Source organism: Cronobacter sp. 153480017-3 (assembly GCF_053627815.1).
The window spans coordinates 1-57,671 of the sequence record NZ_JBSEYN010000009.1 but is presented as its reverse complement, the minus strand read 5'-3'; the positions used below and the strand labels follow the sequence as shown (position 1 = coordinate 57,671).

General features: G+C 56.5%; 52 protein-coding genes, 1 rRNA gene and 1 pseudogene (1 of these 54 running past the window's edge). 28 read left to right on the top strand and 26 right to left on the bottom strand.

The genetic code is table 11. The annotated features are described in order from the left end of the window. Positions 1 to 745, top strand: the end of a protein-coding gene (locus ACUW6V_RS17800) for an autotransporter family protein (protein WP_454038730.1). 1,835 nt of this gene lie to the left of the window's left edge; 745 of the gene's 2,580 nt are visible here — the last part of the coding sequence; its start codon lies beyond the left edge, outside the window; its stop codon occupies positions 743 to 745. Between the two features lie 51 nt (positions 746 to 796). Here ACUW6V_RS17800 and nanQ read toward each other — a convergent pair whose 3' ends face one another. From nanQ to zapE, 10 genes are all read right to left on the bottom strand, one after another. Further along, positions 797 to 1,261, bottom strand: a complete 465-nt coding sequence (gene nanQ / locus ACUW6V_RS17795) for an N-acetylneuraminate anomerase (RefSeq protein ID WP_454038729.1) — start codon at positions 1,259 to 1,261, stop codon at positions 797 to 799. Continuing rightward, positions 1,258 to 2,133 (bottom strand): N-acetylmannosamine kinase, encoded by an 876-nt coding sequence (gene nanK / locus ACUW6V_RS17790; RefSeq protein ID WP_454038728.1) that lies wholly within the window; start codon positions 2,131 to 2,133, stop codon positions 1,258 to 1,260. The genes nanQ and nanK overlap by 4 nt, the downstream gene beginning before the upstream one ends. Before the next feature lie 154 nt (positions 2,134 to 2,287). After that, positions 2,288 to 3,778 carry an MFS transporter gene (locus ACUW6V_RS17785; protein WP_063265435.1) on the bottom strand — a complete coding sequence of 497 codons (1,491 nt, stop codon included), beginning with the start codon at positions 3,776 to 3,778 and terminating at the stop codon, positions 2,288 to 2,290. Positions 3,779 to 3,874: 96 nt separating this feature from the next. Continuing rightward, complete coding sequence (gene nanA, locus ACUW6V_RS17780) at positions 3,875 to 4,777, bottom strand: N-acetylneuraminate lyase (protein ID WP_054624589.1); 903 nt, start codon at positions 4,775 to 4,777, stop codon at positions 3,875 to 3,877. Between the two features lie 134 nt (positions 4,778 to 4,911). Further along, entirely contained in the window at positions 4,912 to 5,703 is a 792-nt protein-coding gene (gene nanR, locus ACUW6V_RS17775) for a transcriptional regulator NanR (RefSeq protein ID WP_029039433.1), read from the bottom strand. Between the two features lie 99 nt (positions 5,704 to 5,802). Then, entirely contained in the window at positions 5,803 to 6,294 is a 492-nt protein-coding gene (gene sspB / locus ACUW6V_RS17770; protein ID WP_004385110.1) for a ClpXP protease specificity-enhancing factor, read from the bottom strand. Between the two features lie 5 nt (positions 6,295 to 6,299). Then, entirely contained in the window at positions 6,300 to 6,941 is a 642-nt protein-coding gene (gene sspA / locus ACUW6V_RS17765; protein WP_004385111.1) for a stringent starvation protein SspA, read from the bottom strand. A 313-nt stretch (positions 6,942 to 7,254) separates the two neighbouring features. After that, the gene (rpsI, locus tag ACUW6V_RS17760) at positions 7,255 to 7,647 is read right to left on the bottom strand and encodes a 30S ribosomal protein S9 (protein ID WP_000829818.1); all 393 of its coding nucleotides are present in this window, start codon (positions 7,645 to 7,647) and stop codon (positions 7,255 to 7,257) included. A 14-nt stretch (positions 7,648 to 7,661) separates the two neighbouring features. Beyond that, positions 7,662 to 8,090: a 50S ribosomal protein L13 gene (gene rplM / locus ACUW6V_RS17755; protein WP_002437467.1), complete on the bottom strand. Its 429-nt coding sequence runs from the start codon at positions 8,088 to 8,090 to the stop codon at positions 7,662 to 7,664. 250 nt (positions 8,091 to 8,340) lie between these two features. After that, entirely contained in the window at positions 8,341 to 9,477 is a 1,137-nt protein-coding gene (zapE, locus tag ACUW6V_RS17750; RefSeq protein ID WP_038859717.1) for a cell division protein ZapE, read from the bottom strand. 203 nt (positions 9,478 to 9,680) lie between these two features. Between zapE and zapG the strand changes: the two genes are divergently transcribed. The 3 genes from zapG to degS all read left to right on the top strand — a co-directional run bounded on the left by zapG (position 9,681) and on the right by degS (position 12,777). Then, on the top strand, positions 9,681 to 10,079 hold the full coding sequence (gene zapG, locus ACUW6V_RS17745; RefSeq protein WP_004385113.1) for a Z-ring associated protein ZapG: 399 nt from the start codon (positions 9,681 to 9,683) through the stop codon (positions 10,077 to 10,079). Positions 10,080 to 10,251: 172 nt separating this feature from the next. Then, positions 10,252 to 11,619 (top strand): serine endoprotease DegQ, encoded by a 1,368-nt coding sequence (degQ, locus tag ACUW6V_RS17740; RefSeq protein WP_004385114.1) that lies wholly within the window; start codon positions 10,252 to 10,254, stop codon positions 11,617 to 11,619. A gap of 90 nt (positions 11,620 to 11,709) precedes the next feature. Then, positions 11,710 to 12,777, top strand: coding sequence for an outer membrane-stress sensor serine endopeptidase DegS (degS, locus tag ACUW6V_RS17735; protein WP_004385116.1), 1,068 nt, complete (start codon positions 11,710 to 11,712; stop codon positions 12,775 to 12,777). A gap of 60 nt (positions 12,778 to 12,837) precedes the next feature. Here degS and mdh read toward each other — a convergent pair whose 3' ends face one another. After that, positions 12,838 to 13,776, bottom strand: coding sequence for a malate dehydrogenase (gene mdh / locus ACUW6V_RS17730; protein WP_004385118.1), 939 nt, complete (start codon positions 13,774 to 13,776; stop codon positions 12,838 to 12,840). Positions 13,777 to 14,212: 436 nt separating this feature from the next. Here mdh and argR point away from each other — a divergent pair, with 436 nt between their 5' ends. The 3 genes from argR to yhcN (ACUW6V_RS17715) all read left to right on the top strand — a co-directional run bounded on the left by argR (position 14,213) and on the right by yhcN (ACUW6V_RS17715) (position 15,704). Next, on the top strand, positions 14,213 to 14,683 hold the full coding sequence (gene argR / locus ACUW6V_RS17725; RefSeq protein WP_004385120.1) for a transcriptional regulator ArgR: 471 nt from the start codon (positions 14,213 to 14,215) through the stop codon (positions 14,681 to 14,683). Between the two features lie 361 nt (positions 14,684 to 15,044). Beyond that, the gene (gene yhcN, locus ACUW6V_RS17720; RefSeq protein ID WP_454038727.1) at positions 15,045 to 15,308 is read left to right on the top strand and encodes a peroxide/acid stress response protein YhcN; all 264 of its coding nucleotides are present in this window, start codon (positions 15,045 to 15,047) and stop codon (positions 15,306 to 15,308) included. A 129-nt stretch (positions 15,309 to 15,437) separates the two neighbouring features. Beyond that, positions 15,438 to 15,704, top strand: a complete 267-nt coding sequence (gene yhcN, locus ACUW6V_RS17715) for a peroxide/acid stress response protein YhcN (protein ID WP_004385123.1) — start codon at positions 15,438 to 15,440, stop codon at positions 15,702 to 15,704. Positions 15,705 to 15,774: 70 nt separating this feature from the next. Here yhcN (ACUW6V_RS17715) and ACUW6V_RS17710 read toward each other — a convergent pair whose 3' ends face one another. The 5 genes from ACUW6V_RS17710 to aaeX all read right to left on the bottom strand — a co-directional run bounded on the left by ACUW6V_RS17710 (position 15,775) and on the right by aaeX (position 20,747). Continuing rightward, a complete protein-coding gene (locus ACUW6V_RS17710) occupies positions 15,775 to 16,047 on the bottom strand; it encodes a barstar family protein (protein ID WP_004385124.1) in 273 nt (90 codons plus the stop codon). Positions 16,048 to 16,092: 45 nt separating this feature from the next. After that, positions 16,093 to 17,547: an NAD-dependent succinate-semialdehyde dehydrogenase gene (locus ACUW6V_RS17705; RefSeq protein WP_454038726.1), complete on the bottom strand. Its 1,455-nt coding sequence runs from the start codon at positions 17,545 to 17,547 to the stop codon at positions 16,093 to 16,095. Positions 17,548 to 17,630: 83 nt separating this feature from the next. After that, entirely contained in the window at positions 17,631 to 19,598 is a 1,968-nt protein-coding gene (gene aaeB, locus ACUW6V_RS17700; protein WP_004385126.1) for a p-hydroxybenzoic acid efflux pump subunit AaeB, read from the bottom strand. Positions 19,599 to 19,603: 5 nt separating this feature from the next. After that, complete coding sequence (gene aaeA / locus ACUW6V_RS17695; RefSeq protein WP_004385127.1) at positions 19,604 to 20,536, bottom strand: p-hydroxybenzoic acid efflux pump subunit AaeA; 933 nt, start codon at positions 20,534 to 20,536, stop codon at positions 19,604 to 19,606. Positions 20,537 to 20,543: 7 nt separating this feature from the next. Next, complete coding sequence (aaeX, locus tag ACUW6V_RS17690; RefSeq protein WP_004385128.1) at positions 20,544 to 20,747, bottom strand: p-hydroxybenzoic acid efflux pump operon protein AaeX; 204 nt, start codon at positions 20,745 to 20,747, stop codon at positions 20,544 to 20,546. A gap of 174 nt (positions 20,748 to 20,921) precedes the next feature. Here aaeX and aaeR point away from each other — a divergent pair, with 174 nt between their 5' ends. Further along, positions 20,922 to 21,866 (top strand): HTH-type transcriptional activator AaeR, encoded by a 945-nt coding sequence (gene aaeR, locus ACUW6V_RS17685; RefSeq protein WP_004385129.1) that lies wholly within the window; start codon positions 20,922 to 20,924, stop codon positions 21,864 to 21,866. Positions 21,867 to 21,906: 40 nt separating this feature from the next. On the opposite strand, the gene tldD is transcribed toward aaeR, so the two are convergent. The 8 genes from tldD to csrD form a co-directional block, all read right to left on the bottom strand. Continuing rightward, positions 21,907 to 23,352, bottom strand: a complete 1,446-nt coding sequence (gene tldD, locus ACUW6V_RS17680) for a metalloprotease TldD (RefSeq protein ID WP_007888214.1) — start codon at positions 23,350 to 23,352, stop codon at positions 21,907 to 21,909. A gap of 85 nt (positions 23,353 to 23,437) precedes the next feature. Next, positions 23,438 to 27,238, bottom strand: coding sequence for an AsmA2 domain-containing protein YhdP (gene yhdP, locus ACUW6V_RS17675; RefSeq protein WP_454038725.1), 3,801 nt, complete (start codon positions 27,236 to 27,238; stop codon positions 23,438 to 23,440). Positions 27,239 to 27,298: 60 nt separating this feature from the next. Next, positions 27,299 to 28,768, bottom strand: coding sequence for a ribonuclease G (gene rng, locus ACUW6V_RS17670; protein ID WP_004385132.1), 1,470 nt, complete (start codon positions 28,766 to 28,768; stop codon positions 27,299 to 27,301). A gap of 5 nt (positions 28,769 to 28,773) precedes the next feature. Continuing rightward, entirely contained in the window at positions 28,774 to 29,349 is a 576-nt protein-coding gene (locus ACUW6V_RS17665) for a Maf family protein (RefSeq protein ID WP_054624595.1), read from the bottom strand. Positions 29,350 to 29,358: 9 nt separating this feature from the next. Next, complete coding sequence (mreD, locus tag ACUW6V_RS17660) at positions 29,359 to 29,847, bottom strand: rod shape-determining protein MreD (RefSeq protein WP_004385134.1); 489 nt, start codon at positions 29,845 to 29,847, stop codon at positions 29,359 to 29,361. Further along, a complete protein-coding gene (mreC, locus tag ACUW6V_RS17655; protein WP_004385135.1) occupies positions 29,847 to 30,854 on the bottom strand; it encodes a rod shape-determining protein MreC in 1,008 nt (335 codons plus the stop codon). The genes mreD and mreC overlap by 1 nt, the downstream gene beginning before the upstream one ends. Positions 30,855 to 30,915: 61 nt before the next feature. Beyond that, positions 30,916 to 31,959 carry a rod shape-determining protein MreB gene (gene mreB, locus ACUW6V_RS17650; RefSeq protein WP_004385136.1) on the bottom strand — a complete coding sequence of 348 codons (1,044 nt, stop codon included), beginning with the start codon at positions 31,957 to 31,959 and terminating at the stop codon, positions 30,916 to 30,918. A 307-nt stretch (positions 31,960 to 32,266) separates the two neighbouring features. Next, entirely contained in the window at positions 32,267 to 34,207 is a 1,941-nt protein-coding gene (gene csrD, locus ACUW6V_RS17645; protein WP_014729775.1) for an RNase E specificity factor CsrD, read from the bottom strand. A gap of 232 nt (positions 34,208 to 34,439) precedes the next feature. Here csrD and acuI point away from each other — a divergent pair, with 232 nt between their 5' ends. The 13 genes from acuI to ACUW6V_RS17580 all read left to right on the top strand — a co-directional run bounded on the left by acuI (position 34,440) and on the right by ACUW6V_RS17580 (position 46,633). After that, positions 34,440 to 35,414, top strand: a complete 975-nt coding sequence (gene acuI, locus ACUW6V_RS17640) for an acrylyl-CoA reductase (NADPH) (RefSeq protein WP_007872745.1) — start codon at positions 34,440 to 34,442, stop codon at positions 35,412 to 35,414. Positions 35,415 to 35,517: 103 nt separating this feature from the next. Then, on the top strand, positions 35,518 to 36,522 hold the full coding sequence (gene msrP, locus ACUW6V_RS17635; RefSeq protein WP_454038724.1) for a protein-methionine-sulfoxide reductase catalytic subunit MsrP: 1,005 nt from the start codon (positions 35,518 to 35,520) through the stop codon (positions 36,520 to 36,522). Continuing rightward, positions 36,523 to 37,125 carry a protein-methionine-sulfoxide reductase heme-binding subunit MsrQ gene (gene msrQ / locus ACUW6V_RS17630; RefSeq protein WP_004387839.1) on the top strand — a complete coding sequence of 201 codons (603 nt, stop codon included), beginning with the start codon at positions 36,523 to 36,525 and terminating at the stop codon, positions 37,123 to 37,125. A gap of 231 nt (positions 37,126 to 37,356) precedes the next feature. Beyond that, on the top strand, positions 37,357 to 37,809 hold the full coding sequence (aroQ, locus tag ACUW6V_RS17625) for a type II 3-dehydroquinate dehydratase (protein WP_004387840.1): 453 nt from the start codon (positions 37,357 to 37,359) through the stop codon (positions 37,807 to 37,809). Between the two features lie 21 nt (positions 37,810 to 37,830). Next, the gene (gene accB / locus ACUW6V_RS17620; protein WP_004387841.1) at positions 37,831 to 38,307 is read left to right on the top strand and encodes an acetyl-CoA carboxylase biotin carboxyl carrier protein; all 477 of its coding nucleotides are present in this window, start codon (positions 37,831 to 37,833) and stop codon (positions 38,305 to 38,307) included. Positions 38,308 to 38,317: 10 nt separating this feature from the next. Continuing rightward, positions 38,318 to 39,667 carry an acetyl-CoA carboxylase biotin carboxylase subunit gene (gene accC, locus ACUW6V_RS17615; protein WP_007704799.1) on the top strand — a complete coding sequence of 450 codons (1,350 nt, stop codon included), beginning with the start codon at positions 38,318 to 38,320 and terminating at the stop codon, positions 39,665 to 39,667. A gap of 105 nt (positions 39,668 to 39,772) precedes the next feature. Continuing rightward, positions 39,773 to 40,015 carry a YhdT family protein gene (locus tag ACUW6V_RS17610; protein WP_454038723.1) on the top strand — a complete coding sequence of 81 codons (243 nt, stop codon included), beginning with the start codon at positions 39,773 to 39,775 and terminating at the stop codon, positions 40,013 to 40,015. Beyond that, entirely contained in the window at positions 40,005 to 41,459 is a 1,455-nt protein-coding gene (panF, locus tag ACUW6V_RS17605; protein ID WP_032989006.1) for a sodium/pantothenate symporter, read from the top strand. The genes ACUW6V_RS17610 and panF overlap by 11 nt, the downstream gene beginning before the upstream one ends. An 8-nt stretch (positions 41,460 to 41,467) precedes the next feature. Further along, the gene (gene prmA, locus ACUW6V_RS17600; protein ID WP_004387845.1) at positions 41,468 to 42,349 is read left to right on the top strand and encodes a 50S ribosomal protein L11 methyltransferase; all 882 of its coding nucleotides are present in this window, start codon (positions 41,468 to 41,470) and stop codon (positions 42,347 to 42,349) included. A gap of 213 nt (positions 42,350 to 42,562) precedes the next feature. Beyond that, complete coding sequence (locus tag ACUW6V_RS17595) at positions 42,563 to 42,826, top strand: hypothetical protein (protein ID WP_014729781.1); 264 nt, start codon at positions 42,563 to 42,565, stop codon at positions 42,824 to 42,826. A gap of 99 nt (positions 42,827 to 42,925) precedes the next feature. Next, positions 42,926 to 43,891, top strand: a complete 966-nt coding sequence (dusB, locus tag ACUW6V_RS17590; RefSeq protein ID WP_004387847.1) for a tRNA dihydrouridine synthase DusB — start codon at positions 42,926 to 42,928, stop codon at positions 43,889 to 43,891. Between the two features lie 25 nt (positions 43,892 to 43,916). Continuing rightward, positions 43,917 to 44,213 (top strand): DNA-binding transcriptional regulator Fis, encoded by a 297-nt coding sequence (gene fis / locus ACUW6V_RS17585; protein WP_000462905.1) that lies wholly within the window; start codon positions 43,917 to 43,919, stop codon positions 44,211 to 44,213. Between the two features lie 323 nt (positions 44,214 to 44,536). Further along, positions 44,537 to 46,633: a putative bifunctional diguanylate cyclase/phosphodiesterase gene (locus tag ACUW6V_RS17580; protein ID WP_454038722.1), complete on the top strand. Its 2,097-nt coding sequence runs from the start codon at positions 44,537 to 44,539 to the stop codon at positions 46,631 to 46,633. A 51-nt stretch (positions 46,634 to 46,684) separates the two neighbouring features. Here ACUW6V_RS17580 and envR read toward each other — a convergent pair. Next, positions 46,685 to 47,326: pseudogene (envR, locus tag ACUW6V_RS17575) on the bottom strand (acrEF/envCD operon transcriptional regulator). Positions 47,327 to 47,707: 381 nt separating this feature from the next. Here envR and ACUW6V_RS17570 point away from each other — a divergent pair. The 7 genes from ACUW6V_RS17570 (at position 47,708) to ACUW6V_RS17540 (ending at position 57,173) form a co-directional block, all read left to right on the top strand. Continuing rightward, positions 47,708 to 48,850 (top strand): efflux RND transporter periplasmic adaptor subunit, encoded by a 1,143-nt coding sequence (locus tag ACUW6V_RS17570; RefSeq protein WP_014729783.1) that lies wholly within the window; start codon positions 47,708 to 47,710, stop codon positions 48,848 to 48,850. A 9-nt stretch (positions 48,851 to 48,859) separates the two neighbouring features. After that, complete coding sequence (locus ACUW6V_RS17565; RefSeq protein WP_454038721.1) at positions 48,860 to 51,979, top strand: efflux RND transporter permease subunit; 3,120 nt, start codon at positions 48,860 to 48,862, stop codon at positions 51,977 to 51,979. A 348-nt stretch (positions 51,980 to 52,327) separates the two neighbouring features. After that, positions 52,328 to 52,549: a putative periplasmic lipoprotein gene (locus tag ACUW6V_RS17560; RefSeq protein WP_007766599.1), complete on the top strand. Its 222-nt coding sequence runs from the start codon at positions 52,328 to 52,330 to the stop codon at positions 52,547 to 52,549. Positions 52,550 to 53,029: 480 nt separating this feature from the next. Beyond that, positions 53,030 to 54,055 (top strand): amino acid ABC transporter substrate-binding protein, encoded by a 1,026-nt coding sequence (locus ACUW6V_RS17555; RefSeq protein ID WP_004385331.1) that lies wholly within the window; start codon positions 53,030 to 53,032, stop codon positions 54,053 to 54,055. A gap of 69 nt (positions 54,056 to 54,124) precedes the next feature. After that, complete coding sequence (locus tag ACUW6V_RS17550) at positions 54,125 to 55,306, top strand: amino acid ABC transporter permease (protein WP_007780283.1); 1,182 nt, start codon at positions 54,125 to 54,127, stop codon at positions 55,304 to 55,306. 2 nt (positions 55,307 to 55,308) lie between these two features. Continuing rightward, the gene (locus ACUW6V_RS17545) at positions 55,309 to 56,406 is read left to right on the top strand and encodes an amino acid ABC transporter permease (protein ID WP_454038720.1); all 1,098 of its coding nucleotides are present in this window, start codon (positions 55,309 to 55,311) and stop codon (positions 56,404 to 56,406) included. 8 nt (positions 56,407 to 56,414) lie between these two features. Next, positions 56,415 to 57,173 (top strand): amino acid ABC transporter ATP-binding protein, encoded by a 759-nt coding sequence (locus ACUW6V_RS17540; protein WP_014729787.1) that lies wholly within the window; start codon positions 56,415 to 56,417, stop codon positions 57,171 to 57,173. A gap of 401 nt (positions 57,174 to 57,574) precedes the next feature. On the opposite strand, the gene rrf is transcribed toward ACUW6V_RS17540, so the two are convergent. Next, positions 57,575 to 57,671: ribosomal RNA gene (gene rrf, locus ACUW6V_RS17535) — 5S ribosomal RNA — on the bottom strand; the annotation flags it as partial.

Genomic DNA, 57,671 nt, shown 5'->3' with positions numbered 1-57,671 from the left:
CTCCGCCGTGGTGCAGTTAGGCAGCGACTTCCTGAGCAAAGATCTCTCCACCGGCACGCTGCACAGCGGTTTTATGCTGGGCGCAGGCTACAGCGACACCACTGCAGATGCGCGCCATAATTCGCGCTCGGCAGATGGCCGCGTTAACGGTTATAACGTCGGCGTGTATGCCACCTGGCAGGAAGATCAGAAACTGCGTCTTGGCAGTTACATCGACAGCTGGGCGTCTTACAGCTGGTATAACAGCCAGGTGAATGGCGACGATATGCCGGGAGAGAAGTATGACAGCCAGGGCTATGCCGCGTCTCTGGAAGTCGGCCATGCCTGGCTGGTGCCGTCAGAGAAAGCGCGCACCATGAAGTTTGAACCGCAGGGCCAGGTGGTTTACAGCAATCTGGATCAGGATGACCACGTTGAATATAACGGCACACGCATCAATACGCCGGATAATGACGCTGTGCTGGGCCGTATTGGCGTCAAGGCAAGTTACGTGGATCAGAAAGCTGTAGAAGCCTGGCAGCCTTACGGAGCGGTGAACTGGCTCATCGGCAACGGTATGAGCGATCTGAACTTTAACGACGAGACGCTGGACTCAAACGTGCCGTCTAACCGCTTCCAGCTGGAAACGGGCGTCAGCGGTAAAGTAAATGACGCAACCACCGTTTCCTTCCGGGTCAGCAGCGAATGGGGCGATAACTCCTACAACGCGTATTCTGGCCACATGCTGGTGAACTATCGCTGGTAATCACAGGCACAGATATCATTAATCAGCCCGGTAGAAACGACCGGGCTTTTTTTATGCCCGCAGCGCGCTGCGATGAAGCTTTAAGACGACCTTTTTGATTTCCGCTGGCTGCCTGATACTGCACCCGGGTTTATGCGGCTCACCCGGCATAAAAACAATAAACATGCCAGGCTCCATGACAATGGTCTGCTCTGCCTCAATGCGCGCGCAAAGCTGATAGTCCTCGGCCTCATGCCGCTCGCCGCACTCCCGTGCGCTGCCCGCGAGGCCATAACGCACCTGTTCCTGACCTTCCAGCAGAATCTGAATGTCTATGTAGTCCTGATGAAGTTCAGCACGCTTTTCCTGCGCAGCCTGTGTTGTAAAACACATCACGTTCATTAATAACCGCTCGCCCAACACATAACTGCCGGGCGCTTTGTGCGCCGGATGGCTCTCCAGCGCCTGCACGATAGCGTCAATCATTACCGGCGGCAGCCCTGCGGCATCAACGTTCTTAATATGTCCTGCAATCATACGTTTTCTCCCTGAGCGAGTAGCGCGGCCCCGATTAAGCCAGCATCGTGACGATAATGTGCCGCCGCAAGAGGCGTCTGAAACGCTGAAGGCTCACGAGCAAGAGCGTCGCGCACCTGCGACAAATAACCGTCCGCCAGGCCGATACTGCCGCCTATCACCGCGAGCTGACAGTCGGTAACCGCTTTGAGATCGGCAATCAGCCGCGCCAGCGTCCGGGCAGAGCGCCCCACGAGAGCTATCGCCGCAGGCTCGCCCTCGCTGGCTTTCGCAAAAATCGCTTTCGCGTCGAGCCCGGCAAGCGTGTCTGTCGCTGCCGCCGCAAGCGCACGCCCGGAGGCGATAGCCTCCACACACCCTGTTCGCCCACAGCCGCAGCGCGGTCCGCCAGGATCGGCAAGCGTATGACCAAAGTGCCCCGCCAGGCCGCTCTGCCCTGTCTGCAGTTGCCCATGAATAATGACACCGCCGCCAACGCCGGTAGATACCGTGATAAACACCATCTCGCTCACCATGTCTTTGCGCGCATGGTATTCCGCCCAGGCAGCCGCCTGCGCATCATTGACGGCAAGACACGGTAAGCCGGTCATCTGCGATACGGTTTCAGTCAAAGGGAAATGCGCAAGACCGCCGAGATTGTCGGGATTCATCGCTGTCAGCACGCCGTGGTGAATGACACCGGTAGCCGCAATCGCCACTCGATCTGCGTACGCTTTCAGTGGGGAGAGTAACGTCTCAAGCGCCGCGCTGAGCGCTTGCGGCGTTTTGCTGGCAGGCGTGGGTATTTCCCGCCGCCCGGTGATACGCAGTGACGCATCAACCGTTGCGGCAGCCAGTTTGGTGCCACCTATGTCTATCGCCAGTACGTTCATGGCCTCTCCTTTTGCATCACATTGCAACACCACAGGCGATGCGCAGGCCCGCGGATAAGCGCCCGTGACACACCGCTGGCGTTATTTATTAGACAGAGTAAAGACATAGACACTCCTTGTGGGTGAGACGCCCCGGCGCACCGCCGGGCGCCGGTTAACTTTTACTTTTGACCAGACCACGCTTACGCCCGCTAACAGCCTGCGCGCCGCTAAGCGGCTTTCCGTCCGTCGCGTCGTGCGTGCGTAACGCCTCTGGCCGAAGCCAGCGTTGCACCCGCGAAGGCATATCAAGCCCAATCAGCAGGACAACGACAAACGTCAGGCCGAACGAAAGTGAACAGAGCGCAGCGCCGAGATGTAGCCGCTCGGCAATCAGCGCGCCAAGTACGGGCGCCAGCGCGCCGCCCAACGCACCGACGTTATAGGTAAACCCGAGCCCCGCGGCACGCTGGTCTGTATCGAAATAGCCGCCAATAAGCTTCGGTAAAATGCCGGAGATCCCTTGCCCAAGCATTTGCTGGAAGAAAAGCAGCAGGCCCAGCACCCAGACATTTGCGCCGCCAATGGCGAAAACCGGAATGATGAGTACCTGCGAAGCCAGCAGGCTGTACACATAGGCACGGCGCGTACCGAGCCAGTCACCGAGAAAACCGCCCACGCAGCAGCCCACCGCCGCGCCAAAGCCGCTGAAGAATAAAACGCGTGCCACGGTTGCCGGTTCGTACGCCAGTTCGGTTTTAAGATAGGTCGGCAGTAGCGCCTGAATAGGCCATGAATAAAGAAAAGCGAACAGGACGATAACCATCAGCGTAACGCCGGTCGGCCACCGCGGGCCGCTACTTTGCACCATGAAGCTGATAAAGATCGCGGCGCAGACCAGCCCGAGTGCCGCGACAATAACCGCGCTGTTCAGCTCGCCGGTAAAGCAGAGCCAGAGTGAAACCGCGGCGAGCAGGGTTAATACGATGTTGATAATGCGGTGTTCGCCACGATACAGGATATCGACCATCGTGCGCACCGGGGTCTTTTCGCTACGGCGCGCCTCCCAGTCGTGCGCTTCAGGAATATTTTTACGCAGCCAGAGCGCAAAAACGATCGGCAGAATGCCGATGAAAAAGAGCGCGCGCCAGCCCCAGACCGGCACCACCAGACTGTAGACAAAGGCGGCGACAACCGCGCCGACAGAGAATCCTGAGATAAGAAAACCGCTGGCTTTGTTACGCAACGCCTTCGGCCAGCTTTCAATGACATAGGTTGCGCTGGCACCATATTCACCGGCCATGCCTATACCTATCACCAGACGCGCGATAAACAGCGTGGTATAACCCGGCGCTAAACCGCAGGCGAGTGTGCCGACGGAGAAAAGTACGATGCTTGAGATCATCGCAAGGCGTCGTCCATAGCGGTCGCCCATCGCGCCCAGCATTAAACCGCCGAACCAGCGAGAGATAAACGCGGCGGAAATCAGGCTCGCTGCCTGAATCGTAGTGAGGCCAAATTCATCCTGAATTTCGGTTAATACCAGTGCGATTAAGACAAAATCGAAACCATCAAGCAGATAACCCAGCCAGGCGGCGGAAAACGCCCGCCATTGTGCCCGGTTAAGGTGACGATACCACGGGATAAGTTGTGTCGTTTTAGTCATATGACGCTCCCGCGATGGGCTGTGCCCATACGCTGTAAGGTAAGGTACCGGGTGAAGCGGAGTCAGGCCTGACACAAACAGGCCTGACAGAGGTCATCAGCTCAGCTGTGCTTTTTCTTGTTGTAGCTGAGCCGCCAGCGCCTTGAGTGCCGGCAGATACTGTTCCGCTACCGGCGCAAAAGGCTTGCGGCATAGCGGCACGGAAACCACATCCATGTAGTGAAGAACGGTTTTCAGGCCACGAAAGACGCCTGTTTTGATAAGCAGATCGATAACCTGATTGCAGTCACGCTGCAGCCGTTGCGCGGTGGCGATATCGCCTTCGTTTAACGCTTTCACGATGTGCATGTAGCGCCAGCCCATGATGTTGTAAGTGCTGCCAATGCCGCCGTCGGCACCTGCCAGCAGCCCGGATGCGAAGATCTCGTCATAGCCGTTGTAAAGCACCAGATCCGGATGCGCGCGACGGATCTGCTCCATCTGGTAAAGATCGCCTGAAGTTTGCTTTAACGCGCCGACGCCAGGCAGCGTGACCAGCGTGCTTATCTGCTCAAGCGACAGCCTGACGCCGCTTAGCGCCGGAATGTTATAAACCACCATCGGCAGGCCGTCCGCTGAGGCAATAATGGCGCGGTAGTGGTCGCAGTGTTCTTCAAAACTAAACGGGTAGTAGAACGGCGTGACGGCAGACACCGCGTCAAACCCGTAGCGACTGGCGGCAGCGGCCAGTTGCTGGCTTTCCGCCGTGCTTACGCAGCCAACATGCGCTATTAACGTGACTTTTCCCTTAGCCTCTTCGGCGACAATTTCCAGTACCTCTTCGCGTTCCGCGCAGCTTTGAACAAACGCTTCCCCTGTCGAACCACCGACATACAGGCCGTCAATGCCCTGACTGATGTTAAAGCGCACCAGACGGCGCAGGCTCTCTTTGTCCAGGCGCTGCTGCTGGTCAAAAGGGGTCAGAAGTGCGGGCATCACCCCGCGTAATGGTGCGGTCATAAGAACATCCTCATCTGTTAAGTGAGAATGACTATATACCTTTATACCTGTCATACCAGATCAAATATTCACCAGCCTGCCACATAAGCGCGGTTATGCGATCGGCTTCACTCTTTGATCAGGGAGGATCGAAATTATTTGCGGGATTTTTTCTTCTGGCTGAGCGTCTGCCAGGTCGCAAAAACACTGTTCAGATGCGTTTGTAGCGCGCGGTCAGCTTCATCAGGATCGCGTTTGCGGATAGCGTCAACAATCGCAATGTGCTGCTGGTAACTGATATTGTTGTGCTCAATCAACTCTGCGTCAGGCACGGCAGGACGCGCAGCGATAAGCCAGTCCAGCAGGGCCACATGAATGGCCATAAAAATGGGATTACCGGGGATTTCAGCCAGAACGCGATGGAACTCTACATCCGAGCGGATAAACTGCGCGTTATCCGCGAGCGACTGGCGATTAATGTCCAGCGCTTTGGTCAGCCGTTCGAGCTGTTCGTCGGTGGCTTTCTCAGCCGCGTAGCGCACCAGGCTGGATTCAAAAAACAGTCGTAGCTGTTCGAAATGGGCGATGCCGCCCGGATGAGAAAGGAAATCCTTCGCCATACCGGAGAGCTCGCTAATGATCGTGTCTGCGGAAGGGCGCGATACACGGGCGCGCTCGCCGTTACTGATTTGCACCAGCCCTTTACGCTTCAGCGCCGCCAGCGCCTCCCTGACAGAAGGACGCCCCACGTTGAAAAAGGCCATTAACTCACGCTCGGAAGGCAGCGGCTCCCCTTCCGCAAATTCACGGCGGCGGATCATCTGCTCCAGTTCTTCCTCTACCATTTCAGAAAGCTTTTTGCGCGCCAGCGGACGGCGGCCCAGGCTGCGCCCGATAGCGTCGGAAGCATCTTCAGATTGTGAGTCGAATGGGTTCATAGACGGCATGTTATTGAAAGGTGACACTTTACTCATCCTATCACAGGATTTTCAGGCTGGCGAAACACCGGGCGGATAACAAAACAGGCCCATCGGGCCTGTCAGGAATTACTTAACCACGCGCAGCGCAGGGCGTCCGCCACGCGGCGGCGGCTCGTCACCCGGATCGTTATCATCCGCATCGTCAGGCTTATCGCCATCAATGACAGACATGACCGTTTCCGGCTCTTCCGCGCTGTTTTCGTCGTTCAGGCTCGCCATCTCTTCATCATAAGCGGCTTCGGGCTCGAACATCGTACCGGCGCCGTTTTCACGGGCGTAGATAGCCAGCACGGCTGCCAGCGGCACGGTGACCTGACGCGGTACGCCGCCGAAACGGGCGTTGAAACGCACTTCGTCATTCGCCAGTTCCAGATTACCGACCGCGCGCGGCGCGATATTGAGAACAATTTGCCCGTCGCGCGCGTACTCCAGCGGCACCAGCACGCCCGGCAGCGTCACATCCACGACCAGGTGCGGCGTCAGCTGGTTATCCAGCAGCCATTCATAGAAGGCACGCAACAGATAAGGACGACGTGGAGAGAGCTGAGAGATATCCATAAGGTTTAGCCCCGGGTTTGCAGACGGATTTCGCGCTCGGCTTCGGTCAGCGAAGCCAGGAACGAATCACGCTCAAACACGCGAGTCATATAACCTTTGAGCTCTTTAGCGCCCGCACCGCTGAACTCAACACCTAACTGCGGCAGACGCCACAGCAGCGGTGCCAGATAGCAATCCACCAGGCTGAACTCATCGCTCAGGAAATAGGGCTTCTGACCGAATACCGGCGCGATAGCCAGCAGCTCTTCACGCAGCTGTTTACGCGCGTTATCGGCTTCCTGGGCGGAACCGCTGACAATCACGTTCATCAGCGAGTACCAGTCTTTCTCGATACGGTGCATATACAGGCGGCTTTCACCGCGGGCCACCGGGTACACCGGCATTAACGGCGGGTGCGGGAAACGCTCATCAAGATATTCCATAATGATGCGCGACTCCCACAGAGTCAGTTCACGGTCTACCAGCGTCGGCACGCTTTGATTTGGGTTGAGGTCAATCAGATCCTGCGGCAGGTTATCCGTTTCCACATGCTCAATTTCAAAGCTGACACCTTTCTCAGCCAGCACAATGCGGACCTGATGGCTGTAGATATCAGTAGGACCAGAAAACAGCGTCATTACCGAACGTTTGTTGGCAGCGACAGCCATGAAAACCTCCAGGTATATTCAGAAAGTTACTGCTACCAGCCGCAAACACGACTGGCCTTATTAATCACCCTTCCGTGCCGAACTTTCTTCCGTCTCTAAAACGAACAAAACGTGAACAGTTACCAGCATTTGGGCACAAAATTGGATGATAGTTTACCAGATTTTGCGCAGCTTGTGGTGAGAGGTTTTATCCGATTGCCGTAAATGGGCGGGATTTCAGTAGATTAGCGGCCAGATAAAAATTCCGGGCATAAAAAAACCCGGCGTTGTGCCGGGTTTTTCGCCAATTCGATTCTGCCAAAGCAGAAAAGGATTAACGTTTGGAGAACTGCGGACGACGACGTGCTTTACGCAGACCGACTTTCTTACGTTCAACCTGACGAGCGTCACGAGTAACGAAGCCAGCTTTACGCAGTTCAGAGCGCAGAGACTCATCGTACTCCATCAGAGCGCGGGTGATACCGTGACGGATCGCACCAGCCTGACCGGAGATACCACCACCTTTAACGGTGATGTACAGATCCAGTTTCTCAACCATGTCGACCAGTTCCAGCGGCTGACGAACTACCATGCGGGCAGTTTCGCGACCGAAGTACTGTTCCAGAGAACGCTGGTTGATAACGATTTTACCGTTGCCCGGTTTGATAAACACACGAGCGGCGGAGCTTTTGCGGCGACCAGTGCCGTAGTATTGATTTTCAGCCATTGCCATAATCCCGATTAGATGTCCAGAACTTGCGGTTGCTGCGCCGCGTGGTTGTGCTCGTTGCCCGCGTAAACTTTCAGTTTACGGTACATAGCACGGCCCAAAGGGCCTTTCGGCAGCATGCCTTTAACCGCGATTTCAATTACGCGCTCAGGACGGCGGGCAATCATCTCTTCAAAGGTCGCTTCTTTGATACCACCGATGTGGCCAGTGTGGTGGTAGTACATTTTGTCAGAACGCTTGTTGCCGGTTACAGCAACTTTTTCTGCGTTCAGAACGATGATGTAATCACCGGTATCAACGTGCGGAGTGTATTCCGCTTTGTGCTTACCGCGCAGGCGACGAGCCAGTTCGGTAGCCAGACGGCCCAGAGTTTTACCGGTCGCGTCAACAACGTACCAGTCGCGTTTTACGGTTTCTGGTTTAGCTGTAAAAGTTTTCATTAAAAGCTTACCCAAATATAGAGTTACACGTTGGCGAACACCCAAACGCTTAAATTGAGTTGAGGTTCACACGACAAAGTCCGCAAACCTACCCCCTCGGATATGTTTTCGGCACACAAAAGTTTCGGGAAAAAAACTTTGTTGTAACGTGGGGTCGCAAGATTATAGAGAAGTCGAGTATAAAGATCGACCCCTTTTATGAGGAAATTCCCCGAATTCGCTCCCCTGCGGGCAGAGGAGCGGTCAGGCGTCAGGCCAGATGCGGGCGTTTGAGGTATTCCTCGCTCTGCATCTCCTGCAAACGCGAGAGGCAACGCTTAAATTCAAACTGCAGTTGCTCGCCCTGATAGATGTCATCCAGCGGCGCATCCGCCGAGACCACCAGCTTCACCTGGCGTTCATAAAACTCATCCACCAGCGCGATAAAGCGCCGCGCCGCGTTCTCGGTGGAAGTGGTCATCACCGGCACGTCAAACAACAGCACGGTATGGAACTGGCGCGACAGCGCGATGTAGTCATGCTGGCTGCGCGCGTCCACGCATAAGGTGGCGAAGGACGCGGCCAGCGTCTGGTTTTCCACACCAAGCGTCGGCAGCGGGCGATGGTTAATCTCAAGCGACGGTGCCGCCGCGGCGTTACGCGGTGCGCCCGCCAGCGCCTGCCAGAGTTTGTCCATCTGGCGCGCCGTCTCCTCGCTTCGCGGCGAGAGCCACAAATGCGCCTGAGTCAGCGTGCGCAGGCGGTAATCGATACCCGCATCGACGTTCATCACATCGCAGTGCGCTTTAATCGCCTCGATAGCCGGCAGAAAACGCGTGCGCTGCAGGCCGTTACGATACAACTCATCGGGCGGAATGTTTGACGTCGCGACAAGCGTAATGCCGCGCGCGAACAGCGCCTGCATCAGGCCACCAAGCAGCATGGCATCCGTAATATCGGAGACAAAAAATTCATCGAAGCAGATAACGTCCGCCTGCGCTTTAAAGCCGTCAGCAACCACTTCCAGCGGATCGGTCTGCCCTTGCAGCGCGGCGAGCTCTTCATGCACGCGCAGCATAAAGCGGTGAAAGTGCAGCCTGAGTTTGCGCTCGCCCGGCAGGCTATGAAAGAACAGATCCATCAGCCAGGTTTTTCCGCGCCCGACGCCGCCCCACATATATAAGCCGCGTACCGGCGCTTCACTGGCCGTCTCTTCGCGTTTGCCAAACAGCTTGCCGACTTTGGTCAGCAGGCCGCCACGAGCAGGCGCAGGCGCGTCGGTTTTCTGCGAAAGCCCCTGCCAGATAAGATTCAGACGATTTACCGCTTCATGCTGGACGTCGTCCGGCTGATGGGTGCCCTCTTTCAGGGCCTGTTGGTAGCGCGATGTCGGAGAGATGCTCTGCATATATTATTCTTACTTCCTGAAAACGTTCGCCGCAGCGTTATTTTGGCCAAAAAAAGGCCGCTCTACACTACGCCATGCCGCTCCAGGATTCCACTTCTCCTGAATTAGCGGTTATAGTGGGTTTACCGGTCGACGGCACGCAGACGAGAAACCAAGCCTCGCCGTTACCACCCTACGGAATCACAAGACAACGGGAGATGTTCATGACTTGGGAATATGCGCTTATTGGGTTAGTCGTCGGCATCATTATCGGCGCCGTCGCTATGCGTTTCGGTAACCGCAAATTACGTCAACAGCAGGCTCTGCAGTACGAGCTTGAGAAAAACAAAGCGGAGCTTGACGACTACCGCGAAGAACTGGTCAGCCACTTCGCCCGCAGCGCCGAACTGCTGGATAACATGGCGCACGACTATCGTCAGCTGTATCAGCACATGGCGAAAAGCTCCAGCAGCCTGCTGCCGGAAATGTCCGCAGAGACCAACCCGTTCCGCAATCGCCTTGCGGAATCGGAAGCGAGCAACGATCAGGCGCCGGTCCAGATGCCGCGCGACTATTCGGACAGCGCGTCTGGTCTGTTGCGTACCGGCGCGAAGCGCAACTGATTCAGCTAACTATCCTTACCGTCGGGCGCATTTGCGCCCGCTTTTCTTTGGGCGCTGACTATGCTTATTCTGAGCGCTGCCGTCCCGATGACAGCATTGTTACGACATTGAGAATTCAATAATATCCGTGTTTTCAGGTGACTTTTATAACCAGGTTGCGAGAGCTGCGTTCATGAAAAAACAAACCCTGCTGTTAAGTGCGTTAGCGTTAAGTCTCGGTTTATCTCTGTCGGCGCCCGCGCCGGTGCTCGCTGCGCTGCCATCGCAGGTGCCGGGCCAGCCTGCGATCCCAAGCCTCGCGCCGATGCTGGAAAAAGTGCTACCTGCGGTTGTGAGCGTGCGGGTGGAAGGCACCGCCGTGCAGGAACAGCGCGTGCCGGAAGAACTCAAAAAGTTTTTCGGCGAATCGATGCCAGACCAGCAGGCGCAGCCGTTTGAAGGTCTCGGCTCCGGTGTGATTATCGACGCCGCGAAAGGCTATGTGCTCACCAATAATCACGTGATTAATCATGCCCAGAAAATCAGCGTTCAGCTCAATGACGGCCGAGAGTTCGACGCCAAACTGATTGGCGGCGACGACCAGAGCGATATCGCTCTGATCCAGCTGCAAAACGCCAGCAACCTGACGCAAATTCAGATAGCGGATTCCGATAAACTGCGCGTCGGCGATTTCGTGGTGGCCGTCGGCAACCCGTTCGGGCTCGGCCAGACGGCGACGTCCGGCATTGTCTCGGCGTTAGGCCGCAGCGGGCTTAATCTCGAAGGCTTCGAAAACTTTATTCAGACCGATGCGTCCATTAACCGCGGTAACTCCGGCGGCGCACTGCTGAACCTCAACGGCGAGCTTATCGGTATCAACACCGCGATTCTCGCGCCGGGCGGCGGCAGCGTCGGTATCGGTTTCGCTATTCCGGCGAATATGGCCCAGACGCTCGCTAAACAGCTGATGCAGTCAGGCGAGGTGAAACGCGGTCTGCTCGGCATTAAAGGCACCGAGATGAGCGCTGATATCGCCAAAGCGTTCAACCTGAATACCCAGCGCGGCGCGTTCGTTAGCGAAGTGCTGCCAAACTCGGGCTCCGCTAAAGCAGGCATTAAAGCGGGCGACGTGATCGTAAGCCTCAATGGCCGCCCGCTGAACAGCTTCGCCGAACTGCGCTCGCGCATCGCCACCACCGAGCCTGGCACGAAAGTGAAGCTGGGGCTGCTGCGCGACGGTAAAGCCCAGGAAGTGGAAGTGACGCTTGATAAAAGCACGTCTTCTTCCGCCAGCGCCGATATCATCGCGCCAGCCTTACAGGGCGCGACGTTAAGCGACGGCCAGCTTAAAGACGGCACCAAAGGCATTACCATTAATAGCGTCGAAAAAGGCAGCGCCGCGGCCCAGGCGGGCCTGCAGAAAGATGACGTGATCGTTGGCGTAAACCGGGCGCGCGTTAGCTCCATCGCTGAAATGCGCAAGCTGCTGGAAAGCAAGCCTGCCATCATCGCGCTGCATATTGTGCGCGGTAACGACAGCCTCTATTTACTGCTGCGTTAATAAACTGAGACAACGGACATCACGCCGCGTGTGATGTCCGTTTAACTCATGATATGCTGCGCCCGTCCCCTGACTACTTATTCCATACACATGTTTCTGAAGCTTTTACGCTCGGTTATTGCGGGGTTGATTGTCGCCGCGTTGCTGCTGACGCTCGTACCTTCCCTGCGCCCTTATAATCCGCTGTTGCAGCAAAAGCTCGACAGCGTCGATGAAACGCCCGTGAGTTATAACCGGGCGGTGCGCCGTGCTGCGCCTGCGGTCGTGAACGTCTATAATCGCAGCCTCGGCGGCAGCAATCGCAGCCAGCTGGAAATTCGCACGCTCGGCTCCGGCGTTATCATGGATCAGCGCGGCTATATTCTGACTAACAAACATGTCATCAACGACGCCGATCAGATTATCGTGGCGCTGCAGGATGGCCGCGTGTTTGAAGCGCTGCTGGTAGGTTCAGACAGCCTGACCGATCTGGCCGTGCTGAAAATTAACGCGACCGCCCTGCCGGTAATTCCCATCAACCCACAGCGAATGCCGCATATTGGCGATGTCGTCATGGCAATAGGTAACCCGTACAACCTCGGGCAGACCATTACGCAGGGGATTATCAGCGCCACCGGGCGAATCGGCCTGAACCCGTCCGGACGCCAGAATTTCCTGCAAACCGATGCCTCCATCAACCACGGCAACTCCGGCGGCGCGCTGGTGAACTCGCTTGGCGAGCTGATGGGCATCAACACACTCTCCTTTGATAAGAGCAACGACGGCGAAACGCCGGAAGGCATCGGTTTTGCGATCCCAACACAGCTTGCCACGCGCATTATGGAAAAACTTATCCGCGACGGGCGCGTGATCCGCGGTTATATCGGTATCAGCGGACGTGAAATTACGCCGATGCACACGCCAGCGGCGGGTATCGATCAGATACAGGGGATTGTGGTGAACGATGTGGCGCAGGACGGCCCTGCCGCACGCGCAGGCATTCAGGTGAATGATGTGATTGTGTCGGTTAACAACAAGCCCGCCATCTCCGCGCTGGAAACCATGGACCAGGTAGCGGAAATCCGTCCTGGCTCGGTGATCCCGGTGGAAGTAATGCGAAACGACCGCAAGCTCACCATTCAGGTAACGATTCAAGAATACCCGGCGACACCGGAATAACGGAATCGCAGGCATAAAAAAACCGGAACCTGCGTTCCGGTTTTTTTTGCTCGTTAACGCTTACTTGTTAACGAACTCTTCGCCCAGGGCGATATCTTTTTTCAGCGTATCCAGCATGCCTTCCAGCGCTTGCTGTTCATAAGCGCTCAGCGTGCCGATCGGTTTACGCTCTTCAATGCCGTTTTTACCCAGCAGCAGCGGCTGAGAGAAGAAGCGGGCATATTCGCCGTCGCCTTCCACATAAGCGCATTCCACCACGCCCTGCTCGCCCTGCAGCGCACGCACCAGGGAGAGACCGAAACGCGCGGCCGCCTGACCCATAGAGAGGGTCGCAGAGCCCCCGCCCGCTTTCGCTTCCACCACTTCGGTGCCCGCATTCTGGATGCGTTTAGTCAGATCGGCCACTTCCTGATCGGTGAAGTTGACGCCCGGGATCTGCGAGAGCAGCGGCAGAATGGTCACGCCAGAGTGACCGCCGATCACCGGCACGTCCAGCTCAGCCGGTTTTTTCCCTTTCAGTTCCGCCACAAAGGTGTTGGAGCGGATGATGTCCAGCGTGGTCACGCCAAACAGTTTGTTCTTGTCATATACGCCTGCTTTTTTCAGCACTTCAGCCGCGATAGCGACCGTGGTGTTCACCGGGTTGGTGATGATGCCGATGCAGGCTTTCGGGCAGGTGGTCGCCACCTGCTGAATCAGGTTTTTCACAATACCCGCGTTCACGTTGAACAGGTCAGAGCGATCCATACCCGGTTTACGGGCAACGCCTGCGGAGATCAGCACCACATCAGCGCCTTCCAGCGCCGGTTTGGCGTCTTCACCGGAGAAACCTTTGATTTTCACGTCGGTCGGGATATGACTCAAATCCACCGCAACCCCTGGGGTTACCGGCGCAATGTCATACAGAGAGAGTTCTGAACCTGAAGGCAGTTGGGTCTTGAGTAGAAGGGCAAGCGCCTGGCCGATACCGCCTGCCGCGCCGAGGACTGCAACTTTCATCCTAAACTCCTTATTATGGTTAGCAATTGTGTGCCGTTACTCCATGAGGTGGCGACCATAATCATCCTGGGAGGAAGTTATAGCACTCTTTTCGCCCGCAGTTTGCGATCGTAGCGCGGTTTAACTGAAAGCGATGCGGCCTTCTCGCCCGGGTGCAGATGACGCGAATACCGCCGGGTCACTACCGAAGCAACATCTCAACAGGCGGTTACATTACACCCTCTTCAAGCATCAAAACAACATCATTTTGATAACATTTAGTTTACTTAAAGCCTTATTTGCGAGTCGTGACGCAGGCATGTTCCTCGATAACGTAATTTGATAAAATTCGTCTCTTTCATAACATTATTTCAGCCCGCCGCAAGGCAGACCATTTGCATAAAAATTCATCACAATGCATAATAATGTTGTTTATTGGCCTGTATACGGGTGATATATGCGTAGCTCCGCAAAACAAGAAGAATTAGTCAAAGCCTTCAAGGCCTTACTAAAAGAAGAGAAGTTCAGTTCCCAGGGCGAAATCGTCCAGGCGCTTCAGGATCAGGGTTTCGAGAACATCAACCAGTCCAAAGTCTCCCGCATGTTAACGAAATTTGGCGCCGTGCGTACCCGCAACGCCAAAATGGAGATGGTGTACTGCCTGCCGGTTGAGCTTGGCGTGCCGACGACCTCCAGCCCGCTGAAAAATCTGGTGCTGGATATCGACTATAACGACGCAGTGGTGGTGATTCACACCAGCCCCGGTGCCGCGCAGCTTATCGCGCGTCTGCTGGATTCACTCGGTAAAGCCGAAGGGATTCTGGGCACCATTGCGGGTGACGACACTATCTTTACCACGCCCGCGCGTGGCTTTACGGTGAAAGATCTCTACGAAGCCATTCTGGTATTGTTTGAGCAGGAACTCTAAGCGCTGTGCCGCCGGATCTTCCGGCGGTTATCCTCTTCCCTTCGTATTTCCACTTTCTTTTAATACCCGAACCGCGTCATCCACCTGTTTTTTGCCGCTACGGCTGCGAGAACGTCTGAAGACCGCACAAATCGTCAAATTCACTCAATCTATTGATTTATCGAAAAATTGATCTGAAAACGGACTTTTTACCCTCATTTTTATAATGATCGGTAATAAAAACCATGTCCGGACCGAACAAAGTTTCATAGTAAATAATTAGGATCGTATTAATTTTTCGGGTAACTAGTGTATACTTGTTTTTGTGATGAGGGTCACACAATAAGACCCCACCGATAACAATTACGACGAGGAAAAGAACATGAAAACTACATCTACTGTAACAGCCCTGACACTTCTCTCCATGCTGTCCTTCGGCGTTTTCGCGGCGGACTCCATCAACGCAGAACAGGCGCAGAACCGTCAGTCTATCGGTACCGTTTCTGTTGACGCCGTAAACGCGGCTCCGATGGATCTGCGTGCGATGCTGAATGAAAAAGCAGAAGCGAAAGGCGCAACCGCGTATCGCGTGATTGAAGCCCGTACTGGCGACCACTGGCACGCCACTGCAGAGCTTTATAAATAAGAGCTTTATAAATAAGCGTTATAACCGTCAGGCGTTTACGCACGACGAAAGTAATACCTCTCAGCGGCCCGATAAAAACCGTACGCTAACCATTAAGGCCGCTGAATACACCTGCATGAGGAATGAATGATGAAAACGACATTTACCATCGCTGCTCTGGGCCTTGCATCCGTACTTTCATTTGGTGCGAGCGCCGCAGTTCAACAGGTCAACGCGCAACAGGCGCAAAATCTCCAGCCGATGGGCTCCGTCTCCGTGACGCAGCTGAGCGGCTCGCCGATGGATGTTCGCCAGCAACTGGCCGCTAAAGCAGAAAAAGAAGGCGCAAGCAGCTATCGCATCACTGAGCTGACTCAGGGCGATCACTGGCACGCCACGGCAGAACTGTACAAATAAACCCTCGTCGTCTTCTCCGACGACTTTTGCCCCTGCTTCGCGGGGGCCTTTTTGAGGGTTTGGAGTATGGCTATTGCCGGATATTGAAGAGGAGCTGACCTTCCAGCTCCTCTTCTGCTTCATCAAACAGCAGAATCAGCGCGCCAAAGCGGCGTTTCACTTCCGCCGTCACATGCAGGAAGACAATCTCCAGCGGTAACGGCAGCCCCTCTTCCATCACCACCTTCCACAGACTATCCAGATCCGTTACGCGCGCGGCCCCGATGCCAAACGTATCGGCAAATGCCCGATAGAAATCCTGCTGACTGGCAATCGTACTGAAATCAAAACTGTAGCTTTTCATTGTCGCCACCACGTTTAGCGGGCGGCTGCGATGCCGCCCCCACGCTTATAACCCGCCAAGATGCAGCGTTTTCACTTCCATAAACTCATCGAGGCCCAGCACAGAGCCTTCGCGCCCAAGCCCTGACTCCTTCACGCCGCCGAACGGCGCCACCTCGGTCGAAACGGCACATTCGTTAACGCCAATCATGCCGCTTTCCAGCTGCTGTGAGACGCGGAACACGCGCTGAAGGTTCTGGGTGTAGAAGTAAGCGGCGAGCCCATAAGGCGTGTTGTTGGCCCGCGCGATAACTTCCTCTTCGGTTTTAAAGCTAAAGCAAGCCGCCAGCGGGCCGAACGTCTCTTCCTGCGCCAGTTTCATATCGTCGTTCGCATCAATCAGCACCGTCGGCTGCCAGAAATTACCGCCGAGCGCATGCGGTTTGCCGCCGGTCAGCACTTTCGCGCCCTTCGCGACCGCGTCTTCCACATGCTCACGCACTTTATCGACCGCCGATTGCTCGATAAGCGGCCCGACGATCACGCCGTCTTCCATGCCGTTGCCCACTTTCAGCGCTTTTACCGCTTCCGCCAGTTGATTGACGAAACGGTCATAAACGCCTTCCTGGATGTAAAAACGGTTAACGCTGACGCACACCTGGCCTGCGTTACGGAATTTATTGGCGACCGCGCCTTTGACCGCCGCGTCGATGTCGGCATCGTCAAACACGATATACGGCGCATTGCCGCCAAGCTCCATCGACACTTTCTTCATCGTTTCAGCGGCGTTGCGCATCAGCGTTTTGCCAACGGCGGTCGAGCCGGTGAAGGAAATTTTGCGGACGTCCGGGCTTGCCATAATGGCGTCGCTGATTTCCGATGTACTGCCCGCCACCGCGTTCAGCACGCCGTCCGGCACGCCTGCCTGTTGCGCCAGCGCCACCAGCGCGAAGGCGCTGAGCGGCGTATTGTTAGCGGGTTTAATCACGCCGGTGCAGCCCGCGGCGAGCGCCGGACCAAGCTTGCGGGTCAGCATCGCCATCGGGAAGTTCCAGGGCGTGATCGCCGCCACAATGCCGACCGGCTCGCGGGTCGCCAGAATACGCGAGCCGGGCTTCACGGGCGGAATAATTTCCCCGTTGGCGCGTTTGGCCTGTTCGGCGAACCACTGAATAAAGCTCGCGGCGTATTCCACTTCGCCTTCGGCTTCTTTCAGCGGCTTGCCCTGTTCACTCGTCATCAGCTCGCCAAGCGCGCGCTTGTTTTCAATGATGAGCTGATACCAGCGATAGAGAATTTCAGAACGTTCTTTCGCGGTTTTGGCGCGCCAGGCAGGGAACGCGCGGCTGGCGGCGGCGATAGCGGCCTCGGTCTCTTTTTTTCCCGCTTTCGCAACCTGCGCGATGACGTCGCCCGTCGCCGGGTTCAGCACATCGAAGGTCTCCTGCGCGCTGTGCCATTTCCCGTCGACAAAATAGCCGGTTTTGAAAAACGCATATTCTGCAAATGCTTGTGCGGTCATTGTCCCCTCCTGCACGTGAAATTCCGTGGATGGAGGTAAGTATAGACAGAAAAAAACCGACGCTTTGGGCGTCGGTTTTGGCATTACGTGTTGGTAAAAGCCTGCTGATATTTATGAAGCATATCGGTCAGCCGCTTCACAGAATCAATCACCGACTGCGGCGCCGCCCAGACATGCAGCTTCTCCTGGTAGACCGCCAGCTCATCCAGCAACTGGCGGAACGTCGCGCGTCGTTTTTCATCGCTGGAGGCGGAAATGACCCGGTCCGCCGTGCGTCTCAACTGACGGTGAAACGCCGAGAGATCGTCATTGACCGGCACCGGCGCTTCGCGCAGACGCTGGTGCGCGATGATGAGATTCAGCGCCAGGCGAAACTTCGCCACGTCATCCGGGAATTTGCTTAGCAGCAGAAAGAGCTGCTGATACAGCGCAGGCAGATGGTTTTCTTTGCGCCGCGCTTTGTTGGTGGTGAGCGACGAGACTGCCGCCGAGACAAACTGGTTCAGCAACATGCGGCCGGTCTGCGCCTGCGAATTATCGCGGATCACCAGAATCACCATCATTGCCAGCACACAGCCCACCAGTTGCCCGAGCGCGCTGTCGAGGAACTGGCTGAAATGGAACGTCATCGGGTTATCCAGCACCAGAATATTGATAGTGCCCGCCAGCGCGCCCATCGAACCAAGCCGCCGCTTTTGCACTTCGATGCCGATAAAAAAGCCGAGCAGCGCCAGGCTGATACACAGCAGCAACATGCTCTGCTGAGTCGAAGGGAGCACGACCAGAAAATAGAACGCCCCGAGCGGCAGCGCGACGAGCATCCCGTAGAGAAAATCGAGCGATACCATGCGCGGGTTCGGCAGGCGCATCGCCAGCGCTGTCACGACCGCAATCATGATCATCGCGCCGCTGCCGGAGGTCCAGCCGGTCCACAGCCAGAAAAGCGTGCCCAGCAGGCACGACACCGTCGTGCGCCAGAAGTTGATCATGGCGTGGTGGCGCTCCGCCGACGGCGCTTTAACCACCACTTCGTCGGTCAATACATCCTCTTCCACCGCGCTGATTTTCGCGTTGGTGATCACGCCGCGCTTGAGCAGCAGATAACGTGTGGCCGCGCCCACCCAGGTGTAAATCGTCACCGGCGTGTCGTGCTCGCCGGTCCAGGAGAGCACGCGGCGGATGAATTTCAGGCGGCGATGGACGTCTGCGGCGGTCTCCACTGGCTCGACAAACAGCTCGCGGTATTCCGGCGCTATCGACTCCGGGCGCGTGTTCTGGATGAGATACGTCTCGCAGGCCTGAGTGATTAGCGTTAGCGAGAGCGTATTGAGCGCCTTAAGGCGGCGGTTCGCACGTACCCAGCGCGAGGACTCCATATTCAGGTTCACCCGCATGCCATCGAGCGCGGCGGTGCGGCGCACCAGCGCGCCCCAGGCTTTGTCCACCGCTTCGCTGTCGCCGTGGGCCATGCAGAGCTGCATCAGGCGAAACTGCTCCACCAGCAGCGCGTCCAGTTCACGGTCGATCTCTTTTTTAATGGAGCGTGGTGAGAACAGTAGATCGGCGATAATCGCGCAGAAGATCCCGAGCACGATTTCACTGCAGCGCTCCAGCGCGAACTGCGGCGCGAGCAGCGGTTCGGTCTGGATCGTGATGACGATAATCAGCGCCGTATAACCCGCAAGCCCCCAGGCGTACGAGTTTTCGACTTTCACCAGCGACGAGACCCAGGTGCAAAAACCGGCCCAGATGCAGCAAAGCGTCAGCATCACGACCGGCGCGCGAATGGTGCCAATGATCATCACCAGCGCGGCGATACAGCCGATAAACGTACCGATGATGCGGAGCATCCCGCGATAGCGGATAGCGCCGGACCACGGCTCGCCGCCTGCGGCAAACGCCGGACCCGCGGCTACAATCGCCGCGGTCAACACGGCCCAGCGCGGCGTCTCAAGCTGAAAGTGAAACCCGACGAACAGCGCCAGCACAATGGCGGTCGCAAGCTTTATCGCAAAGCGCAGATGCCGGGGATCGATTGATAAAAAGCCCATCATCATTAGCCGAATTCGCGCAGACGGTGCATCAGCTTGTTAAAAGCCGATTCCTGGCTGCGGTCGCGATCCCGCTCTCCCGTCACCACGACGGTCGCCGTCGTGCCAGCCGGGTAGAGGTTGCCGGGCTGTTTATCGAGGCGAATGCGTACCGGTACGCGCTGCGCCAGACGCACCCATTCAAGGTTGGAATCGACGGTCGCCATGCCTTTGGCATCACGGGTGCTACTCGCGTTTGTCACGCCTGCCGAGACGCTGTCGACGGTGCCGTGCAGCACGTTATTGCTGCCAAGCGGCGTAATCTCTACGCGAAAGCCAGGACGCACGCCTTCAAGCTTGGTCTCTTCCATATAAGCCTGAACGTAGAAGCTATTCTGCTTAACCAGCGCCACCGCCGTAGAGCCGCGCGTAATAAATTCGCCGGTGTAAACGTTAAGGTTGGTGACCCAGCCATCCGCAGGTGCGCGGATCACGGTGCGTTGCAGGTCAAGCTTCGCCAGATCGCGCGTCGCTTCGGCTTTCGCCAGCTGATGCAGCACGGTTTGCAGCACGTTGTTTGCCTGGTCTATCTCTTCACGCGACATCGCCTGAATGCCGAGCTGGTTACGACGGCCCGCCTCGCGGCGTTTTTCATTGGCCAGCGCCTGGTAATACGCGACATCGGCTTCGGCTTCTTCCAGCGCCTTCTGGTAGCGCGGCTGGTCTATAGTGAAAAGCACCTGATCTTTTTTCACCAGCTGGTTGTCATGCACGTCCACCGATGTGATAAGCCCGGCGACGTCGGGCGCGATGGCGACCACATCGGCGCTGAAGCGCGCATCACGCGTCCAGGGCGATTCGGTATAAAAACTCCAGGCGCGAAAAATGGCGATGAAGGCGAGCACGACCAGCACCACGGTGATGGCTGTGCGGGTGATTTTTGTTGTTAGTAGTTTCACATCAACCTCAGACAAACAAGCGCGACAGCAGATAAAACAGACAGCAGTAGAGCGCCGTATTAAATAACGCCGGATGCCAGACGAAATCGTAAATCCCGGTCGGGATCAGCGCGCGGCGCACCAGCCAGAAAATCGCCAGCGACAGCAGAAGCTCAAAAAAGATCGGCGGAAAGGAAAGACCGAATATCACAATGACCGGAAAAAGACTCATGTTGACCTTGATTTGCGTGCAGGCGATTGATTTTTAAACTATATTCCGCAACGAGTGACCAGGAATGGCCGGGCGAGAGTGCGGTGTAGTTATGTTGGAAATAATATATTAGCGTAACTGATAGTAAGTTATCTATGATATGTGATCTAAATCACTTTTAAGCCAGAGTGAATAATGGAACGACTAAAAAGAATGTCGGTGTTCGCCAAAGTGGTGGAGCTGGGCTCGTTTACCAGCGCCGCCAGGCAGCTTGAGATGAGCGTCTCCTCTATCAGTCAGACGGTATCGAAACTGGAAGATGAGTTGCAGGTCAAGCTGTTAAACCGCAGCACCCGCAGCATTGGCTTAACCGAGGCAGGCCGGATCTACTACCAGGGCTGCCGTCGTATGCTGCATGAAGTACAGGAAGTGCATGAACAGTTATACGCTTTTAATAATAGTCCTATCGGCACGCTGCGGATCGGCTGTTCTTCAACCATGGCGCAAAATGTGCTGGCGTCTCTGACCGCCGAAATGCTGCGCGACTATCCGGGGCTGTCGGTCAACCTGGTGACCGGTATTCCGGCGCCCGATCTCATCGCCGACGGGCTGGATGTGGTGATCCGCGTCGGTGCGCTACAGGATTCCAGCCTGTTTTCGAAGCGCCTCGGCTCGATGCCGATGGTTGTCTGCGCGGCCAAAAGCTATCTCGCCCAGGCGGGCACGCCGGAAAAGCCCGCCGACCTCGCCAATCATTCATGGCTTGAATATAGCGTACGCCCGGACAATGAATTCGAGCTTATCGCGCCGGAAGGCATTTCCACCCGTCTGCTGCCGCAGGGGCGTTTTGTCACTAACGATCCGATGACCCTCTCCCGCTGGCTGAAGGCGGGCGCAGGCATTGCGTATGTGCCGTTGATGTGGGTGATCGATGAGATCAACAGCGGGGAGCTGGAGATCCTGTTTCCGCGCTACCAGTCCGACCCGCGTCCGGTCTACGCGCTCTATACCGAAAAGGACAAACTGCCGCTTAAGGTGCAGGTGTGCATCAACGCGCTTAATGACTATTTCGTGAAAGTGGCGCAGGTCTATCAGGAAATGCGGGGAAGAAACGTGAAGGGAAAAGAGAGCCGCGCCTGAGTGTCTCGCCCCTCGCAAACGGAGGGGCTATACCACATGCTTACGCCGTGCCGCCGACCGTGAGGTTATCGACCTTCAGCGTCGGCTGACCGACGCCCACCGGCAGGCTCTGGCCTTCTTTACCACAGACGCCGACGCCGTTATCAAGCTTCACGTCGTTACCGACCATCGAAATCTGCTGCATCGCCTCGATGCCGGAGCCGATAAGCGTCGCGCCTTTCACCGGCTTCGTCACTTTACCGTTTTCGATGAGATACGCTTCCGATGTCGAGAAGACGAACTTACCGGAGGTGATATCCACCTGGCCGCCGCCGAAGTTCGGCGCGAAGATCCCGTAATCCACGGATTCGATAATCTCCTGTGGCGTGGATTTCCCGGCCAGCATGTAAGTATTAGTCATGCGCGGCATCGGCAGGTGCGCGTAAGATTCGCGACGGCCGTTACCGGTCGGCGCGACGCCCATCAGGCGCGCGTTGAGCTTATCCTGCATATAACCTTTCAGGATGCCGTTCTCGATCAGCACGTTGTACTGGCCCGGCACGCCTTCGTCATCAATCGCGAGAGAACCACGGCGATTGGCAAGCGTGCCATCATCCACCACCGTACAGAGCTCAGACGCCACAAGCTCGCCCATCTGACCGCTGAAGACCGACGTGCCGCGGCGGTTGAAGTCGCCTTCCAGACCGTGACCGACCGCTTCATGGAGCAGCACGCCCGGCCAGCCCGCGCCCAGCACGACCGGCAGCGTGCCGGCAGGTGCCGCCACTGCGCTGAGGTTCACCAGCGCCATGCGCACCGCTTCTCTCGCCCAGGCTTCAGCACGTATTTCGCCGTCGGTATTCTCCATAAACCACTGGTAGCCGAAACGGCCGCCGCCGCCGCTGGAGCCGCGCTCGCGCTTGCCGTCTTCTTCCACCTGTACGCTCACGGAAAGGCGCACCAGCGGGCGCACGTCAGCCGCCAGCGTCCCGTCCGTCGCTGCCACCAGAATCAGTTCATAGACGCCGGTCAGGCTCGCGCTCACTTCCTGGACGCGCTTGTCGGCGGCGCGCGCGGCGTTATCGACGCGGCGTAAAATATCGAGCTTCTCTTCACGGCTCATGCTTTGCAGCGGATCGAGCGTGGTATAGAGCGGCGAATAATCTACAGCGCTCAGGGTCTTAATGCGCCCTTCGCCTTGCTCGCGCACGATGCTGCGCGCGGCCTGCGCGCTCTGCTCCAGCGCCAGCAGGCTAATCTGATCGGCATACGCGAAGCCGGTTTTCTCGCCGCTGATGGCGCGCACGCCGACGCCCTGGTCAATATTGTAGGAGCCGTCTTTAATGATGCGGTCTTCTAAAACCCAGGATTCGTGATAACTGGACTGAAAATAAAGATCGCCGTAATCCAGGCGGCGCTCATAAAGCTGGCCCAGGATGGAGAAGAGATCCTGATGGCTCAGGCCATTGGCAGACAGTAGCTGCTCACTTACCAGGTTCAGACTCATTATTTGCTACTCTCTTGGTCCTGCCCGCACGGGCAATGAAAAAGGTTATCAGGCGAGCTTGCGGTAATTCCGCCGCGGCGTCAAATCATTGCGCCGCTTGCGCACGCGGCTGGCGCATCACTTCATTGATTTGCGGCTTATCGATTGGCCCGGTGATGTGATAGCGCAGTACGGAGATTTTATTCCACAGCGGGCCAAGCACTTTGCTAGCGGCAAACACCGCCGCGCCGACAATCGGGTTGACGGCGAACGCCGCCGCCACGCCGACCGTTGCGGAAATCTCCGGCGCCACAACCGCTTCCATATCCAGCGTCCGGGCGGGCAGGTTAACGGAGCCTTTCATGGCGATATCCGCTTCCAGGCCATCCACCAGCGTATCTTCAGTGTGCATGATACCGTCTTTGATCCAGACCGTGCTGCGAATCGAATCGTAATAAAAACCTTCGCCGAAGGTATCGCTGAAGTCAAAGCGCAGCTTGCGCAGCAGCGCATCGAAGCTCAGCAGGCGCAGCAGTTGCCCCGCGTGGCCGGTGCCCAGATCGGCGATTTGCCCTTTACCGAGACGGGTATGCAGCACGCCGCTTAATGACGCTTCATCCGGTTTCCACGGCGCCTCGCGCCAGTGGAGATCGTAATCGACATTAAACGACGATCCCTGAAGCGGCGTTTTCACGCCGAAGAAATTGGTCGCCGCATCAAGCTGTTTGCCTTTCAGCACGCCTTTTACCGAGGTGCGCATGGCATCCTGACGGTTAACCCATTCGCCTTCCATCGTCAGGCGCGCGAAGCCGGTATCCAGCAGACCGTTCGCGAGCGACAGCGTATCGCCGTTAATGGTGAAATCGCCGTCGATGCGGCCATATTTCTGTCCCCACAGCCAGCACTCGGCGCAGCGCAGCGCCAGATTTGGCCATTGGCTGAAGTCCACGGCCTGCGTTTTTTGCCCGGAGGGCGTGGTCAACACCGTGGTCGCTTCATCCGCGTGGCTCGGGTTGTAATAGAGATAGTCGATATTCGCAAGCCACGGCGCGCCGTCGCGCATCAGCAGGCGACCGTTAATTTCACGGCCCTGAGCAGAAACTTCCGTACCGCCTGTCTGCGGCTTCGTCATGATGCTGAGGTTATTCCAGCGCTGTCCGCCGAAGGTCAGCGCCGGGGTGCGCAGCGTTATCGCTTCCGGGAACAGCGTCGTGCTGCTGACCTTCTCGGCCGCGCCCTGGTTAAAGAGCGCCAGCCACTGCGCACCATCCATCGCAGGCAGATTCAGCTCAACGCCGCGGTTTTCCGGCAGCGGCGGCGTGGTGCGGCTGTCAGAGGCCCAGATAGCCCTGTCCAGCGTCAGCTTGCGGCCCAGCAGCCAGCGGCTGTTGAAATGGTTTTCTGCCCCGGCGTTGCCGGTCACATCAAAGCTTTTGAGATCGCCTTTCGCGCGCACTTTAAACGGCAGCGCTTTACCTGCGGGTTTCTCGACCGGCTCAGGTAAGTGACTGCTTACATTCTTCAGATCGCCGCTAATGTCGACCTGATAATTCACACCCGCATGATAAGGCAGCGAAATCGCCACTTTGCCGTTCCAGGGAATGCTGCCGCTAAGCGCGTCGTTCATCGGCTTCGGCAGAAGGCCGGTGCGGGTGGGCTGCCAGTCGCCGTTCATGTTCACTTCCACCTGATAAGCTTTCGGCTCTTCACGGGTCGAGAAGTCGATATTCAGCGGCTGGTTAAACCAGGTAGCTGTTAACGGTTCGCTCTGCAGATTGCCGTTCACGAAGCTGAATTTGCCGTTCAGGTTATGCAGCGTGCTGTTCAGCGGCTTCACAAACAGCGCGTTATTGCGCAGCCAGACGTCGCCCTTCGCGGTCGTCATAGCGCCATCCAGCGGAATGTCGAGATGTAAGCGAGCATTCACATCGCCGTCGAGCTGGAGCTCGTCCAGCGTCGTGCCCAGAGAATCTGCAAGCGGCGTCTCTTTAAAGTAAGGCCCGACTGCTTTACCCGGTCCGGCGATATCGGCATCGATAAACAGTTTTTCCTGCGAGTAGTCCGGGATAACGGCCGTCAGGTTTTTACCCGTGACGCCGCCAAGCATGACCTGCGGCGCCGCCATCCACAGCCCGTCATTGCGAAAATCGAGATTAATAGCGAAATCTTTCAGCGCGGGCCAGTCCGGCTGGAACGCGTAGGTGGCGTTGTGCAGCGGCACATAGACTTCAAACTGACCGTCGTTTTGTTTATATGGGAAGTGCTGCGGGTTACCGACATAGACCAGCGTGGCGTTCTCCACCTGTCCGCCCTGAATCGCGCCGCTCAGGTAATCGACGAGATCTTTACCCATCAGGTTTTCCGGGAAGTAGCGCCAGGCCTGTGCGGCATCGGAGGTCTTAATGCCTGCCAGTATCTCCAGCCAGGGCTGGCCGTTTTTCGGCTGCTGATAGCGGAAATCGCCGCGCGCCCACAGGGAATGCGCCTGCACATCAAGATGTTTACCCGCAAGCGTGAAGCCTTGCGCATCGTTGCGCCAGTCCAGCGTCGCCTCACCGCGCGCAATCTCCAGCGGCGCGCGGAACACCGTCTGGTACGGCATCCGGGCGTCAGTCATATTGACCGTCGCCTGGCCATGCTCCAGCGTGCCGGAAACTGAGCCGGAGAAATGCTCCGCGCCAGGCAGAAGTTTCCACTGCTGCCAGGAGAGATCGCTCCAGCGGGCCAGAAAACGCGTTTTGTCGGTCGCCTGAAGTGGGATATCGAGCGCCAGCGCATCAATTTTCCCTTTCGGGCGCGTGCTGCCCCATACGTCGCCAAGCGAGGGCGCAAGCCTTGTTGCAAGCGGTAAAAACCCTTCAAGCCCGCTCAGTTCAAGATGGCTGGCGCGTACGCGCAGTTCGTCGCTGCGCCGGACTTTGTCGCCGTCGACCGGTTGATCGGCAAGCCAGGCCAGATTCAGCGAACCTGCGGGCCAGGGCTTATCGTCCACGGTCACGCGCGTCTGCGGGATGGCGACCTGCCAGGCGTCATCGGCACGGCTGATGTGCGCGGTCAGATTATCCACCGAAAGACGATGATTGCGATCCTCGCCACGCCACGTTGTGCCGCCCTGCTTAAGCCAGATATCGCCGCCCTCCACCTCGCCGTCGCGCAGCGTCATCCACGCTTCGAGGCTGAACTGCGCGCTGGTCAGATCGATGTTGTCCTTCATCCACTGGCCAAGCCAGGGCTTAACGTCCACATCATCCGCCTGCATCCAGACCGTACCGCGATTCAGCAGGCCGTTGTCATCGCGCAGATCCATGCGCACCTGCATCACGCCATGCTGACCGGTGAGACTGGAGAGGCTGACCTGGCCTTCGGCGCGGTGGCGGTTTTTCCCGTTAAGCCAGGTTAGCTGGGGAACGGCGAGTTCGGCGCGCTGGCCGGAAATCGTAATGAAGCTGAGCGTGCTGTCGCGCAGATCGAAGTGATCGAACTGACGGAAGAAGAGATCGCTGAGTTTGTTGCCTTCCAGCGGGTTGCCGCCTTCGCGCTGTTTGATTGGCGTGTTGGTACGCACCTGGAGCTGGTAAAAGGTGAGATCGCGAAACTGCCAGCGCAGATGCAGCAGGCTTTGCCAGACATCCAGCGCGACCGTGACGCGCCTGACGGACACGCTGCCGCCGTCGCTGAGCTGCGCGCGGATATCACGCACGTCGAGCGTCGGGCCGAAAGTTTGCCAGGCGGCATCAACATGGCTCGCCTGTACGGGAACGCCGGTCGCGCTGGAGATTTTCTCCAGCAGCGCGGGCCGCCAGGTGTTGAGATGTGGCAGCGCGAGGCGCAGTCCACTCACCATCAGTGCGACGATAACAATCAGCGTTGCGCCTGTGAGTAGCAAAATGCCCGGCAGTCGCCTCACCCTTCTCTCCTTGTCAGCCGCCGCGGCGGTACCTTCACTCACACAGTCGACCGCTGTGCGCTACATCATGACCACGTCGAACTGCTCCTGGTTATAGAGCGGTTCGATTTGCACCTTAACCTGTTTACCGACAAAAATCTCCACTTCGGCCAGCGCATGGGATTCATCGCTTTTCAGCGCTTCCGCCACCGCAGGCGACGCGTAAACCAGGAAGCGGTCAGAGTCGTAAGCGTGATGCACGCGCACGATTTCGCGCATGATTTCGTAGCAGACGGTTTCTACCGTTTTCACGGTGCCGCGACCATGACAGGTTGGACAGTCATTACACAGCACATGTTCAATACTTTCGCGGGTACGTTTGCGGGTCATTTCCACCAGGCCGAGCTGCGAGAAGCCGTTGATGCTGGTTTTCACACGGTCCTTGCTCAGCGCCTGCTCAAGCGAGTGCAGCACGCGGCGGCGGTGATCTTCATTACTCATATCGATGAAATCGATGATGATAATGCCGCCGAGATTGCGCAGACGCAGCTGGCGGGCAATCGCCTGCGTCGCTTCGATATTGGTGTTGAAAATGGTGTCGTCGAGATTGCGATGGCCGACAAAAGCGCCGGTGTTGATATCAATCGTCGTCATCGCTTCGGTCTGATCGATGATCAGATAGCCGCCGGATTTCAGCTCCACTTTACGCTCCAGCGCGCGCTGGATTTCATTCTCAACGTCATAGAGATCGAAAATCGGCTGACGGCCGCTATAGTGTTCAAGCTTGCTGGTCATCTCCGGCATATACTCCGCCGTAAATTCCAGCAGCATTTCATAGGTCAGACGGGAATCGACGCGGATGCGGTCAAGCTGGGCGACCGCGAAATCGCGCAGTACACGCTGGGCCAGCGCCAGTTCACCGTAAAGCTGATAGCGCGTCTGGTGGCGCTTTTTACGCTCCATCACTTTGGTCCAGACGCGTTTCAGATAGGCGGCATCAGACGCCAAATCTTCTTCGCACACACCTTCGGCGGCGGTACGAATAATAAAGCCGCCCTGCTCATCGCAATAATCCGCCACGATGCGTTTCAGACGCTCGCGCTCGGTTTCACTTTCAATACGCTGAGAGACGCCGACGTGCGACGCGCCCGGCATAAAGACCAGATAGCGCGACGGCAGCGTGATGTCGGTGGTGAGACGCGCGCCTTTGGTGCCGAGCGGATCTTTCACCACCTGCACCATGAGATCCTGCCCCTGGCGCACCAGCTCTGAGATATCGCGAACGGTGAAGTTTTTCTGCTCGTCGCCCGCCACGCATTCGGTGTGCGGCATGATGTCGGAGGCGTGAAGAAACGCGGCTTTATCGAGGCCAATATCTACAAATGCCGCCTGCATTCCCGGAAGAACGCGACTGACCCGACCTTTGTAGATATTGCCTACTATCCCGCGGCGCGCTTCACGCTCAATGTGAATTTCCTGCAAAATACCGCCATCAATGTACGCCACCCGGGTTTCCGACGGGGTAACGTTAACCAACAATTCAGCCGTCATCTTGTTTATCCCTCACGCAGTGAGTTGAATTCGCTCAGCAATTCCCAGGTTTCTACCAGCGGAAGCCCTACCACCGCGTGGTAGCTTCCTTCTATACGTCTGACAAAACAGCCGCCCAGCCCCTGAATCCCGTAGGCGCCCGCTTTGTCCATCGGCTCGCCGCTTTCGACATACGCCGCGATGTCCTGCGCCGTCAGCGTCCGGAACGTCACGCGGGTAATGACCAGACGCTCACACACGCGCTGTTTATCAGCAAGCGCGACGGCGGTCATCACTTCATGCGTTTGCCCGGAGAGCCTGCGCAGCATTTCTGCCGCATGGGCGGCGTCGCGCGGTTTTTCCAGCACGTCGCCATCCAGCACGACGATCGTATCGGCGCCAAGCACAGGGAGATCGCGCGCGGCCAGCGCGACGCCAGCGCGGGCTTTGTCGCGGGCCAGACGGGTGACATAATCCTGCGGCGCTTCCTGCGCGCCGCGCTGTTCCTCAACTCCCGGCACCAGACGTTCAAACGTAACGCCCAGCATTCCCAGCAGCTCCTGACGACGCGGTGAGCCCGAGGCGAGATAAAGATCTGTCATATCTGTCCTTTATTGTACAGCAAACTGTTGGCGTACTTTGCGCATCAGCAGGAATATCCACGGCCAGAGCACGCCATTCACAACGCTGCTCCAGAAGACTTCAGGGCGGAAAGCCACATCGATAACCAGGAATTCCGCCCAGAAGACGATAATATCCGCCGCCAGCGACAACAGCATCACGACCAGCGCCTGTTGCCAGAGCGCCAGGTTGCGGAAAAGCTGAAATTTCAGCGCGACCAGATAGGCGATGATACTTAGTGAAAGGGCGCGAACCCCCAGCGTAGAGCCGCTGATAAGATCCAGTATGGCACCCATCACAAAACCCGTGCCAACATTTACGCGATGCGGCAGCGCGAGGATCCAGTAGAGCAGAATCAGCAGCACCCAGTTAGGCCGGAAAACGATAATCGCATCCGGCCAGGGCATAATCTGCAACAGCAGCGCGATTAAAAAGGAGAGCCAGATAACCCAGCGCCCCTGACTACGGTAGCTCGCCACTACTGTCCTCCCTGTGCGGGAGACGCGCCGCCAGACGGCGTTGCGGTGGGTGATCCCGCGTTTGGCGCAGCAGGCGCAGGCGGCCCCATCGCATCTGGCGATGGCAGTACCTGCGGCATCATCTGCATCAGGCGTTCGTTCGCCACGCGATGCACTTCCTCCGGCGTCATCGGATTTTTACCTTCGCGATCGGCTCCCCACAGCAGCAGCAGATAGCGCAGACGTTGCAGACCGGCGGTCGGACGCGCCTGAATGACGGTATACGCGCGCTGGGTGTCGAGCTTCACGGATGAGACCACGCCAACCGGATACCCTTCCGGGAAACGGCCGCCGAGACCGGACGTCACCAGCACATCGCCGACGCGAATATCGGTATTGGCAGGCAGATGCTCCAGCTGTAAATCGTCGGTGCAGCCGCTACCGGCCGCGATCACGCGGATGTCATTACGCAGCACCTGAACAGGCAGCGCGTGGGTGGCGTCGCAGATAAGCAGCACACGGCTGGTAAGTTTCGCCACGGCGACCACCTGACCCACCACGCCTTTATCGCTGATGACCGGCTGGCCTTCATAAACGCCATTGACGCTGCCTTTATCGATCACGACCTGATCGCTGTAAGGATCGTTGACGGTCGAGATCACCTGCGTCACCATTTTCTGTTCATCCTGACGCAGCGGCGAGCCGAGCAGTTCGCGCAGGCGCGCGTTTTCCTGCTTGTACTGGCCAAGCATCAGAATTTCGCTGTTCTTCAGCAGCAACTCCTGACGCAGCGCCCGGTTTTCCAGCTCAAGCTGATCGCGGGACGCCAGCGTTTGCGAGACGCTGTCGAGTAATTCACGTGGACCGTTGGAGATAAAGTAGAAAGGACTGACGGCGGTATCCATGTACGTCCGAATCTGACTGAACGTACCGAGGCGGCTGTCGGCGATGATGACACCAAGCGCCACCAGCACCGCCAGAATAAGGCGAATCTGTAGCGACGGGCCACGGCTAAAAATTGGCTTCATAGGCTATGCGTATTCCCAAACCAACAAGAAGGGCAACCTGAGTTGCCCTTTCCTGCGGCTGTTACTCTTCGCTGAACAGGTCGCCGCCATGCATGTCGATCATTTCCAGCGCCTTGCCGCCGCCTCGGGCCACGCAAGTGAGCGGATCTTCCGCCACCACGACCGGAATGCCGGTCTCTTCCATCAGCAAACGGTCAAGGTTACGCAGCAGCGCGCCGCCGCCGGTCAGTACCATGCCGCGCTCGGAGATGTCGGAAGCCAGTTCTGGCGGGCACTGTTCCAGCGCGACCATAACGGCGCTGACGATACCAGTCAGCGGTTCCTGCAGCGCTTCGAGAATTTCGTTAGAGTTCAGAGTGAAACCGCGCGGAACGCCTTCTGCCAGGTTACGGCCGCGAACTTCGATTTCGCGGACTTCGTCGCCCGGGTAGGCGGAGCCGATTTCATGTTTGATACGCTCAGCGGTGGCTTCACCGATAAGCGAGCCGTAGTTACGGCGCACATAATTAATGATGGCTTCGTCAAAGCGGTCGCCGCCGATACGCACGGAGGAGGAGTACACCACGCCGTTCAGGGAGATAACCGCCACTTCGGTCGTACCACCACCGATATCCACCACCATAGAACCGGTCGCTTCAGACACCGGCAGACCCGCGCCAATCGCGGCCGCCATCGGCTCTTCAATCAGGAACACTTCACGCGCGCCTGCGCCCTGTGCGGATTCGCGGATAGCACGGCGTTCAACCTGAGTCGCGCCGACCGGCACACACACCAGCACGCGCGGGCTCGGGCGCATAAAGCTGTTGCTGTGCACTTGCTTAATGAAGTGCTGAAGCATTTTTTCCGTGACAAAGAAATCGGCGATCACGCCATCTTTCATCGGGCGGATAGCGGCGATATTGCCCGGCGTACGGCCAAGCATCTGCTTCGCTTCATGACCAACGGCCGCGACGCTCTTCGGCGAGCCGGCACGATCCTGGCGAATGGCGACCACGGAAGGCTCATTCAGTACGATGCCTTGCCCTTTTACATAGATAAGGGTATTCGCGGTACCCAGGTCAATGGACAGGTCATTGGAAAACATGCCACGAAATTTTTTAAACATACTAAGGGATAATCCTGAAAGCTGGGGCGGAAAACAAAATCCGCTTACTTTACCAACCACACGAAGCAGCGACAAGGCGCAAAAAATGTTCTGCATCGGTGAAAAATAGTGCGGCTTTTCTTCTGTTAAACCGTCGTCGCCCCGGCCTTTCCGGCTGACGATTTCGTGAGCGTTGCTGGCCCGACGACGTCTTATACGTGAAGAATGAAAGCCTGCGTTAATATGCTGCGACACTCTGGCCGGCAGGCGTACGCCCCCTTAAGATGCAGCGCGCGTTATTCTACGTGAAAACAAGTTAAACGGCAGGTCAAACCGAGTATCTTTGCGAATATTTTTTCACATTAGTATCGAGAGGTTGCGAGGCGGCAAAAAAATCGCCCTGACCTCCCGTCACGCCACGCTCGACCAGCGTCTGCCATTCACTTTTGGTTCTGACGCCGGCGGCAAAAACCCGCGTCTGCGTTCCGTTGCACGCCTCCACCAGACTCTGTACAAAAAGCTGGTTTTCGGTGCGCTTGTTGATATCCCGCACCAGCCCCGGATGCAGCTTGATGATTTCCACATCCAGCGCTTTTATCCAGGCCGTGCCGACCACCGTTAATCCCGCCTGGACCACCGCGATGCGAAGCCCAAGCGCCCTGATTAAACGCACAACCGGTTGTAAACGGCTGAGATGTTGACAAACATCTGCCTCGGCAAGTTCAAAAAGAATGCGTTTTCGATGCGATTTTTCGCACTGCATCAATGTGTCGCGCAGCCAGCGCTGGAACGGCGGACGGATCAGCGACTCGACCGTGACCGGCAGCGCCAGCGTTTCGTCCGGCCAGAAGCGCAGGAAAGGCAGAACGCGGGTAATCAGCTGGCGATCATACTGTTCTGCCAGACCAAACTGCTGCACCATCGGCATATACTCTGCCGCCAGCACTTCTTCTTCGCCGTCAAAAATACGGCACATTAATTCGCGATGATGCACATAGCCATCGCGCAGCACCGCAGGCTTTTGATAAAAACGCGGGCCGCCGCGCTGCAGTGCGTTTTCAATTAAAGTGCGCCAGCGCACGTTGCCGCGCCCTTTTTCCGGCAGCGTACTGTCATAGACCGCCCAGCCGTTGCCGCCCTGCAATACCGCGTTGCGGGCCGCCACTTCGGCGTGTTCCATCACCTGTTCGGTCGTCTGTCCGCTGCGCCAGGCGCAGATGCCGATATGCAGCATATCGCTGCTGTCCAGCATCCGGGTCGGCGGCAGCGCCCCCACCGCTTTCAGTAACTGACTGGCGATGCTGTCGGCTTCTTTGAGCGTGCGGTGCGGCAACAATACGGCAAAATCGCTGCGGAAATACCGCGCCAGCAGCGCGCCGGGGTAGCGCATAATAAAAGTAGAAAGCATGTTGATAAGCGTGAAGAGATACTCTTCAACGGCGGTTTTTCCCCAGCTATCACGCAGCATGTCGAAATCTGGCAGGCGGATCATCATCACCACGCCGTGCGTCACGGCGTTATCCTGCTCTTCCAGCAGGGTCGCCAGTTGATTATCAAAGAAGATGCGGTTGCTCAGCCCGGTTTTGGCATCCTGGGCTGCGAAGGCACGGATCAGCGTATCCATGCGGCTACGCTGTTCTCCGGCACGCTGTAATTCGGTCAGCAAGACATCCAGCGCGCTGCTGGCGTGGGTGGGCCATTCATGAATATTGCCGCGCGCATTCGCGCCACGTTCGCCATTGAGGATACGCACCGCGCGGCCTTCCAGCAGTTCCTGGCCTGCAAGCTGGCGTTTGATCCAGCGTACGGAGATATAAATGATGATGACCATCAGGGCAAAAGCCAGCGTCAGCGGCGCGGTGGTCAGCAGGGAGCGATAATAGTTAGCCAGCGGATCCTGCCAGGTTAAACGCAGCGTCATGCCGGGGTGTTTAATCAAAGGAACAGAAAGCTGGCGGGCACGGGTCTGAAAGGGCGATTCCCGATAGCTTTCGGGTCTCGTATGGCTGAACACAATTTTATCGCCCAGCGCGAACTCGATTCGCACGATATCCAGCGGCACCATAATTTCATCAAGCCGGGACTGCATCATCTGCGGAGACTGGGAAACCAGTTCGTTATCCACAATGGAAGCCACCGACGCGACGCGCTGCGTCACTTTATGCTGAATGGCGTTAAAAAAGCTGAGTGAGCAGCCAAGCAGCGTCACCAACATCGCCATACCGACCAGCAGCGTGACAAAGGCGGAGAATTTCGTCGTTAAGCGCATCCTTGTGTTAACTCCGTGGTTGGGTGTCACGCGGGGAACCGCCTTTCGGTTCTTCACGCTAATGGACAGGTTGAAAGTGAGTGCTAACTTTGAATATCGAACCGCGCATACTACCAGAAATGGTGGCGCGGCTATGCAGTTTTCTTGCGGCAAATCGGCATAACGTTTCAATATGCGAGTATAGTCCTCAGGAATGATTTTCCCACTTAAGTCGTTTTTAAGGAGCGTTAACATGAAGGCGTTACTTCTCGAACAGCAGGATGGCAAAACGCTGGCCTGCGTGAAACCAGTAGAAGAAGCGATGCTGCCGCAGGCAGAAGTGACGGTCGATATCGACTGGTCAAGCCTTAACTATAAAGACGCCCTGGCGATTACCGGCAAAGGCAAAATCATTCGTGAATTTCCGATGGTGCCGGGTATCGATTTCGCAGGCGTCGTGCGCGACAGCGCGGACGCGCGCTTTACGCCCGGACAGCAGGTGCTGCTGACTGGCTGGGGCGTGGGCGAAAACCACTGGGGCGGCCTTGCCGAAACGGCGCGAGTAAAAGCCGACTGGCTGGTGCCGCTGCCGCAGGGGCTGGATGGCCGTCAGGCTATGATTATCGGCACGGCGGGCTTTACCGCGATGCTGTGCGTGATGGCGCTGGAAGACGCGGGTGTGCGACCGGAAAGCGGCGAGGTGCTTGTCACCGGCGCAAGCGGCGGCGTAGGCAGTACGGCGGTGGCGCTGTTGCATAACCTCGGGTATCAGGTTGTGGCGGTTTCCGGGCGTGAAAGCACACATGATTACCTGAAAAGCCTCGGCGCCAGCCGAATTGTGGGCCGTGACGAATTCACAGAAAGCCGCCCGCTGGAGAAACAGCTGTGGGCAGGCGCGGTAGACACCGTCGGCGATAAAGTTCTGGCGAAAGTGCTGGCGCAGACGAATTACGGCGGCTGTGTGGCAGCCTGTGGTCTGGCGGGCGGTTTTGCGCTGCCCACCACGGTGATGCCTTTTATCCTGCGCAACGTGCGCCTCCAGGGCGTGGATTCCGTGATGACGCCTGCGCCGCGCCGCCTTGAAGCATGGCAGCGCCTGGTGCGCGATCTACCGGCCTCGTTTTATCAGCAGAGCGCGACCGAAATCACGCTCGATCAGGCGGCTGAATTCGCTGAAGCCATTATCAGCAACCGCGCGCAGGGCCGGACGCTGGTAAAAATTCGCTAAGCTAAAATTTATTTACAGATAATTAACCTCTTCACTCGCAGGCTGACTTGAGCCCTGTCATGATTAAGCGGTAGCGTTACGTATCGTTTTTGCGGAGCCGGTCATGAAAAAAGTCAGCCGTTTAACCGAAGCCGATGTCACCGCCGAGTCGGCTTTCTTTATGCAGCGCCGTCAGGTGCTGAAAGCCCTGGGTATCACTACCGCAGCGCTCTCGCTGCCCACCGCCGCACACGCGGATGTGCTCTCCTGGTTTAAAGGAAACGACCGGCCTAAAGCGCCCGCCGGTGCACCGCTTGATTTCACGCGCCCTGCGCAATACCAGGCGAAGCTTGACCTGACACCGGAAGATAAAGTCACCGGCTATAACAACTTCTACGAATTTGGGCTGGATAAAGCCGACCCGGCCGCGAACGCCGGCAGTCTGAAAACCAACCCGTGGAAGCTGCAAATCGGCGGAGAAGTGGCGAAACCGCTGACGCTGGATCACGACGATCTCACTAAAAAGTTTCCGCTGGAAGAGCGCATCTACCGGATGCGCTGCGTCGAAGCCTGGTCGATGGTGGTGCCGTGGATAGGTTTCCCGCTGCATAAACTGCTCGCGCTGGTGGAGCCCACCAGCAATGCGAAATATGTCGCGTTTAAAACGCTCTACGCGCCCGACATTATGCCGGGCCAGAAAGACCGCTTCATCGGCGGCGGGCTGGAGTATCCGTACGTCGAGGCGCTGCGCCTTGATGAGGCGATGCACCCGCTCACGATGCTGACGACCGGCGTCTACGGTAAAGCCCTGCCGCCGCAAAACGGCGCGCCGGTACGTCTCACCGTGCCGTGGAAATATGGCTTTAAAGGCATTAAATCGATCGTCAGCATTACGTTGACCCGCGAGCGTCCGCCAACGACGTGGAATATGGCCGCGCCGGATGAATATGGTTTTTACGCCAACGTGAATCCGCATGTCGATCATCCGCGCTGGTCGCAAGCCAGCGAGCGCGTGATAGGCTCAGGCGGCGTGCTGGATGTGAAGCGCCAGCCGACGCTACTTTTTAACGGCTACGCCGATGAGGTGGCGTCGCTCTATAAAGGCCTCGATCTGCGGGAGAACTTCTGAGTGCGTTTAACGGCAAAACAGATTACCTGGCTGAAAGTGGCGCTGCATCTCGCCGCATTTTTACCGCTAGTGTGGCTTTTTTATGCCGCAAGCCAGGGCTTGTTCAGCGCCGATCCGGCGAAAGATATTCAGCATTTTACCGGCAGAATGGCGCTAAAACTGTTGCTCGCCACGCTTCTGGTGACGCCGCTTACGCGCCTTCTTAAGCAGCCGCTGCTTATCCGCACCCGGCGTCTGCTGGGCTTATGGTGTTTTGCGTGGGCGACGCTGCACCTGGTGAGCTATTCGCTGCTGGAGCTGGGGCTTAGCAATCTGTCGCTGCTTGGCAGCGAACTGGTTTCGCGCCCTTACCTGACGCTCGGTGTTGTCAGCTGGCTTATTCTGCTGGCGCTGGCGCTCACTTCTTTCCAGGCGGCGCAGCGAAAACTGGGTCGCCGGTGGCAAACATTGCATAACTTCATCTATCTGGTTGCGATCCTCGCCCCGATTCACTACCTGTGGTCGGTGAAGATTCTGTCGCCGCAACCTGTCCTTTACGCACTGGGTGCGATCGTTCTGCTGGCATGGCGCTATAAAAAGCTGCGCCAATGGTGGCGAACGTGACGCGTTTATGTGCGTTTTCCCGCACTTCTGTTATTACCCGATAACGTTTTCCTGAGGGTGGTTGATAATCTTCCCTGATAAGACCAGTATTTAGCTGCCAAATGCTACGAAATCGTTATAATGTGCGACTTTGGTTTTTCACCCACGGCTTTTTACACACCGACGGGTGACAACCAGACGATGAAGGTATATTTTGACATTTACCGGAAGATGGCAGGAGATAGCGCCAGGATGACCGAGAAATTTCACATTTTGCTTTTAAACGGCCCGAACCTTAACATGCTGGGCACGCGTGAGCCGGAGAAGTACGGTACACAGACGCTTGAACAAATTGTTAACGAGCTCGCCGCTGTTGCAAAGCAGTTGAATGTCTCGTTCGATCACCTGCAATCCAACGCTGAATATGCGCTTATCGACCGAATTCATCAGGCTAAAGACAAGATTGACTATATCCTGATCAATCCGGCCGCGTTTACGCATACCAGCGTGGCGCTGCGCGACGCGCTGCTGTCGGTGAATATCCCGTTTATCGAGATCCACCTGAGCAATGTGCACGCCCGAGAGCCTTTCCGGCATCATTCATACCTTTCGGATATTGCCGCCGGCGTCATCTGCGGATTAGGTGCCGATGGCTATACCTATGCGTTACAGACGGCGGTCAAACGCCTGTCACAATCACACTAAACAAGAGTACGGAACCCACTCATGGATATTCGTAAGATTAAAAAACTGATCGAGCTGGTTGAAGAATCAGGCATCGCTGAACTGGAAATTTCTGAAGGCGAAGAGTCTGTACGTATCAGCCGCTCCCCGGCCAATACAGGCTTCCCGGTGATGCAGCAGGCGTATGCCGCGCCGATGATGCAGCAGCAGCCGCAAGCCCTGTCCAACGCTGTTGCTCCTGCCGCCGCTCCGGCAGCAGAAGCGCCGGCTGCCGCAGAAGTCAGTGGTCACATCGTACGTTCCCCGATGGTTGGTACCTTCTATCGTACCCCGAGCCCGGATGCGAAAGCGTTTGTGGAAGTAGGCCAGAAAGTCAACGTAGGCGACACCCTGTGCATCGTTGAAGCGATGAAAATGATGAACCAGATCGAATCCGACAAAGCAGGCGTCGTGAAAGCGATCCTGGTGGAAAGCGGTCAGCCAGTAGAATTTGACGAGCCGCTGGTTGTCATCGAATAACGAGGCGAACATGCTGGATAAAATTGTCATCGCTAACCGCGGCGAAATCGCACTGCGTATTCTTCGTGCCTGTAAAGAACTGGGCATCAAGACTGTCGCTGTGCATTCCACCGCGGATCGCGACCTGAAACACGTACTGCTGGCAGACGAGACCGTGTGTATCGGTCCGGCGCCGTCAGTCAAAAGTTACCTGAACATCCCGGCCATCATCGCTGCCGCTGAAATTACCGGCGCCGTGGCGATTCACCCGGGCTATGGCTTCCTCTCTGAGAACGCCAACTTTGCCGAGCAGGTTGAGCAGTCCGGCTTTATCTTCATTGGCCCGAAAGCCGACACGATTCGCCTGATGGGCGACAAAGTGTCTGCGATTACTGCCATGAAGAAAGCGGGCGTACCGACCGTACCGGGCTCCGACGGCCCGCTGGGCGATGATATGGATAAGAACCGCGCCCATGCGAAACGCATCGGCTACCCGGTCATTATCAAAGCGTCTGGCGGCGGCGGTGGTCGCGGTATGCGCGTTGTGCGCAGCGACGCTGAACTGGCGCAGTCCATCTCCATGACCAAAGCGGAAGCGAAAGCCGCTTTCAACAACGATATGGTCTACATGGAGAAGTACCTGGAAAACCCACGTCACATCGAAATTCAGGTGCTGGCGGATGGTCAGGGCAACGCTATCTATCTGGCGGAACGCGACTGCTCCATGCAGCGTCGTCACCAGAAAGTCGTCGAAGAAGCGCCGGCACCGGGCATTACCCCGGAACTGCGCCGCTACATCGGCGAGCGCTGCGCGAAAGCGTGTGTCGATATCGGCTACCGCGGCGCGGGTACGTTCGAGTTCCTGTTTGAAAACGGCGAGTTCTACTTCATTGAGATGAACACCCGTATTCAGGTAGAGCATCCGGTGACCGAGATGATCACAGGCGTTGACCTGATCAAAGAGCAGCTGCGTATCGCTGCCGGTCAGCCGCTCTCTATCAAACAGGAAGAAGTGGTGGTCAAAGGCCATGCGGTCGAGTGCCGTATCAACGCCGAAGACCCGAACACGTTCCTGCCAAGCCCGGGTAAAATCACGCGCTTCCATGCGCCGGGCGGCTTTGGCGTTCGTTGGGAATCGCATATCTACGCCGGTTATACCGTACCGCCGTATTACGATTCCATGATCGGCAAGCTCATCTGCTATGGCGAAAACCGCGACGTGGCGCTGGCCCGTATGCGTAACGCCCTGCAGGAGCTGATCATCGACGGCATCAAAACCAACGTTGATCTGCAGACCCGCATCATGAACGATGAAAACTTCCAGCACGGTGGCACAAACATCCACTATCTGGAGAAGAAACTGGGCCTGCAAGAGAAATAAGCCCCGTTTCCCTGCACAAGGCCAGCTCTGCTGGCCTTTATTTTTTGTGCCTCCCCGAAAGTGCCAGGGTACAATCGCCGCTTTCTTCACTGACAGGGTATGACAATGGACAAACGCTTTGTTCAGGCCCACAAAGAAGCGCGCTGGGCGCTGTGGCTGACCCTCCTCTATCTCGCCGCCTGGTTAGTGGCCGCTTACTTACCTGATTCGCAACAGGGCTTCACCGGCCTGCCGCACTGGTTTGAGATGGCCTGCCTGCTGGTGCCGCTGCTGTTTATTCTGCTTTGCTGGCTCATGGTGCGCGTGATTTTCTGCGATATTCCTCTGGAGGATAACGATGCAGCATGACGTCATAGTGCCGCTTGTCGCCTATTTGCTGGTGGTATTTGGCCTGTCGCTGTATGCGATGAAGCGCCGCAGCAGCGGCAATTTCCTGAACGAATATTTCCTCGGTAGCCGTTCGATGGGCGGTGTGGTGCTGGCGATGACGCTGACCGCGACCTATATCAGCGCCAGCTCGTTTATCGGCGGGCCGGGTGCGGCTTATAAATATGGGCTCGGCTGGGTGCTGCTGGCCATGATCCAGTTGCCCGCCGTCTGGCTGTCGCTCGGCATTCTCGGTAAAAAATTCGCTATCCTCGCGCGGCGCTATAACGCCGTGACGCTCAACGATATGCTCTACGCGCGGTTTCAGAGCCGCCTGCTGGTGTGGCTGGCGAGCCTGAGTCTGCTGGTCGCTTTCATTGGTGCTATGACGGTGCAGTTCATCGGCGGCGCACGCCTGCTGGAGACGGCGGCGGGGATCCCTTACGAAACCGGCCTGCTGATTTTCGGCATTAGTATTGCGCTCTACACCGCGTTCGGCGGCTTTCGCGCCAGTGTCCTCAATGACACGCTTCAGGGGCTGGTGATGCTTATCGGCACTATCGTCCTGCTGGTGGGCGTAGTCCATGCGGCGGGCGGCCTGCACGACGCGGTCGATAAACTTCAGCATATCGATCCGAAGCTGGTATCGCCGCAGGGCGCGGACGATATTCTGTCGCCAACGTTTATGACTTCATTCTGGGTGCTGGTCTGCTTTGGGGTGATTGGCCTGCCGCACACGGCGGTGCGCTGTATCTCGTATAAAGACAGCAAAGCAGTGCATCGCGGCATTATTCTCGGCACGATTGTCGTGGCGATACTGATGCTGGGGATGCATCTCGCCGGCGCGCTGGGCCGCGCGGTGCTGCCTGACCTGCACGTTCCGGATCTGGTTATCCCAACACTCATGGTGACCGTGCTGCCGCCCTTCGCCGCCGGGATCTTCCTCGCCGCGCCGATGGCCGCGATCATGTCGACGATCAACGCGCAGCTGTTGCAGTCCTCCGCGACGATCGTCAAAGATCTGTGGCTGAACCTGCGTCCGGCGGAGATCCACAACGAGAAACGCCTCAAGCGGATGTCGTCGCTGATTACGATAATCCTGAGCGTCCTGCTGTTGCTGGCCGCATGGCGTCCGCCTGAAATGATTATCTGGCTCAATCTGCTGGCCTTTGGCGGCCTGGAAGCCGTGTTTCTCTGGCCGCTGGTGCTGGGCCTCTACTGGGAGCGTGCCAATGCGGCAGGCGCGCTTTCGGCCATGATTGTTGGCGGCGTGCTTTACGCACTGCTCGCCACGTTTAAAATACAGCTGTTCGGCTTTCATCCGATTGTGCCGTCCCTGCTGCTAAGTCTGCTGGCTTTTGTGGTGGGCAACCTTTTTGGTCGCCCGGTTCCGCAGGCCGCGCCTGTTTCCTCTGTTAATGAATGAGTAATGCCATGCCCTGGATCCAACTGAAAATAAACACCACTGGCGCTAATGCCGAAGAGATTAGCGATGCGCTGATGGAAAGCGGCGCGGTCTCCGTGACCTTCCAGGACACCCACGACACGCCGGTGTTCGAGCCGCTGCCGGGTGAAACGCGCCTGTGGGGCGATACGGACGTGATCGGCCTTTTTGACGCGGAAACGGACATGCAGGACGTGGTCGCTATGCTGGAAAACGCCCCGCTTCTCGGTGCGGGCTTCGCCCATAAAATCGAGCAGCTGGAAGATAAAGACTGGGAGCGCGAGTGGATGGACAATTTCCACCCGATGCGCTTCGGCGAGCGTCTGTGGATCTGCCCGAGCTGGCGCGACGTACCGGATGAAAACGCCGTAAATGTGATGCTCGATCCGGGCCTGGCGTTTGGCACCGGCACACACCCCACCACTTCCCTCTGCCTGCAATGGCTCGACGGGCTGGATCTCACCGGTAAAACTGTGATTGATTTCGGCTGCGGCTCCGGCATTCTGGCTATCGCCGCGCTGAAGCTTGGCGCGGCGAAAGCGATCGGCGTGGATATCGATCCGCAGGCGATTCAGGCGAGCCGCGATAACGCCGAGCGCAACGGCGTCTCGGAGCGTCTGGAACTGTATCTGCCGGAAAACCAGCCTGCCGATATGCAGGCTGACGTTGTGGTTGCCAATATTCTCGCAGGCCCGCTGCGCGAACTGGCACCGCTGATTAGCGTGCTGCCGGTACAGGGCGGCTTACTCGGGCTTTCCGGTATTCTGGCAAGCCAGGCACAGAGCGTATGCGAGGCGTATGAGCCGCTGTTTACGCTCGATCCGGTCGTGGAAAAAGAAGAGTGGTGCCGTATTACCGGCGTGAAGCGCTAAGGTTGCCACGCCTTCTGAAAGCGTGATGAGCTGAAAAGCGCGGCCTGTCCGCGCTTTTTTATTTCTCTCACGGTCTGACATGCTGATAGTTTATCGGCACGCAGTGTTGTTCACAGGAGCCGCGCGCCGTCAAACGGGTAATGATTCACCACATCAATATGCGATGGACAGCATTACTTCACCCCACACAGAAGGCAGAATAATTCACTACGGGTGAAAACCTTCACATCCCTTTTCCCCAGCGCCGATGCCCTTCACAGAACGATTCACCATGCCAACAACGAGACGCGGATCGCATTTTATCGCCTGATTTGCGCAATTTATCGCCGTTTATCCCGCTTGCGCGCCTGCCGTTTCGTTAAAAAAAGCACGATTTCAGGGATTTTTTTTGCGCACGTTTTTTCGGCGATTCTTCTTAACTTTATGATTGTTAAGTTTAATTTATTAGGAGAATCGGTACAGATGCCGATTCATTGATCTGTCGCATCGGATTGTTCAAAGTTTGGCCTTTCATCTCGTGCAAAAAATGCGTAATATACGCCGCCTTGCAGGCACAGTATGGTCATTTCTTCACTCATGCGTATCGGACACTACCAGCTCAGAAATCGCCTGATCGCAGCCCCGATGGCTGGCATTACAGACAGACCGTTTCGGACGCTGTGCTACGAGATGGGAGCAGGATTAACCGTTTCTGAGATGATGTCCTCTAACCCGGAAGTCTGGGCGAGCGATAAATCCCGGTTGCGGATGGTACATGTGGATGAACCGGGTATTCGCACCGTGCAAATCGCCGGCAGCGTACCCGAAGAGATGGCGGAAGCCGCACGTATTAATGTGGATAACGGCGCCCAGATTATTGATATCAATATGGGTTGCCCGGCTAAGAAAGTGAATCGCAAGCTGGCTGGTTCAGCCCTTCTGCAATACCCCGATCTGGTGAAGTCTATCCTGACCGCGGTAGTCAACGCAGTGGACGTTCCCGTTACGCTGAAAATTCGCACCGGCTGGGATCCGGCTAACCGTAACTGTGTAGAAATTGCCCAATTGGCTGAAGAATGTGGTATTCAGGCACTGACGATTCATGGCCGCACGCGCGCCTGCTTGTTTCAGGGCAACGCAGAATACGACAGCATTCGGACAGTTAAGCAGAAGGTTTCCATTCCGGTTATTGCGAATGGCGACATTACTTCCCCGCATAAAGCCAGGGCTGTGCTCGACTATACAGGGGCTGATGCTCTGATGATAGGTCGTGCGGCTCAGGGAAGACCCTGGATCTTCCGGGAAATCCAGCACTATCTGGACACTGGGGAGTTGCTGCCCCCTCTGCCTCTGGCAGAGGTTAAGCGTTTGCTTTGCGCGCACGTTCGGGAATTGCATGACTTTTACGGCCAGGCAAAGGGGTACCGAATCGCGCGTAAACATGTGGCCTGGTATCTCCAGGAACATGCTCCAGATGACCAGTTTCGGCGCACATTCAACGCCATAGAGGATGCCAGCGAACAGCTGGAGGCGTTGGAGGCATACTTCGAAAATTTTGCGTAAACAGAAATAAAGAGCTGACAGAACTATGTTCGAACAACGCGTAAATTCTGACGTACTGACCGTTTCTACCGTTAACTCTCAGGATCAGGTGACTCAAAAGCCCCTGCGTGACTCGGTAAAACAGGCACTGAAGAACTATTTTGCTCAACTGAATGGTCAGGATGTGAATGACCTGTATGAGCTGGTACTGGCTGAAGTAGAACAGCCCCTGTTGGACATGGTGATGCAATACACCCGCGGCAACCAGACCCGCGCTGCGCTGATGATGGGTATCAACCGCGGTACGCTGCGTAAGAAACTGAAAAAATACGGCATGAACTAAGTTCGCTTAGTTAAGCTGATTAAAAAGGCGCGAACCGGCATGGGGAAGCGCCTTTTTTGTTTACCACTCTCCCGCCGCCGCTCTCCCGCCTGGCCTGACAAATACCCGCTCCGCGCTACACTAATGACAGTATCGTGCCAAAAATATCGGCGCCGTAGCGACATTGCTGAACACGGTTATACCTGTCAAATCCATTGTCATTAAGGGGTCTTAAATCGCTTTCGCCGGATTTTCGGCAGTGATAATGTTCAGCGCTCCTCTCTACCCCGCAGGCCCGCCAGGCAAGGCCTGAGGATGCACGACCCTATTTTGGATGAGACGCCATGCTGGTTAGTCATTACGACCATATTCTTGTTGTCACCTCGTTTGTTGTCGCCATTCTGGCGTCAAGCACCGCGCTGAATATGGCCGGTCGCGTCACCACCAGCAGCGGCAGCGCCGCACGCATCTGGCTGGTCGGCGGCAGCGTCGCAATGGGCATCGGCATCTGGGCGATGCATTTTATCGGCATGCTGGCGATGAGCCTGCCCGTCACGCTGAGCTATGACCCCCTGATTACCGCGGCATCGTTGCTTATCGCCATCGGCTCTGCGCTGTTTGCGCTGTGGCTCGTGTGCGGTGCTGAACTGAAAGTGTCGCGCCTGATCCCGGGCTCGCTGGTGCTGGGATGCGGCATTGCGGCGATGCACTATACCGGTATGGCAGCGTTGCTGGTGGAGCCTGGCATTGTCTGGGCCTGGGGATGGGTGGCATTGTCGATAGTCATTGCTCTGCTCGCCTCCGTCGCCGCGCTGTGGCTGACATTTCGGCTGCGTCAGGATGTCGGCAACGTCGCGCTGATGCGCGCAGGCGCCGCCATTATTATGGGAATTGCCATCGCGGGTATGCACTATACCGGCATGATGGCGGCCAATTTCCCCGGCCATACGCACGCCACACATATGGGCGTCAACACCCGCTGGCTGGCGCTGGTCGTGACGCTGGTGACGCTCGCCATCCTCGCGATTTCACTGCTCGTCTCGATGTTCGATGCGCGTTTACAAGCGCGCACCTCGCTGCTCGCTTCTTCACTTGCAGAAGCCAATAAAGAGCTCGCCCAGCTCGCGCTGCACGATACGCTCACGCGACTGCCGAACCGTATTCTGCTGGAAGATCGTCTCGATCAGGCGATTCGCAAAGCCGATCGTGAAGGAAGCCGCTTTGCATTGATGTTTATGGATCTCGACGGTTTTAAGGCCGTCAATGACGCCTACGGCCATAACACAGGCGACCAGTTGCTGATTGCCGTGACCGAACGTCTCAAGGAGCAACTCAAAGGGCAGTTTACGCTTGCGCGCATCGGCGGCGATGAGTTTGTCCTGCTTGCGGAAACCGATCAGCCCAACGACGCGGCGGCGCTCGCCAACGCGCTGGTGCACGCGATTGACGGTCCTTTTGCCGTTGAGCCCTATGAACTGGTAGTAACTATCAGCATCGGCATCGCCTTCTACCCGCACGATGGCAAAAATGGCCGCGAACTGCTGTTTAATGCTGACGCCGCGATGTATCACACCAAACATACCGGCCGTAACGGTTATAGCTTTTTCCAGCCGTCGATGAATACCCAGGCGCAGACCCAGCTGCAGCTGATGAACGATCTTTGGCTTGCGCGCGAGCGTAAAGAGCTGCGCCTTGTTTATCAGCCAAAATTCCAGGCACCGTCCGGACCGGTCGTGGGCTTTGAGGCGCTGCTGCGCTGGCAGCATCCGCAATACGGATTACTGTCACCTGACGCATTTCTCCCGCTCGCCGAAAAAACCGGGATGATTATCAGCATTGGCGAATGGGTGCTGGACGAAGCCTGCCGTCAGTTGAATGAATGGCATCAGGCGGGCCACCACGCCTGGTCGGTCGCGGTTAATCTCTCGACCATGCAGTTTGAACAGCCCGGTCTGGTGGAGATGGTGATGAGCTGTCTTGAGCGTCATCAGATAGCGCCGGAGAAACTGATTCTGGAAGTGACCGAAACCACGGCGATGAGCAATCCAGATGAAAGCGTGCGCCTGCTGACCCGGCTTACCGAGCTTGGCGTTAAAGCGTCGATTGATGATTTCGGCACGGGCTATTCGAGCCTGCTCTATCTGAAGCGGCTGCCCGCCAGCGAGCTGAAAATCGACCGCGCGTTTGTTAATGAGCTGCGTGCCGAGGGCGAAGACGCGACTATTGTTTCCGCCATCGTGGCGCTGGCGAAAACCCTGAATTTGCGGGTGGTCGCGGAAGGCGTGGAAACCGTTGAGCAGCAGCAGTTCCTTACTGAACTTGGCTGCAATACCTTACAGGGCTATCTGCTCGGTAAACCGCTGGCACCAGAAGTGATCACCCGGGAAGGCGACAATCTTGAGCATCCGAAGTCAGCCACGGCCACCGAAGAAAACGGATAACGCTAACCGTCAAGCCAGCGGCGACGGCACGGCTGGCGTGACGGTTATTTTTCATTTTCCCGATTGAGAGCCGTTATTTTCCGGTCGCGGCAGCATGCGCAAAATGTTGTCCACCAGCGCGGGAGCTTGTCTGAAAAGATCGCACGCGTCGGGCTGAAATAACCAGTTTTTAAGAATACCACTCAGGCAGCCGTGTAAAATCGTTAACATAATATCGACATCCAGAGAACCGGCTATCTGTTTATCCGCAATGCCCCGCCGTAATAATTCCCCAATATAATGCCGACTGAAACCAATTCGCTCGCGGATTTCACTCTCCGGCATCATCTCTTCATCAAATTCACATTTACGATAAAGAATTTGCAACAACGCGCGCTGTCGCGGACTGCTGGCGATATATTGCAGCACGGCAATAAACGTTTCGCGTAATAATCGTAATGGATCCCGCCATGCCTCTTCCGGAATGTTTGGGCGAATAATCTCCCTGACGGGTAATTGCTGCTGCCAGATTTCATTAAACAGATCCGCTTTGCTGGCGAAATGCCAGTACACCGCGCCGCGCGTCACCTGCGCGGCCTACGCGATGTCCGTAAGCGTGGTATGCGCGACACCGCGCTCAGCGAACGTAAAGATGGCGGCATCGATGAGCTGCTGACGCGTCTTAAGCGCCTCTTGTTTGGTTCTCCGGGCCATAAATCACCTTGCCTTTTCCTGGCGGGGGGACAAATCAAATAATTGCCGTCGTTTTTTATCACAGCTTTAATGTTGAAGCGTGTGATTTTTATATATAGATTTTGATGATATTTGAAATAATAAAATAAAAACAATAAATACATTTCAACCCAGAAAGACTTATTCGCAGCTGGTAACAAAAGCTTTTCGGAAATCATAAAAACAAAAATAAATGAAGCGCTTCCTTTGCTTTCTGGTGCTTTTCCCGGTCCGAATAAATAAGGAATACTGACACAGACGCAAAATTATTTGTACGATAGCGCCCTGTTAATTTTATCTCACCCGTATTCCTGCTACCGGCCCGACGGTGGATTTTGTATTTATGCTAATCAAGGAACAGCAATGACCAATTATGCCAGGCTTCTGCTTATGCCCCTTGGCCTGTACCTCTGTGTGTCAGGGATGACAGGTTGTGATAACCAAACGAATGAAGCACCTGCCGCTGCTGCACCGCAAGTGACCGTGCATATCGTAAAACCCTCTCCCGTCGCGGTCGTGACCGAATTGCCGGGACGCACCCGCGCTTTTCGCATAGCCCAGGTTCGCCCACAGGTGAGCGGCATTATCCTCAGCCGTAACTTTACTGAAGGCGCGGATGTGAACGCTGGTGACTCGCTGTACCAGATAGATCCAGCGGTGTACCAGGCCGCGTGGCAAAACGCCAAAGGCAGTCTCGCGAAAGCGCAGGCAGCCGCCGAGATGGCCCGTCTGACCGTAAAACGCTACGCGGCGCTGACGGGCACGCAGTACATCAGCAAACAGGAATATGACGAGGCGGTGGCGAACGCGCATCAGGCCGAGGCGAGCGTGACGGCGGCCAAAGCGGCGCTGGAGAGCGCCAGAATCAATCTTGCCTGGACGAAAGTGACCTCGCCAATCAGTGGTCGCATCGGCAAATCGAACGTCACCGAAGGAGCGCTTGTCACCAGTAGCCAGGCGAGCGAACTGGCGACCGTTCAGCAGCTCGATCCGATGTATGTGGACGTCACCCAGTCCAGCACCGATTTCCTGCGCCTGAAAAACGCGATGGCGCAGGGGAACGTTGAAAAAGAAGCCAATGACGGCAACGTCGAACTGGTGATGGAAAACGGCGACACCTACCCGCTGAAAGGCCAGTTGCAGTTCTCTGATGTGACGGTGGATGAGAGCACCGGCTCGATTACGCTGCGCGCCATTTTCCCGAATCCGCAGCATCTTCTGCTGCCCGGCATGTTTGTACGCGCCCGCATTCACGAAGGCGTTCAGCCTGACGCCATTCTGGTACCGCAGCAGGGCGTGACGCGTACGCCACGCGGCGAGGCGATGGTAATGGTGGTTAATGAGAAAAACCAGGTGGAAAACCGCAGCGTGACCACAAGCCAGGCGATTAACGATACCTGGCTTGTCACAAGTGGCCTTAAAACGGGCGAAAAAGTGATTGTCAGCGGGCTGCAAAAAGCGCATCCAGGCGCTGTTGTCACGCCTGTTTCTGCGCCTGCGAAGTAAGGTGACGTCATGGCTAACTTTTTTATTCAACGCCCCATTTTCGCCTGGGTTCTGGCGATCATCATGATGATGGCGGGCGCGCTGGCGATTCTGCAACTGCCCATCGCCCAGTACCCGACCATCGCTCCGCCCGCCATCGCCGTCTCAGCCACCTATCCGGGCGCAGACGCGCAGACGGTACAGGACACAGTGACGCAGGTTATCGAACAGAATATGAACGGCATCGATAACCTGATGTATATGTCTTCCACCAGCGACTCCGCGGGCGGCGTGACGGTTACGCTCACCTTTACCTCCGGGACCGACCCGGATATCGCCCAGGTGCAGGTACAGAACAAGCTGCAGCTCGCCATGCCGCTGCTGCCGCAGGAGGTTCAGCAACAGGGCGTGAGCGTCGAGAAATCCAGTAGCAGCTTTCTGCTGGTCGCCGGTTTTATCAGCGACAACCCGTTGCTGACGCAGGAAGATATCGCCGACTACGTCTCTTCCGATGTGAAAGACACCATCAGCCGCACCAACGGCGTCGGCGACGTACAGCTGTTCGGCGCGCAGTACGCCATGCGCATCTGGCTCGATACACATGCGATGAATAACTTCCAGCTCACGCCGCTGGACGTTATCAATCAACTGAAAGCGCAGAATAATCAGATAGCCGCAGGCCAGCTTGGCGGCACGCCTGCCGTACCGGGACAACAGCTTAACGCCTCGATCATCGCCCAGACGCGTCTTAAAGATCCGCAGGAGTTTGGCCGGGTAATGCTGAAGGTTAACCCGGACGGCTCGCAGGTGCGTCTGCGTGATGTGGCGCGCATTGAGCTTGGCGGTGAGAACTACAATATGCTGACCAAAATTAATGGTCAGCCCGCCACCGGGCTTGGGATCAAACTCGCTACCGGTGCCAATGCGCTGGATACCGCAAAGGCGATTAAAACCACGCTTGCCGACCTGCAGCGCTATTTCCCGCAGGGCATGAAAGTGGTTTACCCCTACGACACCACGCCGTTTGTGAAAATCTCTATTCACGAAGTGGTGAAAACCCTGTTTGAAGCCATCATTCTGGTTTTCCTGGTGATGTATCTGTTCCTGCAAAACCTGCGGGCGACGCTCATTCCTACCATTGCCGTGCCGGTCGTACTGCTCGGTACGTTCGCCGTGCTGTCGGCGTTCGGCTATTCCATTAATACCCTGACCATGTTCGGCATGGTGCTGGCGATAGGGCTGCTGGTCGATGACGCCATCGTGGTGGTCGAGAACGTCGAGCGCGTGATGGTGGAAGAAAAGCTGCCGCCCAAAGAGGCGACACAGCTGTCGATGTCCCAGATTCAGGGCGCGCTGGTGGGTATCGCGATGGTGCTCTCCGCCGTTTTCGTGCCGATGGCGTTCTTTGGCGGTTCTACCGGCGCTATCTACCGGCAGTTTTCTGTCACCATCGTCTCATCCATGGCGCTTTCCGTGCTGGTAGCGCTGATCCTCACTCCCGCGCTGTGCGCCACGCTGCTCAAACCGGTAAGTGACGATCATCACGCGAAGAAAGCGAAATTTTTCGTCTGGTTCAATGCGCGTTTTGATTTAAGCGTTAATCACTACACGCAGAGTGTGGGCGGCATCCTGCATAAAACCGGGCGCTATCTCGTGCTTTATCTGCTCATTGTCGCCGGTATGACGGTGCTGTTTGTGCGCCTGCCGACTTCCTTTCTGCCGGAGGAAGATCAGGGCGTCTTCATGACGATGGTGCAGTTGCCGTCAGGCGCGACGCAGGCGCGTACCCAGCAGGTTCTCGACCAGGTAACCCATTACTATCTCAACGATGAGAAAGCGAATGTGGAATCGGTGTTTACCGTCAGCGGCTTTAGCTTCAGCGGCCAGGGCCAGAACGCCGGGATTGCGTTTATCAGCCTGAAACCGTGGGAAGAACGCCCCGGCCATGAAAACAGCGTCGAAGCCATTGTCGCCCGCGCGGGGCGGGCATTCGGCAAGATTCAGGACGGGCTGGTTTTCCCGTTTAACCTTCCGGCTATTCTTGAGCTGGGCACCGCGACCGGCTTTGACTTCGAGCTGAAGGATCAGGCTAACCTTGGGCATAACGCGCTCACTCAGGCGCGTAACCAGCTACTCGGTATGGTACGCGAACATCCGGATCTGCTGACGCGCGTGCGCCCGAACGGGCTTGAGGATACGCCGCAGTTCAAACTGGATGTCGATCAGGAGAAAGCGCAGGCGCTGGGCGTGTCGATTCCGGACATCAACCAGACCATTACGACAGCGCTGGGCGGCACCTACGTGAACGACTTTATCGACCGTGGCCGCGTGAAAAAAGTCTACATACAGGCCGATGCGCCGTTCCGCATGCTGCCATCAGATATCAACACACTGTACGTGCGCGGCAGTAACGGCGACATGGTGCCGCTCTCGGCGTTTACCACCGCGCACTGGTTCTACGGTTCGCCACGCCTGGAGCGTTATAACGGGATGCCGTCGATGGAAATCCTCGGCGAGGCGGCACCTGGCAGAAGTACCGGCGAAGCGATGGCGTTGATGGAAAGCCTCGCCGCTAAGCTGCCCACAGGCATCGGCTATGACTGGACCGGGCTCTCTTATCAGGAGCGGCTCTCCGGCAATCAGGCGCCGGCGCTGTATGCCATTTCACTGATTGTAGTGTTCCTGTGTCTGGCGGCGCTTTATGAAAGCTGGTCGATTCCGTTCTCGGTGATGCTGGTCGTGCCGCTGGGGATTATCGGCGCTCTGCTCGCGGCATCGCTGCGCGGTCTTAATAACGACGTCTATTTCCAGGTCGGCCTGTTGACGACCATTGGGCTCTCCGCGAAAAACGCCATTCTGATTGTGGAGTTCGCCAAAGATCTGATGGAAAAAGAGGGCCACAGCCTGATGGAAGCGACGCTTGAGGCGGTGCGCTTACGTCTGCGTCCGATTCTGATGACATCGCTGGCGTTTATTCTCGGCGTACTGCCGCTGGTGCTGAATAGCGGCGCGGGCAGCGGCGCGCAAAACGCGGTCGGCACTGGCGTCATGGGCGGCATGCTGAGCGCCACGCTGCTGGCGATTTTTTTCGTGCCGGTCTTTTTTGTGGTGATCCGCCGACGTTTTATAAAACCGAACGGCAATGCCTGAATGCGAATTACAGGGCGCCAGCATGGCGCCTTGTTTTATTCCGCTTATCTGATTTTGTATTTTGTTTTATCATTGCCAACACCATAACTCCTTATTGCCATTAGCTTATTATTCCCGGCATCGTAACGGTGCGTGATAACGTAAAGCGCTATTCTTCATATTTTCTTCACATTAACCCCGTTTCACGCCCTGTTCATCCATCATTTTTACATTTCACATGAATTGCAATTATTGTCTGCTCAACGCACAGCAGAACGCGTGATAACCTTTTTTTATTGGCCGATGCTGATGCACGATTTATTAATTCGAATCGTTTCGGGACGGCGATTTATTCTGTAGAGGTGCATGATGAAAAAAGTAATTCCCGCCGCATTGCTGTGTACGTTACTGGCTGGCTGCGCCCATGATTCCCCTTGCGTGCCGGTTTATGACGATCAGGGCCGTCTGGTGCATACTAATACCTGTATGAAAGGCACGACTCAGGATAACTGGGAAACCGCAGGTGCCGTCGCGGGCGGTGCTGCCGCGCTCGCCGGGTTGACGATGGGTATCATCGCGCTGAGTAAATAAACGGATATCGGCGGGCCAGAGCGCCCGCCCCTCTGCCTTAAAACGGTGCAGAAGATTTTTATAAAGTAAAATTTTGGCATTGCTTTGGCGCATAATAAAAATGCCATCATTATCAGACGCGTTTTTAAGACTGAATGTATTGTTAATTTAATTCCCTGCGTGAGTTATCTCACAGGTTTCTTCTGTAATTGACCCCGCAATATTAACGCAGGAAATCATCTTTATTCCCGCACCGATAAAACGCCGCTTATTTTGCTCCAAAATGTGGCGCGCATTGTCTTTTTGCACTTTTTCAGTGCGCTTATTTTTTTCTTTTCTGTCTACACTTCGCTTATTACATCAGCGCGCGGCTTTTTATGCCTGATGTAAACCTGGCATTCCCTTTGCTTTATCCCCTGCGGCTTATGCCACAGACAGCAAACTGGCGCCTCCCGGTCGCCTTATATCTATAACGATAATTCTCGCCACACAGGATGCATTATGAAGAAGATGATGATCGCCACTCTGGCCGCCGCGGGCGCGCTGTTCGCCGTTGCTAACCAGGCCCATGCGGGCGCCACGCTGGACAGTGTGAAAAAGAAAGGTTTTGTACAGTGCGGCATCAGTGACGGTTTGCCGGGCTTTTCCTATGCGGATGCCGGCGGCAAGTTTACCGGTATCGACGTTGACGTCTGCCGCGGCGTGGCCGCTGCTGTCTTTGGCGACGCCTCAAAAGTGAAATATACCCCGCTGACCGCGAAAGAGCGTTTCACCGCGCTGCAATCCGGTGAAGTGGATGTGCTGTCCCGTAACACGACCTGGACATCATCCCGTGATGCAGGCATGGGCATGTCGTTCACCGGCGTTACCTATTACGACGGCATCGGCTTCCTGACCCACAACAAAGCGGGCCTTAAAAGCGCAAAAGAGCTGGATGGCGCGACCGTCTGTATTCAGGCCGGTACCGACACCGAGCTGAACGTGGCGGATTATTTCAAAGCCAACAATATGAAATATACGCCGGTGACCTTCGATCGCTCCGATGAGTCAGCCAAGGCGCTGGAATCCGGGCGCTGCGATACGCTGGCGTCTGACCAGTCTCAGCTTTACGCGCTGCGCATTAAGCTCAGCAACCCGGCCGAATGGATTGTTCTGCCGGAAGTTATCTCCAAAGAGCCGCTGGGCCCGGTGGTTCGCCGCGGCGATGACGAGTGGTTCTCCATTGTGCGCTGGACGCTGTTTGCCATGCTGAACGCCGAAGAGATGGGCATCGACTCTAAAAACGTCGATGCTAAAGCGGCTAACCCTTCCACACCGGATATGGCGCACCTGTTAGGCAAAGAAGGCGACTACGGCAAGGATCTGAAACTCGACAATAAATGGGCGTATAACATCATCAAGCAGGTCGGTAACTATGGCGAGATCTTCGAGCGTAACGTGGGCCAGGAAAGCCCGCTGAAGATCAAACGTGGCCAGAACAATCTCTGGAATAAAGGCGGGATTCAGTACGCGCCGCCGGTACGTTAAGCCGTATGCCGTTACGGGCGTCGCGGTTGCGGCGCCCAGCCCAGAGTTATGGTTGCCTGAGGTTTACCTATGTTCCATCGACGCCCTGGCGTGAAAGGCCCTCTTTCCCTTTCCAGCCCTGCGGTTCGCGCATGGCTGTACCAGATTGTGGCGATTGCTGTCGTGCTTGGCATCGCCGCGTATTTAATTCATAACACCATTACTAACCTGAATAATCGGGGCATTACCTCAGGATTCGCGTTTCTCGATCGCAGCGCCGGGTTTGGCATTGTTCAGCATCTGATTGATTACCAGGAAGGCGATACGTATGGCCGCGTTTTCCTGGTCGGTCTGATGAATACGCTGCTGGTTTCCGCGCTCTGTATCGTTTTCGCCTCGTTTCTCGGCTTTTTTATCGGCCTTGCGCGGCTTTCTGATAACTGGCTGCTGCGTAAACTCTCTACGATTTATATTGAGACGTTCCGCAATATTCCGCCGCTGTTACAGATCTTCTTCTGGTACTTCGCAGTGCTGCGCAACTTGCCAGGCCCACGGCAGGCAGTTAGCGCGTTCGATCTGGCGTTTTTAAGCAACCGCGGGCTTTACCTGCCCTCGCCCGAGGCGGGGGAAGGCGCGCTGGCTTTTGTGGCGGCGCTGGTCATCGCGGTCGCGTTGTCCGCCGGGCTGTATCGCTTCAATAAGAAACATCAGATGAAAACCGGCCAGTTGCGGCGTACCTGGCCTTCGCTTTTACTGCTGATTGTCGTGCTACCGCTGCTGGCGCATCTGATATTCGGCCCGGCGCTGCACTGGGATGTGCCTGTGCTGCGCGGATTTAACTTCAACGGCGGGCTGGCGCTTATACCGGAGCTGGCAGCGCTGACGCTGGCGCTTTCGGTTTATACCTCTGCCTTTATTGCTGAGATTATCCGCGCCGGGATTTTATCTGTACCGCACGGCCAGCATGAGGCGGCCCGCTCGTTAGGTCTCCCAAACCCGGTCACGCTGCGCCAGGTCATTATCCCGCAGGCGATGCGCGTCATTATTCCACCGTTAACCAGCCAGTACCTGAACATTGTGAAAAACTCGTCGCTGGCGGCCGCTATCGGTTATCCCGATATGGTGTCGCTGTTTGCCGGTACGGTGCTGAACCAGACCGGACAGGCGATTGAAACGATCGCTATCACGATGTCGGTGTATCTCATTATCAGCCTGTCGATTTCGCTGCTGATGAACCTTTATAACCGGCGTATAGCCCTGGTGGAGCGTTAATCATGACGACGAATGCGATATCGCCTGCTCCTGCGCGTCCGGTTAACCGTGGCGCGTTGGTCTGGATGCGCAAAAATCTGTTCTCCAGCTGGAGTAATAGCCTGCTGACCCTGTTCTGTCTCTGGATGATGTGGGAGCTGATCCCGCCGCTGCTGAACTGGGCGTTTTTGCAGGCCAACTGGGTGGGCAGCACCCGCGCCGACTGCACCAAAGAAGGTGCCTGCTGGGTATTTATTCACGCTCGCTTCGGCCAGTTTATGTATGGGCTTTATCCGCATGACGAACGCTGGCGCATTAATCTGGCGCTGATTGTCGGTCTGGTGTCGATTGTGCCGATGTTCTGGAAAGGCCTGCCGCAGCGTGGTCGTTACATCACGTGCTGGGCCATCGCGTATCCCCTTGTGGTGTGGTGGCTGATGTATGGCGGTTTTCTTAGCCTTGAGCGGGTTGAAACCCGTCAGTGGGGCGGGCTTACGCTGACGCTGATTATCGCCTCGGTGGGGATAGCCGGCGCGCTGCCGCTGGGGATCCTGCTGGCGCTGGGGCGTCGCTCCCGAATGCCAGTCGTGCGAGTGCTCTCAGTGATTTTTATTGAGTTCTGGCGTGGCGTACCGCTGATTACGGTGCTGTTTATGTCATCTGTCATGCTGCCGCTCTTTATGGCGGAAGGGACAAGCATCGATAAGCTTATCCGCGCGCTGGTCGGGGTGATTCTGTTCCAGTCTGCTTATGTGGCCGAAGTGGTTCGCGGTGGCCTGCAGGCGCTTCCCAAAGGCCAGTACGAGGCCGCGGAATCGCTGGCGCTGGGCTACTGGAAAACGCAGGGGCTGGTGATCCTGCCCCAGGCTCTGAAGCTTGTGATACCGGGCCTGGTCAATACCATTATCGCCCTTTTTAAAGATACGAGCCTGGTCATTATTATCGGGCTTTTCGATCTGTTCAGCAGCGTCCAACAGGCGACGGTCGATCCCGCCTGGCTCGGGATGTCGACGGAGGGCTATGTTTTTGCCGCGCTTATCTATTGGATCTTCTGCTTTAGCATGTCGCGCTACAGCCAGCATCTGGAAAAGCGCTTTCACACCGGGCGTACGCCGCACTGAGGATAACCATGAGTCAAATTACACTGCAGCCTGCCGACGCGATGATTACGCTGGAAAACGTGAATAAATGGTACGGTCAGTTTCACGTGCTGAAAGATATTAACCTGAAGGTGAAACAGGGGGAGCGCATTGTACTTTGCGGGCCATCCGGCTCCGGCAAATCGACCACGATCCGCTGTATCAATCATCTGGAAGAACATCAGCAAGGGCGCATCGTGGTCGATGGCATTGAGCTGAACGACGATCTGCGCAATATCGAAAAAGTTCGTACAGAAGTGGGGATGGTGTTTCAGCATTTTAATCTGTTCCCGCACCTGACCGTATTGCAGAACTGTACGCTGGCACCGGTTTGGGTGCGTAAACTCCCTAAAAAAGAGGCGGAAGCGCTGGCGATGCATTATCTGGAAAGAGTACGCATCGCAGAACATGCGCATAAATTTCCGGGGCAGATCTCCGGTGGACAGCAGCAACGCGTGGCGATAGCTCGCTCATTGTGTATGAAGCCGAAAATTATGTTGTTTGATGAGCCGACATCAGCGCTCGATCCCGAGATGGTCAAAGAGGTACTCGACACGATGATTGGTCTCGCGGAGTCAGGTATGACGATGTTATGCGTCACGCATGAAATGGGTTTTGCGCGCACGGTGGCAGACCGGGTGATCTTTATGGATCGCGGCGAGATTGTCGAACAGGCACCGCCACAGGCATTTTTCTCAAATCCGCAATCAGAACGTACCCGCGCTTTTCTCTCTCAGGTTATTCATTAATCGGTCTTTCGCCCTGCCGTTCTGGTGGGGCGCACTCTCTTTTTTCTTTTATCGTGACGATGTGGCTGGAGCGCGCCGTTTTTTTGCCGTTTCGCATTAGTGCCAGGAGAACGTGTCCTGGTATTCAGGTGTAAGAACAGGGATAAGGCGGGAAGTTGATCGGCTTTTACAATGAAGCAGTGAAGCGCTCAAAAGTAAAACCCTGCATAATTGGGCTGAGAGATTTTCTGTGAATGTCGAGATGCTGGAGCCTGTGCTCTGTTCGCTATCTTCGGGAGCGTTGCTCGAAACGTTAAAATCCAGGTGTAGTGGATTTATTCTTCTTAAGCTGGCGATTCACCGACAAGCAACGCAAAAGCAAAAGGCCCAGTCTGTCGACTGGGCCTTTTGCTTTATTTGATGTCTGGCAGTTCCCTACTCTCGCATGGGGAGGCCCCACACTACCATCGGCGCTACGGCGTTTCACTTCTGAGTTCGGCATGGGGTCAGGTGGGACCA

Bases quoted from the DNA above. Each gene is read 5' to 3' on its own strand.
- ACUW6V_RS17705 (WP_454038726.1), bottom strand. From the start codon at position 17,547: ATGACCGCACAAGCATTTGCAGAATATGCGTTTTTCAAAACCGGCTAT.
- fis (WP_000462905.1), top strand. From the start codon at position 43,917: ATGTTCGAACAACGCGTAAATTCTGACGTACTGACCGTTTCTACCGTT.
- degS (WP_004385116.1), top strand. From the start codon at position 11,710: ATGTTTCTGAAGCTTTTACGCTCGGTTATTGCGGGGTTGATTGTCGCC.
- mreB (WP_004385136.1), bottom strand. From the start codon at position 31,959: ATGTTTAAAAAATTTCGTGGCATGTTTTCCAATGACCTGTCCATTGAC.
- nanQ (WP_454038729.1), bottom strand. From the start codon at position 1,261: ATGATTGCAGGACATATTAAGAACGTTGATGCCGCAGGGCTGCCGCCG.
- dusB (WP_004387847.1), top strand. From the start codon at position 42,926: ATGCGTATCGGACACTACCAGCTCAGAAATCGCCTGATCGCAGCCCCG.
- ACUW6V_RS17555 (WP_004385331.1), top strand. From the start codon at position 53,030: ATGAAGAAGATGATGATCGCCACTCTGGCCGCCGCGGGCGCGCTGTTC.
- ACUW6V_RS17580 (WP_454038722.1), top strand. From the start codon at position 44,537: ATGCTGGTTAGTCATTACGACCATATTCTTGTTGTCACCTCGTTTGTT.
- degQ (WP_004385114.1), top strand. From the start codon at position 10,252: ATGAAAAAACAAACCCTGCTGTTAAGTGCGTTAGCGTTAAGTCTCGGT.
- ACUW6V_RS17610 (WP_454038723.1), top strand. From the start codon at position 39,773: ATGGACAAACGCTTTGTTCAGGCCCACAAAGAAGCGCGCTGGGCGCTG.
- yhcN (WP_454038727.1), top strand. From the start codon at position 15,045: ATGAAAACTACATCTACTGTAACAGCCCTGACACTTCTCTCCATGCTG.
- mreC (WP_004385135.1), bottom strand. From the start codon at position 30,854: ATGAAGCCAATTTTTAGCCGTGGCCCGTCGCTACAGATTCGCCTTATT.
- ACUW6V_RS17540 (WP_014729787.1), top strand. From the start codon at position 56,415: ATGAGTCAAATTACACTGCAGCCTGCCGACGCGATGATTACGCTGGAA.
- ACUW6V_RS17560 (WP_007766599.1), top strand. From the start codon at position 52,328: ATGAAAAAAGTAATTCCCGCCGCATTGCTGTGTACGTTACTGGCTGGC.
- tldD (WP_007888214.1), bottom strand. From the start codon at position 23,352: ATGAGTCTGAACCTGGTAAGTGAGCAGCTACTGTCTGCCAATGGCCTG.
- aaeX (WP_004385128.1), bottom strand. From the start codon at position 20,747: ATGAGTCTTTTTCCGGTCATTGTGATATTCGGTCTTTCCTTTCCGCCG.
- sspA (WP_004385111.1), bottom strand. From the start codon at position 6,941: ATGGCTGTCGCTGCCAACAAACGTTCGGTAATGACGCTGTTTTCTGGT.
- aroQ (WP_004387840.1), top strand. From the start codon at position 37,357: ATGACCGAGAAATTTCACATTTTGCTTTTAAACGGCCCGAACCTTAAC.
- ACUW6V_RS17665 (WP_054624595.1), bottom strand. From the start codon at position 29,349: ATGACAGATCTTTATCTCGCCTCGGGCTCACCGCGTCGTCAGGAGCTG.
- mdh (WP_004385118.1), bottom strand. From the start codon at position 13,776: ATGAAAGTTGCAGTCCTCGGCGCGGCAGGCGGTATCGGCCAGGCGCTT.
- ACUW6V_RS17710 (WP_004385124.1), bottom strand. From the start codon at position 16,047: ATGAAAAGCTACAGTTTTGATTTCAGTACGATTGCCAGTCAGCAGGAT.
- rpsI (WP_000829818.1), bottom strand. From the start codon at position 7,647: ATGGCTGAAAATCAATACTACGGCACTGGTCGCCGCAAAAGCTCCGCC.
- ACUW6V_RS17545 (WP_454038720.1), top strand. From the start codon at position 55,309: ATGACGACGAATGCGATATCGCCTGCTCCTGCGCGTCCGGTTAACCGT.
- ACUW6V_RS17565 (WP_454038721.1), top strand. From the start codon at position 48,860: ATGGCTAACTTTTTTATTCAACGCCCCATTTTCGCCTGGGTTCTGGCG.
- aaeB (WP_004385126.1), bottom strand. From the start codon at position 19,598: ATGGGCTTTTTATCAATCGATCCCCGGCATCTGCGCTTTGCGATAAAG.
- nanR (WP_029039433.1), bottom strand. From the start codon at position 5,703: ATGCCGTCTATGAACCCATTCGACTCACAATCTGAAGATGCTTCCGAC.
- yhcN (WP_004385123.1), top strand. From the start codon at position 15,438: ATGAAAACGACATTTACCATCGCTGCTCTGGGCCTTGCATCCGTACTT.
- sspB (WP_004385110.1), bottom strand. From the start codon at position 6,294: ATGGATATCTCTCAGCTCTCTCCACGTCGTCCTTATCTGTTGCGTGCC.
- zapE (WP_038859717.1), bottom strand. From the start codon at position 9,477: ATGCAGAGCATCTCTCCGACATCGCGCTACCAACAGGCCCTGAAAGAG.
- nanA (WP_054624589.1), bottom strand. From the start codon at position 4,777: ATGACCGCACCATTACGCGGGGTGATGCCCGCACTTCTGACCCCTTTT.
- msrP (WP_454038724.1), top strand. From the start codon at position 35,518: ATGAAAAAAGTCAGCCGTTTAACCGAAGCCGATGTCACCGCCGAGTCG.
- ACUW6V_RS17785 (WP_063265435.1), bottom strand. From the start codon at position 3,778: ATGACTAAAACGACACAACTTATCCCGTGGTATCGTCACCTTAACCGG.
- accC (WP_007704799.1), top strand. From the start codon at position 38,318: ATGCTGGATAAAATTGTCATCGCTAACCGCGGCGAAATCGCACTGCGT.
- argR (WP_004385120.1), top strand. From the start codon at position 14,213: ATGCGTAGCTCCGCAAAACAAGAAGAATTAGTCAAAGCCTTCAAGGCC.
- panF (WP_032989006.1), top strand. From the start codon at position 40,005: ATGCAGCATGACGTCATAGTGCCGCTTGTCGCCTATTTGCTGGTGGTA.
- nanK (WP_454038728.1), bottom strand. From the start codon at position 2,133: ATGAACGTACTGGCGATAGACATAGGTGGCACCAAACTGGCTGCCGCA.
- ACUW6V_RS17550 (WP_007780283.1), top strand. From the start codon at position 54,125: ATGTTCCATCGACGCCCTGGCGTGAAAGGCCCTCTTTCCCTTTCCAGC.
- accB (WP_004387841.1), top strand. From the start codon at position 37,831: ATGGATATTCGTAAGATTAAAAAACTGATCGAGCTGGTTGAAGAATCA.
- csrD (WP_014729775.1), bottom strand. From the start codon at position 34,207: ATGCGCTTAACGACGAAATTCTCCGCCTTTGTCACGCTGCTGGTCGGT.
- zapG (WP_004385113.1), top strand. From the start codon at position 9,681: ATGACTTGGGAATATGCGCTTATTGGGTTAGTCGTCGGCATCATTATC.
- prmA (WP_004387845.1), top strand. From the start codon at position 41,468: ATGCCCTGGATCCAACTGAAAATAAACACCACTGGCGCTAATGCCGAA.
- acuI (WP_007872745.1), top strand. From the start codon at position 34,440: ATGAAGGCGTTACTTCTCGAACAGCAGGATGGCAAAACGCTGGCCTGC.
- aaeR (WP_004385129.1), top strand. From the start codon at position 20,922: ATGGAACGACTAAAAAGAATGTCGGTGTTCGCCAAAGTGGTGGAGCTG.
- ACUW6V_RS17570 (WP_014729783.1), top strand. From the start codon at position 47,708: ATGACCAATTATGCCAGGCTTCTGCTTATGCCCCTTGGCCTGTACCTC.
- rplM (WP_002437467.1), bottom strand. From the start codon at position 8,090: ATGAAAACTTTTACAGCTAAACCAGAAACCGTAAAACGCGACTGGTAC.
- rng (WP_004385132.1), bottom strand. From the start codon at position 28,768: ATGACGGCTGAATTGTTGGTTAACGTTACCCCGTCGGAAACCCGGGTG.